This is a genomic window from Acinetobacter sp. GG2 (assembly GCF_000292385.1).
GTDB lineage: Bacteria > Pseudomonadota > Gammaproteobacteria > Pseudomonadales > Moraxellaceae > Acinetobacter > Acinetobacter seifertii.
Window position 1 is genome coordinate 1 of record NZ_ALOW01000021.1, and the last position, 57,671, is coordinate 57,671.

The 57,671-nt window shown below is 38.2% G+C and carries 55 protein-coding genes (1 of these 55 running past the window's edge); 34 read left to right on the top strand and 21 right to left on the bottom strand.

Annotated features, from left to right (window positions below):
- Positions 1 to 1,233: arylsulfatase (locus B554_RS0102360; RefSeq protein ID WP_019456838.1), on the bottom strand; the 1,233-nt coding region annotated here is incomplete at its 3' end.
- A 169-nt stretch (positions 1,234 to 1,402) separates the two neighbouring features.
- On the bottom strand, positions 1,403 to 2,020 hold the full coding sequence (locus tag B554_RS0102365) for a rhomboid family intramembrane serine protease (RefSeq protein ID WP_019456839.1): 618 nt from the start codon (positions 2,018 to 2,020) through the stop codon (positions 1,403 to 1,405).
- 158 nt (positions 2,021 to 2,178) lie between these two features.
- Between B554_RS0102365 and nfuA the strand changes: the two genes are divergently transcribed.
- Positions 2,179 to 2,817 (top strand): Fe-S biogenesis protein NfuA, encoded by a 639-nt coding sequence (nfuA, locus tag B554_RS0102370; protein ID WP_004703125.1) that lies wholly within the window; start codon positions 2,179 to 2,181, stop codon positions 2,815 to 2,817.
- A 166-nt stretch (positions 2,818 to 2,983) separates the two neighbouring features.
- Positions 2,984 to 5,239: a TonB-dependent siderophore receptor gene (locus B554_RS0102375; protein WP_019456840.1), complete on the top strand. Its 2,256-nt coding sequence runs from the start codon at positions 2,984 to 2,986 to the stop codon at positions 5,237 to 5,239.
- Between the two features lie 23 nt (positions 5,240 to 5,262).
- On the opposite strand, the gene B554_RS0102380 is transcribed toward B554_RS0102375, so the two are convergent.
- The gene (locus B554_RS0102380) at positions 5,263 to 6,270 is read right to left on the bottom strand and encodes a hypothetical protein (RefSeq protein WP_019456841.1); all 1,008 of its coding nucleotides are present in this window, start codon (positions 6,268 to 6,270) and stop codon (positions 5,263 to 5,265) included.
- Between the two features lie 26 nt (positions 6,271 to 6,296).
- Complete coding sequence (locus B554_RS0102385) at positions 6,297 to 7,325, bottom strand: alpha/beta fold hydrolase (RefSeq protein WP_019456842.1); 1,029 nt, start codon at positions 7,323 to 7,325, stop codon at positions 6,297 to 6,299.
- 284 nt (positions 7,326 to 7,609) lie between these two features.
- Between B554_RS0102385 and B554_RS0102390 the strand changes: the two genes are divergently transcribed.
- Positions 7,610 to 8,224: a carbonic anhydrase gene (locus B554_RS0102390; RefSeq protein WP_019456843.1), complete on the top strand. Its 615-nt coding sequence runs from the start codon at positions 7,610 to 7,612 to the stop codon at positions 8,222 to 8,224.
- Positions 8,225 to 8,256: 32 nt separating this feature from the next.
- Here the strand turns inward: B554_RS0102390 and B554_RS0102395 are convergent, their stop codons facing one another.
- The gene (locus tag B554_RS0102395) at positions 8,257 to 8,880 is read right to left on the bottom strand and encodes an arylesterase (protein WP_031944919.1); all 624 of its coding nucleotides are present in this window, start codon (positions 8,878 to 8,880) and stop codon (positions 8,257 to 8,259) included.
- Positions 8,881 to 8,924: 44 nt separating this feature from the next.
- Here B554_RS0102395 and B554_RS0102400 point away from each other — a divergent pair, with 44 nt between their 5' ends.
- Both B554_RS0102400 and B554_RS0102405 read left to right on the top strand, forming a co-directional pair.
- Entirely contained in the window at positions 8,925 to 9,617 is a 693-nt protein-coding gene (locus tag B554_RS0102400) for an ABC transporter ATP-binding protein (RefSeq protein ID WP_019456845.1), read from the top strand.
- Positions 9,618 to 9,620: 3 nt separating this feature from the next.
- Positions 9,621 to 12,080 carry an ABC transporter permease gene (locus B554_RS0102405; protein ID WP_019456846.1) on the top strand — a complete coding sequence of 820 codons (2,460 nt, stop codon included), beginning with the start codon at positions 9,621 to 9,623 and terminating at the stop codon, positions 12,078 to 12,080.
- 1 nt (position 12,081) lies between these two features.
- On the opposite strand, the gene B554_RS0102410 is transcribed toward B554_RS0102405, so the two are convergent.
- Positions 12,082 to 12,891, bottom strand: a complete 810-nt coding sequence (locus tag B554_RS0102410) for a rhomboid family intramembrane serine protease (RefSeq protein ID WP_004703112.1) — start codon at positions 12,889 to 12,891, stop codon at positions 12,082 to 12,084.
- Positions 12,892 to 12,967: 76 nt separating this feature from the next.
- Between B554_RS0102410 and mtgA the strand changes: the two genes are divergently transcribed.
- The 3 genes from mtgA (at position 12,968) to B554_RS0102425 (ending at position 16,657) form a co-directional block, all read left to right on the top strand.
- Positions 12,968 to 13,645 carry a monofunctional biosynthetic peptidoglycan transglycosylase gene (gene mtgA / locus B554_RS0102415; protein ID WP_019456847.1) on the top strand — a complete coding sequence of 226 codons (678 nt, stop codon included), beginning with the start codon at positions 12,968 to 12,970 and terminating at the stop codon, positions 13,643 to 13,645.
- Positions 13,646 to 13,749: 104 nt separating this feature from the next.
- A complete protein-coding gene (gene ppk1, locus B554_RS0102420) occupies positions 13,750 to 15,828 on the top strand; it encodes a polyphosphate kinase 1 (RefSeq protein WP_019456848.1) in 2,079 nt (692 codons plus the stop codon).
- Positions 15,829 to 16,066: 238 nt separating this feature from the next.
- The gene (locus B554_RS0102425; RefSeq protein ID WP_019456849.1) at positions 16,067 to 16,657 is read left to right on the top strand and encodes an SPOR domain-containing protein; all 591 of its coding nucleotides are present in this window, start codon (positions 16,067 to 16,069) and stop codon (positions 16,655 to 16,657) included.
- A gap of 29 nt (positions 16,658 to 16,686) precedes the next feature.
- Here the strand turns inward: B554_RS0102425 and oxyR are convergent, their stop codons facing one another.
- The 4 genes from oxyR to rubA form a co-directional block, all read right to left on the bottom strand.
- Entirely contained in the window at positions 16,687 to 17,595 is a 909-nt protein-coding gene (gene oxyR / locus B554_RS0102430) for a LysR family transcriptional regulator OxyR (RefSeq protein ID WP_004703104.1), read from the bottom strand.
- A 6-nt stretch (positions 17,596 to 17,601) separates the two neighbouring features.
- On the bottom strand, positions 17,602 to 18,546 hold the full coding sequence (gene estB, locus B554_RS0102435; RefSeq protein ID WP_004703103.1) for an esterase EstB: 945 nt from the start codon (positions 18,544 to 18,546) through the stop codon (positions 17,602 to 17,604).
- Positions 18,547 to 18,598: 52 nt separating this feature from the next.
- A complete protein-coding gene (rubB, locus tag B554_RS0102440; RefSeq protein ID WP_019456850.1) occupies positions 18,599 to 19,780 on the bottom strand; it encodes a rubredoxin reductase RubB in 1,182 nt (393 codons plus the stop codon).
- A 92-nt stretch (positions 19,781 to 19,872) separates the two neighbouring features.
- Positions 19,873 to 20,037: a rubredoxin RubA gene (rubA, locus tag B554_RS0102445; protein ID WP_000760495.1), complete on the bottom strand. Its 165-nt coding sequence runs from the start codon at positions 20,035 to 20,037 to the stop codon at positions 19,873 to 19,875.
- A 442-nt stretch (positions 20,038 to 20,479) separates the two neighbouring features.
- Here rubA and B554_RS0102450 point away from each other — a divergent pair, with 442 nt between their 5' ends.
- Positions 20,480 to 20,920: an SRPBCC family protein gene (locus B554_RS0102450; protein WP_019456851.1), complete on the top strand. Its 441-nt coding sequence runs from the start codon at positions 20,480 to 20,482 to the stop codon at positions 20,918 to 20,920.
- Positions 20,921 to 20,942: 22 nt separating this feature from the next.
- Here B554_RS0102450 and B554_RS0102455 read toward each other — a convergent pair whose 3' ends face one another.
- Complete coding sequence (locus B554_RS0102455; protein ID WP_004703099.1) at positions 20,943 to 21,431, bottom strand: YqiA/YcfP family alpha/beta fold hydrolase; 489 nt, start codon at positions 21,429 to 21,431, stop codon at positions 20,943 to 20,945.
- A gap of 256 nt (positions 21,432 to 21,687) precedes the next feature.
- Here B554_RS0102455 and lysS point away from each other — a divergent pair, with 256 nt between their 5' ends.
- From lysS to cysN, 5 genes are all read left to right on the top strand, one after another.
- Positions 21,688 to 23,217, top strand: a complete 1,530-nt coding sequence (gene lysS / locus B554_RS0102460) for a lysine--tRNA ligase (RefSeq protein WP_004703097.1) — start codon at positions 21,688 to 21,690, stop codon at positions 23,215 to 23,217.
- 190 nt (positions 23,218 to 23,407) lie between these two features.
- Complete coding sequence (locus tag B554_RS0102465) at positions 23,408 to 24,865, top strand: capsule assembly Wzi family protein (protein WP_019456852.1); 1,458 nt, start codon at positions 23,408 to 23,410, stop codon at positions 24,863 to 24,865.
- 257 nt (positions 24,866 to 25,122) lie between these two features.
- Positions 25,123 to 25,254 (top strand): hypothetical protein, encoded by a 132-nt coding sequence (locus tag B554_RS18420; protein WP_002054314.1) that lies wholly within the window; start codon positions 25,123 to 25,125, stop codon positions 25,252 to 25,254.
- Positions 25,247 to 26,155, top strand: a complete 909-nt coding sequence (gene cysD / locus B554_RS0102475) for a sulfate adenylyltransferase subunit CysD (protein WP_000140408.1) — start codon at positions 25,247 to 25,249, stop codon at positions 26,153 to 26,155. The genes B554_RS18420 and cysD overlap by 8 nt, the downstream gene beginning before the upstream one ends.
- A 30-nt stretch (positions 26,156 to 26,185) precedes the next feature.
- Positions 26,186 to 27,799, top strand: coding sequence for a sulfate adenylyltransferase subunit CysN (cysN, locus tag B554_RS0102480; RefSeq protein WP_019456853.1), 1,614 nt, complete (start codon positions 26,186 to 26,188; stop codon positions 27,797 to 27,799).
- Between the two features lie 53 nt (positions 27,800 to 27,852).
- Here the strand turns inward: cysN and B554_RS0102485 are convergent, their stop codons facing one another.
- A complete protein-coding gene (locus B554_RS0102485) occupies positions 27,853 to 28,401 on the bottom strand; it encodes a DUF2239 family protein (RefSeq protein WP_019456854.1) in 549 nt (182 codons plus the stop codon).
- Positions 28,402 to 28,622: 221 nt separating this feature from the next.
- Between B554_RS0102485 and B554_RS0102490 the strand changes: the two genes are divergently transcribed.
- A complete protein-coding gene (locus tag B554_RS0102490; RefSeq protein ID WP_002054476.1) occupies positions 28,623 to 29,135 on the top strand; it encodes a hypothetical protein in 513 nt (170 codons plus the stop codon).
- Positions 29,136 to 29,180: 45 nt separating this feature from the next.
- Here the strand turns inward: B554_RS0102490 and B554_RS0102495 are convergent, their stop codons facing one another.
- From B554_RS0102495 to B554_RS0102505, 3 genes are all read right to left on the bottom strand, one after another.
- A complete protein-coding gene (locus tag B554_RS0102495) occupies positions 29,181 to 30,518 on the bottom strand; it encodes a CitMHS family transporter (protein WP_004703084.1) in 1,338 nt (445 codons plus the stop codon).
- Positions 30,519 to 31,069: 551 nt separating this feature from the next.
- Positions 31,070 to 32,395 carry a hemolysin family protein gene (locus tag B554_RS0102500; RefSeq protein ID WP_019456855.1) on the bottom strand — a complete coding sequence of 442 codons (1,326 nt, stop codon included), beginning with the start codon at positions 32,393 to 32,395 and terminating at the stop codon, positions 31,070 to 31,072.
- Between the two features lie 123 nt (positions 32,396 to 32,518).
- Positions 32,519 to 33,508 (bottom strand): LysR family transcriptional regulator, encoded by a 990-nt coding sequence (locus B554_RS0102505; RefSeq protein WP_004703082.1) that lies wholly within the window; start codon positions 33,506 to 33,508, stop codon positions 32,519 to 32,521.
- 588 nt (positions 33,509 to 34,096) lie between these two features.
- Between B554_RS0102505 and B554_RS0102510 the strand changes: the two genes are divergently transcribed.
- Complete coding sequence (locus tag B554_RS0102510; RefSeq protein WP_002117581.1) at positions 34,097 to 35,701, top strand: isocitrate lyase; 1,605 nt, start codon at positions 34,097 to 34,099, stop codon at positions 35,699 to 35,701.
- Positions 35,702 to 35,758: 57 nt separating this feature from the next.
- On the opposite strand, the gene B554_RS0102515 is transcribed toward B554_RS0102510, so the two are convergent.
- Together B554_RS0102515 and B554_RS0102520 are read right to left on the bottom strand one after the other, a co-directional pair.
- Positions 35,759 to 36,238, bottom strand: a complete 480-nt coding sequence (locus B554_RS0102515) for a copper resistance protein NlpE (RefSeq protein ID WP_019456856.1) — start codon at positions 36,236 to 36,238, stop codon at positions 35,759 to 35,761.
- Positions 36,239 to 36,439: 201 nt separating this feature from the next.
- Positions 36,440 to 36,763, bottom strand: coding sequence for a hypothetical protein (locus B554_RS0102520; RefSeq protein ID WP_004703079.1), 324 nt, complete (start codon positions 36,761 to 36,763; stop codon positions 36,440 to 36,442).
- 196 nt (positions 36,764 to 36,959) lie between these two features.
- On the opposite strand from B554_RS0102520, the gene B554_RS0102525 reads away from it, so the two are divergent.
- From B554_RS0102525 to B554_RS0102565, 9 genes are all read left to right on the top strand, one after another.
- Positions 36,960 to 37,835, top strand: coding sequence for an urease accessory protein UreD (locus tag B554_RS0102525; protein ID WP_019456857.1), 876 nt, complete (start codon positions 36,960 to 36,962; stop codon positions 37,833 to 37,835).
- A gap of 100 nt (positions 37,836 to 37,935) precedes the next feature.
- Positions 37,936 to 38,238: an urease subunit gamma gene (ureA, locus tag B554_RS0102530; protein WP_002054385.1), complete on the top strand. Its 303-nt coding sequence runs from the start codon at positions 37,936 to 37,938 to the stop codon at positions 38,236 to 38,238.
- Between the two features lie 11 nt (positions 38,239 to 38,249).
- Positions 38,250 to 38,558, top strand: coding sequence for an urease subunit beta (locus tag B554_RS0102535; protein ID WP_019456858.1), 309 nt, complete (start codon positions 38,250 to 38,252; stop codon positions 38,556 to 38,558).
- A gap of 37 nt (positions 38,559 to 38,595) precedes the next feature.
- Positions 38,596 to 40,296, top strand: coding sequence for an urease subunit alpha (ureC, locus tag B554_RS0102540; protein WP_019456859.1), 1,701 nt, complete (start codon positions 38,596 to 38,598; stop codon positions 40,294 to 40,296).
- Between the two features lie 70 nt (positions 40,297 to 40,366).
- On the top strand, positions 40,367 to 40,849 hold the full coding sequence (gene ureE / locus B554_RS0102545) for an urease accessory protein UreE (RefSeq protein ID WP_019456860.1): 483 nt from the start codon (positions 40,367 to 40,369) through the stop codon (positions 40,847 to 40,849).
- Positions 40,836 to 41,501: an urease accessory protein UreF gene (locus tag B554_RS0102550; RefSeq protein ID WP_019456861.1), complete on the top strand. Its 666-nt coding sequence runs from the start codon at positions 40,836 to 40,838 to the stop codon at positions 41,499 to 41,501. Before ureE ends, B554_RS0102550 begins: the two co-directional genes overlap by 14 nt.
- Before the next feature lie 24 nt (positions 41,502 to 41,525).
- Positions 41,526 to 42,140 (top strand): urease accessory protein UreG, encoded by a 615-nt coding sequence (gene ureG / locus B554_RS0102555; protein WP_019456862.1) that lies wholly within the window; start codon positions 41,526 to 41,528, stop codon positions 42,138 to 42,140.
- A 9-nt stretch (positions 42,141 to 42,149) separates the two neighbouring features.
- Entirely contained in the window at positions 42,150 to 42,719 is a 570-nt protein-coding gene (locus tag B554_RS0102560) for a HupE/UreJ family protein (protein WP_019456863.1), read from the top strand.
- Between the two features lie 57 nt (positions 42,720 to 42,776).
- Positions 42,777 to 43,232 (top strand): hypothetical protein, encoded by a 456-nt coding sequence (locus B554_RS0102565; protein WP_004703067.1) that lies wholly within the window; start codon positions 42,777 to 42,779, stop codon positions 43,230 to 43,232.
- 72 nt (positions 43,233 to 43,304) lie between these two features.
- Here B554_RS0102565 and rsmD read toward each other — a convergent pair whose 3' ends face one another.
- Together rsmD and mrdA are read right to left on the bottom strand one after the other, a co-directional pair.
- The gene (rsmD, locus tag B554_RS0102570; RefSeq protein ID WP_019456864.1) at positions 43,305 to 43,850 is read right to left on the bottom strand and encodes a 16S rRNA (guanine(966)-N(2))-methyltransferase RsmD; all 546 of its coding nucleotides are present in this window, start codon (positions 43,848 to 43,850) and stop codon (positions 43,305 to 43,307) included.
- The gene (gene mrdA, locus B554_RS0102575) at positions 43,850 to 45,865 is read right to left on the bottom strand and encodes a penicillin-binding protein 2 (RefSeq protein WP_019456865.1); all 2,016 of its coding nucleotides are present in this window, start codon (positions 45,863 to 45,865) and stop codon (positions 43,850 to 43,852) included. Before mrdA ends, rsmD begins: the two co-directional genes overlap by 1 nt.
- 236 nt (positions 45,866 to 46,101) lie before the next feature.
- Here mrdA and B554_RS0102580 point away from each other — a divergent pair, with 236 nt between their 5' ends.
- The 9 genes from B554_RS0102580 to B554_RS0102620 all read left to right on the top strand — a co-directional run bounded on the left by B554_RS0102580 (position 46,102) and on the right by B554_RS0102620 (position 56,859).
- On the top strand, positions 46,102 to 46,620 hold the full coding sequence (locus tag B554_RS0102580; protein ID WP_004703061.1) for a hypothetical protein: 519 nt from the start codon (positions 46,102 to 46,104) through the stop codon (positions 46,618 to 46,620).
- Positions 46,621 to 46,681: 61 nt separating this feature from the next.
- Complete coding sequence (locus B554_RS0102585) at positions 46,682 to 47,995, top strand: hypothetical protein (protein ID WP_004703059.1); 1,314 nt, start codon at positions 46,682 to 46,684, stop codon at positions 47,993 to 47,995.
- Positions 47,996 to 48,079: 84 nt separating this feature from the next.
- Positions 48,080 to 48,733, top strand: a complete 654-nt coding sequence (adk, locus tag B554_RS0102590) for an adenylate kinase (protein WP_002117671.1) — start codon at positions 48,080 to 48,082, stop codon at positions 48,731 to 48,733.
- A gap of 185 nt (positions 48,734 to 48,918) precedes the next feature.
- On the top strand, positions 48,919 to 50,247 hold the full coding sequence (locus tag B554_RS0102595; RefSeq protein ID WP_019456866.1) for an SWIM zinc finger family protein: 1,329 nt from the start codon (positions 48,919 to 48,921) through the stop codon (positions 50,245 to 50,247).
- Positions 50,238 to 51,875, top strand: coding sequence for a hypothetical protein (locus B554_RS0102600; RefSeq protein ID WP_019456867.1), 1,638 nt, complete (start codon positions 50,238 to 50,240; stop codon positions 51,873 to 51,875). Before B554_RS0102595 ends, B554_RS0102600 begins: the two co-directional genes overlap by 10 nt.
- Positions 51,876 to 51,907: 32 nt before the next feature.
- On the top strand, positions 51,908 to 52,990 hold the full coding sequence (locus B554_RS0102605) for an ATP-binding protein (RefSeq protein WP_019456868.1): 1,083 nt from the start codon (positions 51,908 to 51,910) through the stop codon (positions 52,988 to 52,990).
- A 76-nt stretch (positions 52,991 to 53,066) separates the two neighbouring features.
- Positions 53,067 to 55,424: a DUF5682 family protein gene (locus B554_RS0102610; RefSeq protein WP_019456869.1), complete on the top strand. Its 2,358-nt coding sequence runs from the start codon at positions 53,067 to 53,069 to the stop codon at positions 55,422 to 55,424.
- 3 nt (positions 55,425 to 55,427) lie between these two features.
- Complete coding sequence (locus B554_RS0102615) at positions 55,428 to 56,612, top strand: VWA domain-containing protein (RefSeq protein ID WP_025465057.1); 1,185 nt, start codon at positions 55,428 to 55,430, stop codon at positions 56,610 to 56,612.
- Positions 56,613 to 56,676: 64 nt separating this feature from the next.
- The gene (locus tag B554_RS0102620; RefSeq protein ID WP_019456871.1) at positions 56,677 to 56,859 is read left to right on the top strand and encodes a hypothetical protein; all 183 of its coding nucleotides are present in this window, start codon (positions 56,677 to 56,679) and stop codon (positions 56,857 to 56,859) included.
- Here B554_RS0102620 and nth read toward each other — a convergent pair.
- Positions 56,856 to 57,542 carry an endonuclease III gene (nth, locus tag B554_RS0102625; protein ID WP_004703053.1) on the bottom strand — a complete coding sequence of 229 codons (687 nt, stop codon included), beginning with the start codon at positions 57,540 to 57,542 and terminating at the stop codon, positions 56,856 to 56,858. The genes B554_RS0102620 and nth overlap by 4 nt on opposite strands.
- Positions 57,543 to 57,671: the final stretch of an RnfABCDGE type electron transport complex subunit B gene (locus B554_RS0102630; protein WP_019456872.1), read on the bottom strand. 663 nt of this gene lie beyond the right edge of the window; the window shows 129 of its 792 coding nt (coding positions 664-792); its start codon lies beyond the right edge, outside the window — the gene reads right to left on this strand; its stop codon occupies positions 57,543 to 57,545. It abuts the gene before it with no gap.

The window sequence follows — 57,671 nt, forward strand, 5'->3', positions numbered from 1 at the left end:
AGGTGCTGTGGTTGCACCTTCGCCCGCCGTATCTTTCCATAAGTGGAAAGGTGCTGCACTGACCTCGGCCCAACGTGGTCCAATATAGTGGTATGAAGTAGGGGTACCTACGTTTGCTACAGAGTTATCAAAACCAGATTCACTGCCATATCCACCACGAATGAAACCTTCTGCACCATTGTCAGAAACAAAGAAAATTAAAGTATTTTCATAAAGATTATTTTGTTTTAGATATTGGATAATTCGTCCTACATTGGCATCAAGATTTTCTACCATACCTGCGTAGATTTCCATTTTTCGGGCCTCAAGTGCTTTCTGCTCAGCTGTTAACTCATCCCATTTTCCATATTTTTGTGGTGCATTCTGAGTCGCAATTGGTTCTGCGGCCTCAAAGTTTGCCGGAATAATTCCAAGCTGTTTTTGGCGTGCTATACGTGCTTTGCGAATGGCATCGTAGCCAACATCGTAAACGCCACGGTATTTGTCACGGTATTCAGCAGGCGCCTGTATAGGCCAGTGAGGTGCGGTATAAGCAGCATAGGCAAAGAATGGCTTGCCGCTATTTTTGCCTGATTCTAAGTAGCTCAGCAATTTGTCGGTAAAATAGTTGGTCGAGAAGAAGTCATCAGGTAACGCTGAAACAGGAATAATTTGTCCATCTTCGGTATACGTCGAGTTCCGTTTAAAGGCACTTGGAGCTTGTTTAAAGTGATGGTCTAGACCTTGCAATAAAGTAAATGAATGATCAAAACCTTTGGCATGTGCATTGGTTTCAGGGGTTAAGCCTAAATGCCACTTACCACTAATATACGTCCGATAACCATTGTCTTTGAGTACTTGAGCAATTGATAAAGAGCGTTCATTTAAATAGCCTTCATAGCCTGGCTGCCCTTTTAAATAGTCAGGAGTAAGCTCTGCCATAGCACCTATACCTGCTAAGTGGTGGTCAGTCCCTGAAATGAGTTGCGAGCGAGTAGGGGAACAAGTGGGTGCAGTATGATAGTCCGTTAAAAGTCGGCCTTCTTGTGCCAAACTATCAATATTAGGCGTATGAATTTCACCACCAAAGGCTCCTAAATCTGAATAGCCTAAGTCGTCAGCCATAATGAACAGAATATTGGGCTGCTTTGGAGTACTTACCGTGGTTTCCTGTGAATCATTATCGTTACAGCCAGCTAAAGATAAGCTAAATAATGCAATTGAAAGACTAGATAAAAGAGCTTTGTACTTCATTGTATCATCTGAATTATTAAAAGAATTGTGCACGAGTTTAATCAGATGGTTTTTGCAATCAAAACAAGGAATTGATCAAAGAAAATCAGAAAAATGTCTGAGTATTTATGCTCATAAATAAATGAGAAAAAAAGAAAAGCCCATTTAGGGCTTTTCAGAAATATTCAGTTTAAAATGGCAAACGAGTAAGTTGATCTAGGAAATGCGGAATCACTCTTGGTTCAATCAAGATTGTTACAATTACGCCGTAAGCCGCACCCCATAAATGGGCACTATGGTTAATATGAGTATTGCCACGTTTGCCGGCCCAAATGCTATAAGCGACATATAAAACCGCAAAAATAATCGCTGGTACAGGAATAAAAAATACAAAAATTAGCTTCCATGGCTGAAACAGAATATAAGCAAATAGAACAGCAGATACCGCTCCTGAAGCTCCAAGACTTGCCCAGTTTGCATCATTTTTATGTTGTAGATAGCTTGGTAAAATCGCAAAAATTAAACCGCCTAAATAGAACAACACAAAGCCCATGTCATAAAAATATTGGCGATAAAAACTCTCAATAATACTGCCAAAGAAAAACAGGGTAATCATGTTGAACAGTAAATGTGTCCCATCTGCATGAATAAAGCCATGTGTAATGAAGCGATCAAATTGTCCACGTTGCATTGCAGGTGGCCAGAAGATCAGACGATTCATAACATTTTGATTGCTAAAAGCAAGTAAAGAGACGACGACCGTAATAATAATAAGGGTAATGGTATGGTTAAAGGGCAAATTCAACATAAGAAATATTTAAAAAATGATCAATACTGGGGTCAATAATGCCATTAAAAATACAACTTGAAACCCTGTTGTGTATAAATCCGACAAATTTAGTTGATTTTTTTTAAATCCACCTCATCTTCGGTTAATATAAAGGCATCAGCTTGAGGAATATTGTTATGTCGACTGAGAACACCAACACTGCTGTTGCAGAAGAAATTCCGAACCTTTTGATTACACCATCTGCACAAGAGTATTTGCACGAATTATTGGCGAAACAAAATACTCCGGGAATTGGCGTTCGAATTTTTGTTGAACATCCGGGTACACCACGTGCAGAGTGCTGTATGGCATATAGCGCACCAGAAGAAGTGGTACCAACGGACTATAAACAGGACTATCCTGATTTTCCTGCATACATTGATGCACCGTCTATTCCATATCTTTTAGACGCTGTAATTGATTACAACAAAGACCGTTTCGGTGGTCAGTTAACTTTCCGTGCACCTAATTCAAAAGTGCCACGTGTAGGACCAGATGCTTCAATTGAAGAACGTATTACTTATATTCTTCAAGCAGAAATTAACCCAGGTCTTGCAGGGCATGGCGGTAACTGTAGTTTGGTAGAAGTACAAGACGACCCAGAACATGGTTTAACTGCTGTATTAAAATTTGGTGGTGGTTGCCAAGGTTGTTCTGCAATTGATGTGACTTTAAAACAAGGTGTAGAAACAACCTTAAAAGAAAACATTCCTGAGCTTCAACGTGTGGTTGACCAAACAGACCATACACAAGCTGAAGGTGCTTACTTCAAATAAAATTATTTGAAAAGTGAAATAAAAAAGCCTCTATATGAGGTTTTTTTATTATTCAATATAAATAATGATAATTATTATCAATATCATTTGTAATTTTATTTGTATTTGTTACAATGCGAAACTGAAAATGAGAGATGTTTAATAAATCAATATATTGGGAATACTTATGTCGAAGCGTATTATCCAGTCAGTGCTTTCTGTTTCAGTACTGGCAAATATGATGTCTATGACTTATGCTGCACAAAGCGAGCAAGAACAAGCATTAGAAAAGCCTGCTGAACCTGTGAAATTGGAAACAATTTTTGTAACAGCTGAAGAGCAGGTGAAGCAATCGCTCGGTGTGTCGGTGATTACCAAAGAAGATTTAGAAAAGCTACCTGTTCGTAATGATATTTCTGACTATGTACGTCGTATGCCGGGTGTCAATTTAACTGGTAATAGCGCAACAGGGCAGCGTGGTAATAATAGACAAATTGATATTCGTGGAATGGGGCCTGAAAATACACTTATTTTAGTGGATGGAAAACCGATTAATTCTCGTAATTCAGTTCGTTATGGCTGGAAAGGAGAGCGTGATACACGCGGTGACTCAAACTGGGTACCAGCAGAAGCAATCGAGTCGATCGAAGTTTTACGTGGACCAGCAGCAGCTCGTTATGGCTCTGGTGCTGCGGGTGGTGTAGTCAATATTATTACTAAAAAAGTGACGAATGAAACCCATGGTTCGGTAGAGTTTTATACTTCACAACCTGAAGACTCTAAAGAAGGTGCATCAAATCGTGTTGGCTTTAACGTAAGTGGACCATTGATTAAAGACGTTTTGTCTTATCGTTTATACGGTAATTATAATAAAACAGAAGCTGACGACGTCGATATTAATAAATCAATAGGCAGTACAGCAGCTGGCCGTGAAGGCGTTAAAAATAAAGATATTTCAGGCCGTTTAGCTTGGCAGGCAACAGACCAGCAAACTATCTTACTCGATGTTTCTTCTAGCAAACAAGGCAATATTTATTCTGGTGATTCTCAGTTAAATGCAAATGCTCAAGCGGATGCGATTCTTTCGCAGCTCATCGGTAAAGAAACCAATACTATGTACCGTGATAGCTATGCATTAACGCATGAAGGGGATTGGTCTTGGGGTAAAAGTAAGCTCGTTGCTCAATATGATAAAACTCACAATAAGCGCCTTCCTGAAGGTTTGGGCGGTAGCACAGAAGGAAAAATTAATAATCTGGATGACAAAGCCACTTCACGCTTAGAAACGCTTCGATTAAATGGTGAAGCCAATATTCCTTTTGAATATTATGTACCGCATGTATTAACAGTAGGTACTGAATGGGTTGAAGACAGATTTAAAGATAATATTTCGACAAATCAGGGTACAGACAGTAGTGGTTCGGGTTATGGCGATCAATTAGCTAAAGGCAATCGCAGTAAAATGGAATCACGTATTGCTTCTGCATATATCGAAGATAACCTAAAATTTACAGACAGCACTGATGTGGTATTAGGTTTACGTTTCGATGATCACAGCAAATCAGGTTCTAATTGGAGCCCAAGCTTAAACGTTACTCAAAGACTCAATGATTATTTCACTTTAAAAGGTGGGGTAGCAAAAGCCTATAAAGCACCGAATATGTATCAAAATGCCGAAGGGTATTTGTTAAGTACAAATGGTAATGGTTGCCCAGCTAATATTGATTCACGTTGTTTATTACAGGGTAATGGTGATCTAAAACCCGAGACTTCCGTAAACAAAGAGTTAGGCATTCAGTTCCAAAAGGATATCGTGAATGCGAGCTTAACTTGGTTCCGCAATGACTATAAAGATAAAATTATAGCTGGGACAAATGTTGTTGGAACAGTAGATGGTTCAAGCACCAATGCAAATACTGGCGCTGTGACCAATACCAAATGGAATATCTTACGTTGGGAAAATACGCCTAAAGCATTAATTCAAGGTTTTGAGGGAAGCTTGGGATTAGACTTCGGTGATATCCGCTGGACTAACAACTTTACTTATATGATGGACTCGAAAGATAAACAGACAGGGAACCCATTATCTTTAGTGCCAAACTATACGATTAACTCAATTTTTGATTATGACATTACAGATCAGTTAGATGTGAATTTTGTGTTCACTCAATATGGCCGTCAAAAATCACGCCAGTTTGCCGAGAATAGACTCGAATCGGGGATTGGTTCAGGTGGAGCAAATTCTGCACTTAAGCCAAGTACTGTAAAAAGCTATAGTATTGCTGGAATTAACGTCGGTTATAAATTTTCAGATAATATAAGTACACGCGTTGGTGTAAGTAATCTATTTGATAAACAAATTTTAAGAGATAGTAACTCAATTAGCCAAACTTACAATGAGCCAGGTCGAGCTTATTATGCATCTTTAAAATATTCTTTCTAAACAAGACTTATGACAAAGGCGCTTCAAGCGCCTTTGTTATTTAAAATATCTAATGCTTTTTCAGAGTAATAAAACTTTTCTAAGTACACACGGGCACGGCGTCTTAAATGTCCTGTTGTAATGAGTTGCTGTAATACGGGTACAAGTAACTGAGTAAGTTCATGTTGTACTAGGCTTTCTTCAATATTTAGGTCTCGCAGTAACAAGTCAAAATTACGTTCTTGGTTACGCGCGTACCACGTATAAATACCATCATGGACTTGTTGTTTTAGATAATCAGTTTGACGAATATGGTCCCAAATTTCATGCCCTAAACCAACCGTTTTGGTTAAATCTTCAGTTTCTATATAATTTTTTAAAACAGAAAGTGGCATCGTTTTAACTTTATGCCAAATATTAGCTTGAAAGTGATAAAGCTTATCATTGTCAAAATGTTGGTTTAAAACACGTTCACTCATTTGGCTGAGTTTTAAAATATTCTTTTGCAAATAATGGTTAATCGTGTCATCGAGATTAGAATCGGTCACGGTTTCTAATACCGATTTGCCTATTTTCATAAAACGACCTACACCTGGTACGCGTTTTGACATTGATTCATCTAGATAGTCATGCATGGTTTGCTGAATCAGTTGTGTGAGTAGGGCCGAAAAAGCAGGGTTATTTACGATCGTTTTAATGAGTTTTTTACGATGCTGTTCTTTACTTGCAACATACTGTGCAATTCGGTCAATGGTTAAGACAGGAATAACATCTTCAACCGTTGCTGTGTCATTTGCAGGATGAATGAGTGCAAAGCGAATATGCTCTGCAATCTGTTCAATTAGAAAATCAGAAGCGGGTGTATCTAAAATTTGCTTTTGAATAAGATGTTGAATCTGTTCAAAAGTCCACAATTGTTGTAACTGCCGGCTACCCAACCAATGATAAAACTGCTCAAACTCTTGTTGGATGACTTGAGTCTGAGCAAATTGCTCATCTAAAAAATCTAGATGAGCTTCAATAAGTTTTTCAATGATTGGTTGGGTAGACATAAGGTCTCACAAGTCCGAAGTTTTATTTAATGAGAAGTCGTTTTTGACGCTTGATTTGTTTCTACTTTAAGTAAAAACGGTACATATTGTTGAATAACCAACTGCTCAGCCTCCAAAATTGGCATATGGCCTACGTTTTCTAAAATGACAGGAGGTTGTGCATTTTTTAAGAGGCTTTTGAGCTCACTCGCCACTTCTACATTAATAATTTTATCTTGTTTGCCCCATAAAATGAGTGTGGGTGCATCAATGGTTTTGGTAAGCACTGCAAATGAGTCTGGAGTATAGACTTTATTAAGTGCGATCAGTTGATCAACTAGTTTTTGTGTTTGTGGTGCCTGATTAATCATCAGTTTTTCCTGAGCCTGTAAGAACTCTTTAGGAATAAATGGAGGATTAAACATGGTTTGTTTTAACAAATAGTTAAAGTCACCTTTTTTAGAGACTAAAAGTTGTTTTAGATAGGTAGGATCTTTGAGATAAATTGTGTTGGCAGAACGGAAAATACCGCCGCTATCAACTAAAAATAGACTCTTAGTTTCAAATGGATATTGTCCAGCATAGAGTAGGGCAATTGAGCCACCAAGCGAGTGCCCCGCAATATGAATAGGTCCCTTCAAATTTTCAGCTTCAACAAATCGACGTAATTTTTCAGCTAAGTTGGGAACAGAATAATCGAAATCTTGAGCAACAATTGTTTCGCCACTCCCTGGTAAATCAGGAATAATGACATGATAATTTGTAGTTAAGTAATGTGCTACTCGGTTCCAGTTATCTCGACTACCACCTAACCCATGAATGAGCAGTAAAGTTGGCTTTGTGCTAGAACCACCTTCACTATATGACCAAGTGATATCACCAACTTTTAATTTTTTACTTTGCAGTCCAGCCCAGCTACGTTCTTGCTGTAATATGGTCTGAAAGTTGATATCAATATTATCGGCTGCCCGTGCTTGAGAAATACTCATCACTGAAAATAAGCTACAAGAAGCTATAGTCAATACAGTAGCAGTTTTTTTCATGGAGGCTTTAATTGATGCAGACAGCCTAGTCATAGTTTTCATCCTTGAAGCTTAAACGAGTTTGAAAAATTATTGAAAAACTTTGCCAATGAGTCATTTGCCAAACGTTTGGAATGAAGAAAATTATAGTCAATCTAGGAACTAAAGTATGTCTATTTTTTCACTAAACAGTAGGGAATTGAGCAGTAATAGCTGATTAAAATCGATTAGGCATTTTTAAATTTTTTCATAACAAAGGATTTATTTTTTGTCAGTGACATTCAAATTTTGACACATTAAAATAATTTCTAACCTTGAAAAAACAATGGAAATATAAAATGCCTACTGCGCAAGAAGTTTTAGATCGTCTGAAAGCTGGTAATCAACGATTTGTAAATGGAAATACTTCCCTTGCAAAAACCTTATCGCACCATGAGCGTGCTGAAATGGCAAAGGACCAAAATCCATTTGCGATTGTATTAGGTTGTTCAGATTCTCGTGTACCAGCAGAAATGGTATTCGATCAAGGTCTTGGTGACTTATTCGTAATTCGTGTTGCTGGTAATGTGGTTGCCCCTTCACAAGTTGGTAGCGTCGAGTTCGCAGCAGAGCGTTATGACTGTCCCGTTGTAATTGTATTAGGACACAGTCATTGTGGCGCGATTCAAGCAACAATTGATACGTTGATGAATCCTGACCACCCACCGTCATCTAATTTAATGTCAATTGTGAACCGTGTTCGTCCATCAGTTGAAATTTTAATGCAAACTGATCTGAAGAATGATTTGAAAAAACTTTCATGTCATGCAGTACGTTCAAACGTTTTTGCTTCGGTCAATCAATTACGTCATGGTTCTGCTGTATTAGAGAGCCTAATCGCAAAAGGCGAGTTGATTGTTGTTGGTGCTGAATATTCGTTAGAAACCGGTGAAGTTACTTTTTTTGACTTCTGAGCAGACTGAAAAAATTTAAAACTAAAAGGTGCCTATAAGGCACCTTTTATGTATGGATAAGCCAAATTAAGTAATTTTGTTTGTGCTTGAGCATTTGGATGAATCAAGTCATTTTGCATTAGTTGTTTTTGACCAGCGATGCCATCAAGGAAAAACGGTAGCAGTTTCACCTGATATTTTTGACTTACAGTTTTATAGTTATTCTCGAATGCTTTGCTATAAGCAGTTCCATAATTTGGCGGAATTTTCATACCAAAAAGAATAACCTGCGCTTTTTGTTTTTGGCTTAATTGGACAAGCTGAGATAGATTTTGTTGAATCATTTGTGGGGGTTGTCCACGTAAACCATCATTGCCGCCTAACTCAATAACAACAACCTCTGGTTTATAAGTTTGTAAAAGTTTAGGTAATCTCGCTAAAGCGCCACTTGTAGTTTCACCACTCATGCTTGCATTGACCACCTTATGTTGTTTGGGATACTGTTGGTCTAATCGTTTTTGTAGTAATTGTACCCAGCCTTGTTTAGGGTCTATTCCATAACTGGCACTAATACTATCTCCTAAAATTAAAATAGTCTTTGCCGAGACCAACATGGGCAACATGCTCAATGAGATGAGTAAGAGGCTTTTAGGACCAAACAAATAAGATTTATACATTTGTGTTTCAACTCGAATACTAAACATATAGGACTGTCCACATCATGCCACAACCTATTATTGCTGCCCATAAAGTTACACAAACTATTCAGATTAACCAAAATCAGTTTACGATTTTAAAAAATATTGATTTAGAGATTTATGAATGTGAGCAGGTAGCAATTACTGGACGTTCTGGCTCAGGTAAATCGACTTTGTTGGGCATTTTAGCGACTTTAGACCAACCGTCGGAAGGAGAGGTGTGGTTATGTGGACAGGCTGTTCATGAGTTGACAGAAGAACAACGCGCTCAGATTAGAATGCAACATATTGGTTTTGTATTTCAGTCTTTCCAACTTTTACCGCAACTAAGTGCGCTTGAAAACGTGATGTTACCGCTTCGGTTGCGTAAAGACTTTGATTATAAAATTGCTGAGCAAAAAGCCTTAAACTGGTTGCATAGAGTAGGGTTGAGTCGACAAGCCGAACAAACGCCTAAAGTCTTATCTGGAGGTGAGCAACAGCGTGTAGCAATTGCTCGGGCTCTGATTGCCGAACCACAAATTATTTTTGCCGATGAGCCAACTGGGAACTTAGATGGGCAAACAGCTCAAGAAGTTGAAGGCCTCCTTTTTGATTTAAATAAAGAGCTCGGCACTACACTTATTTTGGTTACACATGACCGTGATTTAGCTGGGCTTTGCCAGCGTCATGTTGAACTAGATGATGGTTGTTTGAAGACAGTACAGGGTGGTTAGACTATGCGTAATCTACTTAAACCACTTTTACTACAAAGCTTTCGTACTGGTGGGTTATATTTACTCATTATTGCGCTTTCACTTGCGATTAGTGCAACAACAGCTCTCAAATTCAGTAATGATCAGGTTAAAAATGCGGTAAGCCTACAAGCGTCACAAATGTTAGCAGCGGATTTAGTTCTATCAAATAATGAGCCGATAGACTCAAAATGGAAAAAAGAGGCAGAACAATTTGGTTTAAAACAAACTAATGTGACCATGTTTAGTTCTATGGCACATACTCAAAATCAGTTTGTCATGGTCAATGTCAAAGCAATAGAGCCGGCGTTTCCGTTAAGAGGACAGCTTGAGATTGCACCTAGTGCACAGAGTATTCAACCCGGCCAACTATGGTTAAGTCAAAGAGCAGCCGATTTACTTAAAGTTAAACTAGGTGATACGGTTTCTATTGCAGATGCCGAATTTCGTTTTAGTGGTGTCATTGTACGTGATTCGAATCAGGAACTCGGCTTTTCAGGTTTTTCGCCTACCGTTATTATTCATCAAGCCGATATAGCTAAAACGCATGCAATTCAAACTGGCAGTAGAATCGATTATCGACTGTTAATGTCTGGTCCACCTGATCAGGTACAAAACTTTAGCAAGCAATTTAAACAGCAACATAAACCCGTAAATGATCAGGAAGAAAACGCAGGTTTACGTTTACGCGATGCCAGTGAGTCAAATAGTAGATTATTACGCCCACTAGAAAACCTTGATACTTTCTTACAACTTGCCAATATTTTAACGATTTTATTGTGTGGCATTGCGATTGCTTTAACGAGTCAACGTTATGTTCAGCAAAACCAAGACCATATTGCTTTAATGCGTTGTTTGGGTGCCAGTAAGTTCCAAATTTTATGGGCATATATCGGGCTACTTTTTTTAGTCAGCGCAATTTCAATTCTGATTGGTAGCCTACTCGGAATAATGATGGGTTATGGGTTACTTGAGCTTATGTTGCAGCTCATTCCACAACTAGAGTTAAGTTTCTCGGTAGTCGGCTTTTTAATCGGTCCCTTACCAATAGCCATTTTTACGAGTGTAATTGTGCTACTTGGATTTATTTTGCCAAGTATCTTGGAGTTGTTAAATACACCTCCAATTCGAGTTATTCGAGAGCAGGCTAAATCTCGAAAATCACTATTTTTTATGTTCTTTGCGGGTATTACCAGTCTTGTTATTTTTAGCTTAGTTTTAAGTGAAAACTTGATGCTCAGTATTATGGTGCTAGCTGCAATTATCGTTCTGTGTGTTTTGTTGTACACTGCTGTTTGGGTTTTGCTTCGTAGCTTAAAGAAGATGAAAACCCGTTTATCTTTTTATATTCGTTCACCATCGCAAAGTGCCTTACAAATTACAGCACTGGCTTTGGGTTTAAGCCTTATTACCGTGCTAAGCGTACTCAGGACAGATTTATTAGAGCGTTGGCAACAGCAGTTACCGGAAGGCACACCAAACCAGTTTGTTTATGGCCTACCACCATTTGATTTAAAAGCTTTTGAGCAACAATTAAAACAAAATGGTTGGCGAAGTACGCCTCTGTATCCAAATATTCGTGGACGATTACTTGCAAAGAATGAAGTTCCTTTTTCTGAAGATGCAATCAAGCAAAATAATTCTTTACGCCGTGAATTAAATTTAACTCAGTCAAACATTTTGCCAAATGATAATGTCATTACAAATGGACAAGCCGCTTTTAATGGCATAGGACAAGTTTCAGTCGAGGCAAAAACTGCTGAAAGTTTAGGTATTCAGATTGGGGATAAGCTGACTTTTAGCATGCCAGACGGTACTTTGCAGGCTAAAGTTGTGAATTTTAGAAGTGTTGAATGGGAAAGTTTTAGTCCAAATTTCTTCTTTATTTTTTCGCCCAAAACTTTAGATGAAAATGCGGGTAGCTACTTGGGCAGCTTTTATGTGCCTAAACAAGATCAGCCTAAAATGATTAATATTATTCAGCAATTTTCAAATACAGTTTTTATTGATGTTGACCGTATTTTGGATGAAGTAAAGCGTTTAATGAATGTATTAGTCAAAATCGTGACTGTACTTGCGGCTTTAGTTGGCTTTTCTGGAATACTCGTTTTAATTGCTTGTTTAAACCTGTTAATGGATGAGCGCCGTCGAGAGGTTGCTTTATTACGTTCATTTGGTTTGTCTAAAAATAAAATGAAGCAAATGCTGAGTTTAGAAATTGGATTTTTAGGGCTATTAGCAGGCATTGTTGCCTGCTGTTTTGCCGAAGTAATTAGTGCGATAGCAAGTTATAAAATGAATATGGCTATACAGTGGCATATTGAAATATGGTTGATTTTACCACTGGTTATGATGTTGCTTTGTGCTCTTATTGGTCGATATAGACTTGGTTATCTTTGTAATTTACCACCACTACAAAGTTTGCGAGAGCTGAACCAGATTTAAGTTAAGGCAGTATTTCTGGGTTCTGAATTAAAATTTCATGCCAAAGTGGAAGCAATGGTGAGTTCAGCTGATTACAGTAAATATAGAAGCCGACTGTTAATAAGAGTCCTCCCATTAGACCCAAAAATTTTAAGGTCGTACTAAGTTTAGTACGGTAACTTAAATACCAAATCAGCGCGAGTAATGCACCCATAATCATACCGCCGACATGTGCAGCATTATTGATACCTGTAGCAACTAGACCGAATATAAGGTTAATCGCCATAATCATTAATAATGCTTTTTTATCGAGTATATAGGCTTGATGAGGTAGAGGAGGAAATAATGAAAGGACAGTTAAAGCTGCACCCAATCCCATCACAGCACCAGAGGCTCCGGCACTTACATGAGGGAGCAAGCTTTGGTCAAAATGTTGTAGTAATTCATGTCCATTTTGAATATTGATATAGCTACTTAAAAGGCTACCAAACAGGCCAGCAAGCAAATATAGGCCGATAAAATATAAACGACCAAATAAAGCTTCAGCGACATTACCGAAAATATATAGGGCCCACATGTTAAGCATAAGGTGAATGATACCAAAGTGAAAAAACATGCTGGTAAATAAACGTTCGGGCTGTCCAGAAAAAGTAAGTGGTGTAAAATCTGCACCCCAGTGAAGAGCATCTTTTATGGCTGGGTCGCTAATGTCGACTCCAGATATAATTTGCCAGATGAACAAACCTACATTGATTGAGATCAGTAGGGCCGTCAGCCACCATGCTTGTACATTGAGTTTACGATTAATGTGCGGAGGCTGAGATTGAGTCATGCTATGCTTTTGTTATATATGAACATGCTTTACAGCTTAACATGAAAAAAGTTGAATACAGGAGATTGGGACGAACATGAAAGCTTTTATTGTTCGCGTGTTGTTAATTTTTATTGGTCTAATTCTCCTAATTCAGCTTTGGATTTTCTCAAGTTTAGTTTGGTGGCGTACTCATGAAGTTGATACTACCATGTTCATGCGAATTGATTATTGGTCAGATACATCTCGGCCGATCATTCATGAATGGCTCGACTATGATGATATAAGCGATAATTTCAAACATGCAATTTTAGCCGGTGAAGATGCAAAGTTTATTCATCATCATGGCTTTGATTGGCAAGGTATTCGTTTTGCGCTAGAGCGTAATAACGAAGAGGGTGAAGTTGTTGCGGGTGGTTCTACCGTATCTCAACAGCTTGCAAAGAATTTGTTCTTATATAATAAGCGCTCATTTATTCGTAAAGGCCAAGAAACAGTAGCGACATGGATGATGGAGCGCATGTGGTCAAAACACCGAATTCTTGAGGTGTATATGAATTCGGTTGAGTTTGGCAAACATTTATATGGTGTTGAAGCTGCTGCTCAATATTATTATGGTAAAAGTGCTAAAAACCTAACACGCGAACAAGCTGCTTTTTTAGCCGCATTATTACCAGATCCAAAATATTATCAAGATCATCGTAATGACCATAAACTACAATATCGAAAACGCGTTATTTTACGTTATATGAATAGCACCCAGATTCCTGAATAACTCTGTCTTAAAGATGTGTTATTTTTTTAGTTTTTATCAAATTGACATAATTTTGCAGCATACTATTTTGCAGAGATTTTGGTTGGAAAGAGATTAAGTTAGACATGAATACAGCGATTACAGCAACGACCCCAACAGAATATAGTTATAACGACCGTTATATTAATCGTGAATTGTCTATTCTTGACTTTCATTTGCGTGTATTGGAACAGGCAGTCGACCCTTTACATCCATTACTTGAACGAATGAATTTCTTGCTTATTTTTTCACGTAATTTAGATGAGTTTTTTGAAATTCGTGTAGCTGGTGTCATGGAGCAATATGCTCTAGGCAATGAAAGTCGAAGTCCAGATGGTTTAACACCTAGACAAGTCTTACAAAAAATCTCTGAGACTGCTCATGCTGCAATTGAACGTCAATATCGTATTTTAAATGAAGAAATCTTGCCTAAACTCCGTGAAGAAGACATTTGTTTCTTGCGTCGTGGGGAATTAACGCCAGCTCAATCAGCTTGGGTTAAAAAATATTTTCAGGAACAAGTTGCGCCTGTTCTAACACCAATTAGTCTAGATCCAGCTCATCCATTTCCGCGTTTAGTCAATAAAAGCCTGAACTTTATTGTGACCTTAGAAGGTAAAGATGCATTTGGTCGTCAAATTGACTTAGCGGTTGTACCAGCACCACGCTCATTACCTCGGGTTGTACGATTACCAGATGAGTTGACAGGCGGTAAAGAGCATCATGTCATGCTGTCTGCCATTATTCATGAGCATGTATCAGACTTGTTCCCAGGCATGACTGCAACGGGTTGTTACCAATTCCGTGTTACCCGTAATGCCGATTTGGCGCTCAATGAGGACGTTGAAGATTTAGCAAAAGCTTTAAAAGGTGAGTTAAGTTCACGCCGATTTGGTCGTGCAGTTCGCTTAGAAGTGACTCATAACTGTCCACAGCATATTTATGAATATTTATTAGAAGAATTCGATTTAACCGATGAGCAACTATACAAAGTTGATGGTCCTGTAAATTTGGCTCGTCTGGTTTCAAACTTTAAACGTCCTCATTTGCGTTATGACTCGCATACACCGGTCGTACCAAAAGTATTTAAAAAGACTGAGAGTATTTTCTCGGCTATGCAAAAGCAGGATATTTTGCTTCATCACCCATTTGAATCTTTTGCTCCAGTTATTCAGTTACTCCGTGAAGCAGCACGTGATCCACAAGTACTTGCAATTAAACAAACGCTTTACCGTAGTGGTGTTGATTCGGAAATTGTACAAGTCTTGGCCGAAGCTGCACGTAATGGAAAAGAAGTAACGGCAGTTATTGAGTTACGTGCCCGTTTTGATGAAGAATCAAACATTGAAGTGGCGAATGTACTTCAAGAAGCAGGAGCGGTAGTCGTTTATGGCATTGTGGGTTATAAAACGCATGCCAAAATGATTATGGTAGTACGCCGTGAAAATAATAAATTGGTACGTTATGTTCATTTAGGAACAGGTAACTACCATGCGATGAATGCCCGTATTTATACCGATTATGGTCTTATGACGACCGATAAAGACTTATGTGAAGACGTACATCGTATCTTCCAAGAGTTAACAGGTATGGGCAAAATGGCAAAACTGAAAAAGTTGCTCCATGCACCTTTTACTTTGCATGCTCAGCTCATCAACTTTATTGATGAAGAAATTGCCAATGCTAAGGCTGGTCGTAAAGCCCAAATTATTGTCAAAGTAAATGCTTTAACTGAAGTTCAATTAATCAATAAATTATATGAAGCTTCTCAAGCAGGGGTACAGGTAGATCTCATTATCCGTTCGATTTGCTGCTTACGTCCAGGATTACCGAATTTATCGGAAAACATTCGAGTACGTTCAATAGTAGGGCGCTTCCTTGAGCATACGCGTGTTTATTACTTTAGTAATAACGGCGATGCACGTATTTACTGTTCAAGTGCAGACTGGATGGATCGTAACCTATTTAATCGTGTTGAAGCATGTTTCCCAATTGAAGACCCAGCATTGAAGAAACGAATTTATCAACAAGGTCTTCTTAATTATTTGCAAGATAATCAGCAAGCTTGGTTATTACAAGGTGATGGTACTTGGGTTCGTGCCCAACCTGCTGAAGGTGAAAAATTGCATAATGCTCAAAGGGAATTATTAGAAACATTTAAATAAAACTTAATATTAGAAAACCGACTTTATGTCGGTTTTTTTAATTATATGAAATTCAAAGTATTTTAGTCTGAATACTTAAATGGTTGCAGGATATACAATAATAATTTGAATTAACGCAAGATGTTTAAAAAATATGTGATTCTTTGCATAAAACTTTGAATATTAAAAATATACAAATCACGAGAAATCTACTTTAATACGCCGCATTAAATATACTTAACTTTGGTAAGTGAATAATATGCAATGCTTTATTAAAAGTTTATTTATTAGAATATTTTTAGGGGTAATGCCAGTGACTGCTTATGCAGATCAAAAGTGCTATGGAGATATTATTGTATTTCATAAATATGATGATCAAATGATATATCCCTATTTTGTACAGCCGCCTAGGGAAAAAAATAAGAAGATTGAAACACAAAATAAATCTGTAAACATTCAAAAAAGAAAAATGACTCAAGATGAGCAGTTAGCACAAAAGAAGGCTGAAGAGACTCAATCAAAAAAAATAGAAGAAAAGAAAACTCTTGATAATAAAAAACAGCTTGATGCAGCAGTGGCTAAAGAAATTTTAGAAAATGGTGAAAAAAAATGGATGGTACAAGTCGCATTAGCACCTAATCAAAATAAAGCAAATATGCTCCAGTCACAATTGCACGCCAAAGGATATAAGGTTGTGGCTAGTCCAACCACAAAAGGAATACGGGTCATGGTAGACCCAGCTAATGATTATGCGATTGCACAAATCATTCGAGAAAAAATCATTTCAGATGAGAATTTAGATTTGAAATCAGCTTGGGTTTTCAAATGGGCATCTTTAACAGTGCAGTAAAAGAAAAAGGAGTCCGAAGACTCCTTTTTTTATTCATGTAAATTTGTTGTGATTTTCTGCATGATTTGCAGGAGTACATCAAATTCGCTTTGTAGTGGTGTACTTTTACGTGTAACGAGGGCGAGAGTACGACTTGGTGCATCTTCAATTGGTTTTGCAGTAATCTGATCATTAAACTTGATCATACTATTTTCAATTGCGATTTCTGGTAAAAGCGTAAAACCTAAATTAGAAGACACCATCTCAACTAAGGTAGGTAATGAACTTGCTTTTAAACGGTTATCGTTTTTACGCTCACCAATTGGACACGCACTTAATACGTGGTCACGTAAGCAATGGCCTTCTTCAAGTAAAATCAGTCGTGACAAATCGAGGTCATCTAAAGAGTTTGCTTGAAGCGCATTTGTATCTTGTTTACTGCAAACAAGATACAAATTTTCTTTTGAAATTTCAGCTACTTTTAGACTTCTTGTGTCAAAAGGTAGTGCAAGAACGATCATGTCCAAATTACCATGCTCTAATCGCTCTACAATTTTCTCGCTTTGAGCTTCATGTAAATGCAACTGAATTTTTGGTAATTGGTGATGCACTTCATCAAGTAACCGTGTCAGGATAAAAGGTGCAATGGTTGGAATAACACCCAAATGAAGATCACCAGTTAATGGTTCACTCATTTCACGGCTTAAACGCATTAAATCCTGAGCATCTGCTAGCAATACACGGGCTCGAGCAACGACTTGCTCACCTAATGGCGTTAAACGCACATTCTGACGGTCACGTTCAACCAGAACGCCACCTAGTAGCCTTTCTAGCTCCATAATGCCGCCCGATAAAGTCGATTGGGTAACAAAAGAGCGACGTGCTGCTTCAGTAAAATGCAAAGTTTCCGACAACGTAACTAAATATGATAGCTGTCTTAGTGAGGGTAATGCAGCCATAGTGTCCTAGTATGATGATTTAAAATGATGCGCAAATAAACCGCTAAGCTGTGGAATAAAATGGGCAGGGATATCATGCCCCATTCCATCAATTAATTCAAACTTAGCACCGGAAATTGCTTTTGCTACAGCCTTACCGTGGCTCGGTGGAAGTAAGCGATCACGAGAGCCATGTAAGACTATTGTGGGTTGCTTAATTTCACGGTCCAGTTGCAGTAAGGAACCTGTACATAATATTGCTAAAAACTGTTGAAGTACACCAGCAGGATAATAGCTACGTTGATAAAGTTTTCGTGCGGTTTGAACGGCTTCAATATGGTTAATATAACCAGGAGAACCAATTAGCTGGAATAATTTTAAGCTGTGATTAACAATCCCTTCTTCATCACGTGATTCTGGTTTGCCAATCAAACTTAAAAGTTGTTTAGGAAATGGTGGGGGTAAAAACGGTTGATTGTTACTTGTAAACATCAAACCTAACTTTTCTACTTTTTCTGGATATTTTGCAGCAAGAATTTGGGCAATCATACCGCCCATTGATGCACCGACTACATGAGTCTTACTTACGCCTAAACGGTCAAGAAGCATCGAGACGTCGTCAGCCATATCATACAATGTATAAGGTGCGCCCTGATTGCTTAACCCTAAAGCAAAACGTCCCATCAATTTCATGGTATTTAAACGTTTACCCTGATGACGTACTTTTGATGAAAGGCCAATATCACGGTTATCAAAACGAATAACACGAAAACCTTGATCAATGAGCGATTTACAGAAAAAGTCCGGCCAAAATAGCATTTGAGCACCTAAGCCCATAATCAGCAAAATGGTCGGGTGTTCTGGTTTTCCACCTACTTCTACATGCAATTCAATACCGTTGCCTAAGTTGACTTTGGTTTCCTGCATAAAAGGAGTGTAGGGTGAAATACTAAATTGTAAGGCGCTATTCATGTTATTCATACCTTAAAGGAATACTCTTTAACGAGTATTCCTAATTTAAACTTTATGCTTGGGCAGGAATAAGATCTGGAACAAGCTTAGTTAAAGTTAAACGTTGCTTGCCTGCTGTCGCACCTAACAATACGAAACCACGTAATGTTCCGTCATTATCAAGTGCTTTGGCAAGCATACCATCGTCGAATTCTTCAGTTTCCCAATTTACATCGACATTAACTGGTGCCGGTAAAACTGTAAGTGGTGCAGCCGGGGTTTTTACCGCAACTGGCATTGCAGGATAATGTACATTTGTCTGTTGGCCGCTTAATGTTTTTGCTAGAGCACGCGCTTGCTGCATAATTGGCATTACATAAGGAAGTAGGGTACCGTTAACTTCTGCACAGTCACCAATCGCATAAATATCTGCTTGATTCGTTTCAAGCAAGCTATTGGTAATTACACCACGGCTGGTTTGAATATTTGCGCTTTGAGCAAGAGAAATATTGGGTTGTAGGCCAATTGCTGAAAGTACGATATCAGCAACTAAAGTTTGACCATTTGCTAATGTAACTGCGTAATCTTCACCGTTATTGATTTTACTTACTTTTTCAACGGTAGTGCCTAATGCAAATTTAACCCCAGCTTCTTCAAGATTTTCTTGGAAAGCTGAAGCAATGTGTGAAGGTAATAAACGGCCTAATGGTTGAGGCGCTAAATCAATTACCGTTACATCATATTCACTATGAAGTAAGTCGTTGGCAAATTCACAACCAATTAAACCAGCACCCAAAATTACAACACGTTTATCTTTACGTTGAGCAAGGTTTTCGCGGAAGGTACGATAGTCAATTAGTGAGTTCACTACATGAATGTCATCACTGCCATCTCCTGCAATTGCAAGACGAATCGGGTTGGCACCAATAGCCAAAATTAATTTTGAATAGGGTTGTTGAGAAACAACACCATCTTTTTCTAGAACAAGCTCATGACGCTCAGCTAAAATTTCTTTCACCCATGTAAAAGGTTCAATACGCATATTGAGCTGTGCACTCATTTTTGCAGCATCACCTAACGGAATTTGTTCCGGAGCCTTTTTACCTGCAAAGGCATTAGATAACGTTGGTTTTGCATAGTTCACCGCATCATCCGCACAAATCATCACAAGTTCTTGCTCTGGGTTAAGCTTACGGAACTCACGTGCTAAGGTATAACCCGCCATGCCTGATCCGATAATGACGATTGGAAGCATTTTTTTCTCCAGAATTAGAATTGTTCATTTAATACGGTGATTGGTGATATATAAAAAAGACCATGTAAATCATGGCCTTTTCATTTAAGACATTAGATTTCGATCATTTCAAAGTCAGCTTTTGAAACGCCACAATCAGGGCAAGTCCAATCATCAGGGATATCTTCCCATTTTGTTCCAGCTGCAATGCCGTCTTGTGGCCAACCTTCTGCTTCATCGTAAATCCATCCACAAACGATACATTGATATTTTTTCATGAGACTCTCCGCACTGATAAGTTTGCTCAAAGCTGCCTTTCAGTAAAACTATTCCATCTATTAATAATGTAACTACGATCCGTTCAATAATAACTAATGTAGCTTTGATCGGGTATCAAATTTTTACGCAGTTCTACATTTAAAGTAAAGCACATAAGGGAGTTTAATCATTCGTAAGCAAAGATGAATGGCATATCGAGACAAATAACTGGTTATTTAGGCAAAACTTCAACATAAATACATAATAAATCATATTTTTTTATTCACTTATTAATCTAATAAGGTTTTAAGTGATATGAAGGGTTACAAAAAGAACAAAGCATTTATATAAATAAAGTTCTTAAAAACATAAGCTGATTAATAAATAGACAGATAAATTGATATTTATATAAAGTGATAAAGTTTGTTGAATACTTGAGTAACAGAGATAAGGAAGTTGAGTATGGAAATTCTAGTATATGAAGTAGAGATTAACGCGCCTATAGAAAAAGTATGGAACGTACTCTGGAATAGCGAGACATATAATGCATGGACGAAATTCTTTGCGCCGGATTCTTCAATGCGCACTGACTGGAAAATTGGTGGTAAAACATATTTTCTAGACGGAGAAGGAAATGGAATGGTTTCGACCATTGAAGAAATGAAAAAGCCTGAAGTGCTAATTTTTAAACATTTAGGAATGATTAAAGAGGGTAAGGAAGACTTAGAAAGTGAAGAGGTGAAGGGCTGGAGTGGTTCGCTAGAAAAATATTTTTTAAGCCAAAATGGGAATACTACAACTTTAAAAGTTGAATTGGCCACCTTACCTGAATATATCGGTATGTTAAAAAGTGGCTTTATTCAAGGATTTGAAGTTGTAAAACATATTGCTGAAGGGGGCTAGTTCATCTTACTCAGTTCGTTGTTTAGGCAAAGTATTTTTTATGAATTTTAGAAATCAGATCATTGAGACGAGAAGGATAAGCAAGACGATGATGCCCTCCGTCATATGTTTCTACTGTCATATAAGGTGAAAGCTTTTCCTGTACTTGATACATATCAAGTTGCTCGTCTCCTAACTCTAAATAAGCCATTTTAGGATGAGAGTGATCAAGATCCTCATCACAAAGGTGAGGGTAATCATTACGAAAACTAGGATTAAGGCTTGGGTTAGCAACAATCACCGCTAATTTATGTTGAGCGGCTGTTTTCAATGCCCAGTAGCCGCCAAGACTATGTCCAACCAATAAGTCAGGTTTAATTGTTTCGATCGCTTGGTGATAAAAATCTTTAACTGAAGAGTAGCTTAGGTTTCGATAATCAACATCAATACAAAATTTTTCAGGATGCAAGATGGCATGGAACTTTGTTGATTCACGAGAAGAATCCAAGCCATGTAAAAATAGAATTTTCATTATTTACTACACAATCTCATGGATAAAATAAAAGGCAAAAAAAGCCTTTTAATATCGAGGTCATTTGGATTTTTTTATATTTTACTTAAAGCAAAAAAAAATGATCTTAGCGATTGGTCTAAGTAATTTTCGTCATTGAATACTGATTTAGTGTGAGTGGTTTGACTTTTTTCATTTTTGTTTTGTTGAAATCTTTCGAAAAACTCCCGCAATCTGTTAGGATATAGCACTTAATTTTTACTTAATCGAGGCAGAGATGACGCAACAAAACGCTCAATCGACTTCTGAACCAACTATTTCCGAAAACGATTTAATTGCACAGCGTCATGCCAAATTAAAGCAAATCCAAGATGTTGCAAAGGATACTGGAAAGAGTCCTTGGCCAAATACATTTAAACGTGAACACTACGCTGCCGATTTACAAGAACAATTTAAAGATCAGTCGAAAGAACAAATTGAAAGCGCTGAACATGTCTATGTAAAAGTTGCTGGCCGTGTCATGTTAAACCGTGGTTCTTTCATGGTGATTCAAGATATGACTGGGCGTATCCAGTTATATGTTGACCGTAAAGGTTTACCAAAAGATATTCTTGAGACCATTAAGGGTTTGGACCTAGGCGATATTATTGCTGCTGAAGGTTATATTGGTCGTTCTGGCAAAGGTGACTTATATGTACACCTTGAAAGCTTTGAACTTCTTACAAAATCGCTTCGTCCGTTACCAGATAAATTTCATGGTTTGAACGATACAGAAGTTAAGTACCGTAAGCGTTACCTCGACTTAATCGTGAATGAAGAAACGCGTAAGACTTTTGAAATTCGTGCCAAAGTTGTTGCAGGTATTCGTGCATTTTTAACAAATGAGCGTTTCATGGAAGTCGAAACGCCAATGATGCATGTAATTCCGGGTGGTGCATCTGCACGTCCGTTTGAAACGCATCACAATGCTTTAGATATGCCGCTATTCTTGCGTATCGCACCTGAGCTTTATTTAAAGCGTTTGGTTGTTGGTGGTTTTGAGCGCGTGTTTGAAATTAACCGTAACTTCCGTAATGAGGGGGTGTCAACACGTCATAACCCTGAATTTACAATGATCGAGTTTTATCAGGCATATGCTGATTATAAAGACCTAATGGCTTTAACTGAAAACATGCTTGAAAAGCTAGCTCTTGATATTTTAGGTACGACTGATGTGCCTTACCAAGGTGAAGTGTTTAGCTTTAAAGGGCCATTCAAGAAAATCTCTATGTTTGATGCCATTTTAGAGAATAACCCTCAGTTCACCCCAGAAAATGTTGGTGATCGTGAGTTCCTTGCAAAATTTGTGCGTGAGGAATTAAAAGAGCAAGTTAAACCTGGTTTTGGTTTAGGTAAACTTCAAACAATCGTATTTGAAGAAACAGTTGAAACTAAACTGCGTCAACCTACCTTTATCACTGAATATCCAGCGGAAACGTCTCCACTTGCTCGTCGTAATGATGACAATCCGCACATTACCGATCGTTTTGAGTTTTTCATCGGCGGACGTGAATTGGCAAATGGCTTTAGCGAGTTAAATGACCCAATTGATCAGGCAGAGCGTTTCCAAGCTCAGGTTGCTGAAAAAGATGCGGGCGATGACGAAGCAATGCACTACGATGCAGAGTTTGTTGAAGCGCTTGAATACGGTTTACCTCCAACAGCTGGTGAAGGTATTGGTATTGACCGTTTGGTTATGCTTTTTGCTGATGCGCCAAGTATTCGTGATGTAATTTTATTCCCGCATATGCGTCGTAAAGAAGGTTAATTTAATCTTCAAAGTACAAAAAGGCAGTTTATACTGCCTTTTTTTATTCACTATTTATATATGAAAGACACTAAAATTATAGAAAACTTAAGACCACGTTAAAAAATGTAATTGCACAGTTTAACAATTGCAAATTTGTGATAAAAAAATTAATGTGTTGCTCATAAATAACTTTGAGAATTGTGCTGACATGTTTTTAAGAAAAACACTTTCAATTGCATTATTAACAGCTGCCTCTTCAGCTGTTTTTGCCCAAGGTTTGGTGCTTAATAATGATGATTTGCGTACAGATTTAAATTGGTTGAATCAACAAGGTGTTATTAACATCAGCACTTCTACTTGGCCTTTAAGCGGTGATGAAATTCAGCGCGCACTCTCTCAGGCTAAAGTAACTCATCCAGCTCAACAAAAAGTTATTAATTCAGTTCTTAATGCATTAAAAGCAGATAACGATACAGTTAAAGTAGGTGCTTTTGCAGGAACAGATATCAAAGATATTCCTCAAGCATTTGGAAATAATCATAAATCACAGTATGAAGGGTCTGTAGAGTTTAATGCGGGCGGTGAAAACTGGGACGCAAAAATTCGTGTAAACGCTGAAAAAGATCCACAAATTGATAGTGGGCATGATGCGAATGTAGAAGGTTCGTATGTTGCTGGCAAGCTCTGGAATCAATGGGTTGTTGCAGGTCAAATTCCAACGTGGTGGGGACCTGGACATGATGGCAGCTTAATCCGTGGTGATGCGAGTCGTCCCGTTTATGGGGTAACCATGCAACGAGCTGTACAAGATGCATTTGAAAATAAATGGTTGTCTTGGATTGGGCCTTGGCAATACCAATTATTTGCAGGTCAGTTAGATGACTATAAGGCTGTCCCTAATGCTAAATTATTGGGGATGCGTGTAACTGCACGTCCAGTTCCAGCTTTGGAGTTAGGTGCTTCACGTACACTTCAGATTGGTGGTGATGGGCAACCAAACAGCTTTAAGGCATATTGGAATGCAATTATTGGTAAAGATAATGGCTGTACAAATACTGACTGTATTGGTGTAGATAATCCGTCTAACCAGTTAGCTGGTTTTGATGCTCGCTTACACCTACAACCTTTATTTAATATTCCAGTCAGTGTTTATGGACAATACATTGGTGAAGACGAAGCAGGTTACTTACCATCGAAAAAAATGTATTTAGCTGGTGCTGATTATTCTTCAATTGTTAAAAATATGCCTTACCAACTTTATGCTGAATGGGCAGATACGCGTACTAATGGCGATGTAAAAGGCATTTCATATAGTCATCATCAATATACTGACGGTTATTATCAGCATGGTTTCCCTCTAGGGCATGCAATTGGTGGTGATGGTCAAATGTACTCTGTCGGTGGTGATATTCGCTTTGACACGATGAATCGCTTAAGTGGCCGTGCAATGGTTGTGAAGGTAAATGAATCTAACTTGGCAATCAATAAAGCCTTCCCTAAAGAAGATAAAATCAAAGCACTTGATTTAACTTGGACGCATTACATCAAACCAGATCTTCCATTAAAAATTAATGGTTGGATTAGCGACTCTGACCTAGAAGGTAATGATTCAGGTGCATCTATTGGTATTGAAATTCCATTAGAACGTAAAATGTTTGGTTTCTAATTAATTAAATAGTGCTATAGCAAGAGAGAAGCTAAAATGGCTTCTCTTTTTTATTGTATTTAAAGAAATCTAAAGATGAGATCGTGATTTGCTTCAGCTAATAATGCGAGCTACGATAGACAGGTTATCTATGCGAATCAGTATTTTACATTTATATGATGAATTTGAATATCAATATGAAAAAACAAGCAAAAGAAAACAGTTTTAAATCACTATAATGCATAACTAATGCTATAAGCCTCATAAAGGGCTTGTGGTTGGATTATTTATCACAAAAAATTGGAGTTGTTATGGCACTCGTTCCTCCACATGGTCTTCTAAGTGGTGGTTTAATACCACTTCTAGATTTTATGGGCAAAATGGATAGAGAAGGGCGTGTTCATGACTGAATCAAGACTTACACATCTCAAGCAACTTGAAGCTGAAAGTATTCATATTATCCGTGAAGTTGCAGCAGAATTTGAAAATCCAGTCATGCTTTACTCAATTGGTAAAGATTCGGCTGTAATGCTTCATCTTGCATTAAAAGCATTTTATCCTGCGAAACTTCCTTTTCCTTTATTACATGTTGATACGGGTTGGAAGTTTAAAGACATGATCGCGTTTCGCGATAACATGGCAAAAACCCATGGCTTTGATTTAATTGTTCATCAAAATAAAGAAGGCCGTGAAGCAGGGATTAATCCATTTGATCACGGTAGCTCAAAATATACAGATATTATGAAAACCCAAGCTTTAAAACAGGCTTTGGATAAATATCAATTTGATGCTGCTTTTGGTGGTGCGCGCCGTGACGAAGAAAAATCGCGTGCGAAAGAGCGTGTGTATTCATTCCGTGATAGTAAGCATCGTTGGGACCCTAAAAACCAACGTCCTGAACTTTGGAACCTTTACAACGGTAAAGTAAACAAAGGCGAAAGTATTCGTGTATTCCCTTTATCTAACTGGACAGAGTTAGATATCTGGCAATATATCTATTTAGAAAATATTCAAATTGTTCCTCTTTATTTCTCTGCTGTTCGTCCAGTAGTTGAGCGTAGTGGTACGCTCATTATGGTGGATGATGAACGCATGCGCTTAAAAGAGGGTGAAGTTCCACAAATGAAGTCTGTACGTTTCCGTACACTAGGCTGTTATCCATTAACAGGGGCAGTCGAGTCTGAAGCTGATACATTGCCAGAAATTATTCAGGAAATGTTATTGGCAACAAGTTCTGAGCGTCAAGGTCGTATGATTGACCATGATGAAGCAGGCTCAATGGAAAAGAAAAAGCAAGAAGGCTATTTCTAAGACAGTTTCTAAATTTGTGGAGTTTGAGCAATGTCTCATCAATCAGACTTAATCAGCCAAGACATTCTGGCTTATTTAAAACAGCATGAACAAAAAGACCTTTTGCGTTTTTTGACTTGCGGTAACGTAGATGATGGTAAAAGTACCTTAATTGGCCGTTTACTTTACGATTCAAAATTGATTTATGAAGATCAATTGCAAGCTGTAACACGTGACAGTAAAAAAGTAGGTACGACGGGTGATGCACCAGATTTGGCGTTGCTTGTAGATGGTTTGCAGGCTGAGCGTGAGCAAGGTATTACTATTGATGTAGCTTATCGCTATTTCTCGACTGAAAAGCGTAAGTTCATTATTGCCGATACACCGGGACATGAACAATATACCCGCAACATGGCTACTGGTGCATCGACTGCTGATCTTGCAATTATCTTGATTGATGCGCGCTATGGTGTTCAAACACAAACACGTCGTCATACCTTTATTGCTAGTTTGCTTGGTATTAAAAATATTGTTGTTGCTATTAATAAAATGGACTTGGTTGAATATTCACCTGAGCGTTTTAATGAAATTCAGATTGAATATGATGCGTTCGTGAGCCAGTTAGGTGAGCGTCGCCCAGCTAATATCTTATTTGTTCCGATTTCTGCTTTAAATGGCGATAACGTTGTAAATCCATCTGCTCATACTCCTTGGTACAAGGGTCAAACCTTGATGAGTATTCTTGAGTCTGTGGAAATTAGCCGTGAGTCAAACAAACACGAATTCCGTTTCCCTGTTCAGTATGTGAACCGTCCAAACCTCGACTTCCGTGGTTTTGCGGGTACTGTTGCTTTAGGTGAAATTAAAGTTGGTGACGAAATTGTAGCGTTACCTTCTGGTAAGCGTTCTACGGTTAAAGAAATCGTTACTTTTGACGGTAACCTTGAGCAAGCAGTGGCTGGTCAAGCAGTTACATTAACGTTAAACGACGAAATTGATATTAGTCGTGGTAACGTGCTGGTACGTGCAGGTGAGCAACCATTAATTTCACGTAGCGTTCGTGCTTCTGTGGTATGGATGAATGAGCACCCGCTTGTAAAAGGTAAGTTGTACAACGTTAAGATTGGTACACAAACCGTTCCAGCAAAAGTGACGAACATTCACTACCGTGTGAATGTAAATACACTTGAGCATACTCAAGTAGAAGAGCTTGAGTTAAATGCAATTGCCGATGTGGTAGTTGAGTTCGATGCTCCAGTGGTATTTGACCAATATCAAGACTCTCGTTACACAGGTTCATTTATTTTTATTGACCGTTTAAGTAACGTGACTGTTGGCGCGGGCATGGTAGAAGCTGCTGTAGAGTGGACTGCTCATAACAATGCTGTAACTGCCGAAGACCGTGCTGCTCGTTTAGGTCAAAAACCCGCTGCTATTGGTGTTTCTGCACAATTAATTGAAAAAGCTCAAGTCTTAGAAAGTTTGCTGATTCAGCAAGGTGTAGTTGCGATCGCGAAAGCAAGTTTAACAGCTGAGCAATTGGTTCTGTTACGTGAGACTGGTGTTGTAACTATTACAACTTCTGTGGATGGTACAGATACTGAGATAACTGCTGAAACAGTAGAAGAAGCAGTAGAAAAAATCGTGGAATTGGTTCGTCTTTAATAGATTGAAAATGAGTTCCAAAAAACCCGCGTAAGCGGGTTTTTTTATTGAGTTTAGAAAATACTTTGAGTTTTTAAAGTTAAATATTCTCTTAAATCTTTAGGGTAGTTCTGAATCATCTTTAAGAATGTATCTCGATCACCTTGATATAAGGCGCGTGTTGCTTCCTCGTAATTTGGCATATTGCCTAACATAGCAGACATAAAACGGTCGATGGCTTGTTTGGCAAGCATAATATTGCCTTCAGAATTTGGATTATTTAACTCTTTATCAATTAACTTACGAATTACTGCTGATGCACTCGCACTTTGTTGATCTAACCAATCCCAATGTTTTTTCTGTAAAGTGATTTCACGCGAAATTACGCCAAGTTTAGGTCGACCAACTTTTTTAATTTCTTCAGGTTCAGCATAACGTTGTTGAAAATCTTGTTCTGAACCAGAAAGATCAAGATCAATTTGTTGACCTGTTTGATCATTAAAAATCAGAATATTTTCTGTTGTTTTCGGAAGTTCTTTGAGTTTTTTTGCAAGTTCAACAAGGGAGTCACTCGCAATAAACGTGCTTCCAGTGAAAGCAGTATAGGTGATTTTAGTATTCATTTTAGCCGCATATTTTTATCAGGGTAAAATAATATTATCAGGGTAAAATTAATTTGGCAAATAGTAAAATTCATAACCAAAGAATTATCTGTTTTTATGAGGCGGTATGAGAAGTTAGGACTATAAAAATAGTCAAGATAATCGACCATTTAAAATTTTGTTCTGCTTTAATATTGCTTTTATGAGAGAATGTGTCTTTAGTTGTATGTATAAGGACTCCTATGTTTGAGCAATCTCCTGAATCTTTAAGCGATATCGAAATTTTAGACATTTTACAGTCGATGAAAAAAGATAAGCTAGATACGGAAGCACATGAGATCATCCGTAGCGGGGGGAAAGCAGGACGTCAGGAAGCGCATAAACAGGCTTTGGTAGCACTAAATACAAATTTTGAAGAGAAATTTGTAGAAGCAGTTACTCTTGCACTAGGTTTAAATGCAGCTCAAGCTAAAAAAATTCGCTATAAAAAAGATCGAATTCGTATTTTAAAAGCGCGTGGTATTGATTATTTAGCTATTGATGGGGCAGAAACAGCGCAAGTTTTGGCACAAATTTCACAAGCAATTGTTCGTGAAGATGGCATAGTTACCCATGACTTACATGATATCTTCCCATTTTGGAAAGAAGGTTGGCCAATGGTGCAATTTGATAATGCCTATAAAATTTTAGAAGAAGATATTACCTTGCACTTTCATGCGTTCTTAGATGCCATGATTGAGTATGTGAATAAATAAAAAAAGCCCCAATTGGGGCTTTTATTTTTTTATAGCAGAATATGCTTAGATTGCACTAAAAAGTGGGAAAACACCAATCACTAAAGCTGTACCCATTAAAACCATACAAGTAATAAATGCCCATTTAAAAGTAAACTTTTGATGATCTGCAAAATCGACTTTAGCAAGACCACATAATAAGTAAGTTGATGGAACAAGAGGTGATAATAAGTGTACAGGTTGACCTACAATTGAAGCACGAGCAATCGCTTCTGGACTAATGCCATAATGTGAAGCAGCTTCGGCAAGAATAGGCAATACACCATAGAAGAATGCATCATTTGACATAAAGAACGTCAAAGGCATGCTTACCAACGCTGTAATTGGTGCCAGATATGGACCCATACTTGCAGGAATCATTGCGACAAACTCTTTAGACATCGCTTCAACCATGCCTGTGCCAGATAAAATACCTGTAAAAATACCAGCCGCAAAAATTAAACCTACCACAGCCAAGATACTATCAGCATGCATAGCGATACGTTTCTTCTGCATATCAACATCTGGATAGTTGATAAGCATCGCAATACAGAACGCAAGCATGAATAACACTGACATTGGTAAAATACCTTTGATCAACGCAATCATAAGAATAATGGTGAGTACCATATTTACTTTACGTAAATGTGGACGAGTCGCTTCTGGATCTTTTGAAACAGTAATATTGTCACCATGATGGCTTTCAAGCTCAATCACGCCTAAACGTTTTTGCTCATAGCGACCATATAAATATGCCAAGAAGAATAACCAGCCAATACTAATAATCATTGGAAGAATCATTGGTACAAAAATATGGCTTGGGTCGACTTGAAGTGCACTCGCTGCGCGGGCAGTAGGTCCACCCCATGGCGTAAGGTTCATTACACCGCTACATAACAACATAAGTGCTGTCATGATCAGTGTATTCATACCAAGTCGCTGATAGAGAGGAAGCATAGCTGCGACACAAATCATATATGTCGTTGAGCCGTCACCATCAAGAGAAACTAACGTCGTTAAAAAAACGGTCCCTAATGTAATTTTTAGAGGATCGCCTTTAACCTTTTTCAAAATCCATTTAACCGGGGGATCGAAAAGACCTGCATCGATCATTAAGGCAAAATATAAAATTGCAAATAATAGCATTACACCAGTAGGTGCAAGTTTTTTGATGCCTTCTAGCATCATCTCGCTGAGACCTTTAAGCTCAATATGACTTAAGCTTTCAAAGTAGTGACCTAGGCCCCAAGCAATAAGAGAAAAAATAAATGGGATAAGAATTAAAGCAATAATAGGGCTTAAACGTTTGGACATGATTAAGTACATGAAGCACAAAATCATGCCAACACCAAGTAATGTCAGCATACAATCAATCCTTTGCCTTTAGTTTTACTGAACAAGTTTATTCCAAACTTTGACTTTTATTATTCTTATGAATTTTTATTAAAAAAACAAATAATATATTTAGTTTATTTGGTTAATATATATTCAATTAAAAAGGTATATTCTCAGGAAATACTGAACATATATATTAATGGCTTAGTTTATTTATTATATATAGTAGATTTTATATTTATATAAAGGTTTTATCATATTTAAAATTATCATATATTTTGAAGAATTATACTTGCTTTGAGCGTTGAGATGAGAAGAAGATCCATTTACAAGGCTTGTAATGTCTACGTTACCTAAGGCTGATGGGGTTGTAAATGCTTTATTCGCAAATTTTCATTTCAATTGAAATTAATTTTTTTATTTTAATTAAGAGGTTAATCTTTATATTTATAAATATGATTAGCATAATTAATTAAACTTTTAATAATGAAGAATATTAAATGAAACCGTGAATTTAATAATTACTTATTCATATTAAAAAAATATCCTGCTTTTGGCAGGATATTTTGCACCAAAATAAATCAATTTTCGTCAGGCGGTGAATGTAATTCAGATTTTTCTAATACGCGAGTAACTAATAGTTGATCGATTTTAAAATGATCCACATCGACAACTTCAAATTTATAACCACCAAATTCGACAAAATCGGCTGGACGAGGAATTTTGCGTAAACGATACATCATAAAACCTGCTAGCGTTTCATAATTCTCTTCATCGGGCATTTCGTCAATTTCAAGAGCATGTCTTAGGTCATCAATTGGTGTACTGCCATCAATTAACCAAGAGTTATTGTCACGTTTAATGATTTGCTGTTCTTCTTCAATTGGGGTAACCCAGTCACCCATTACGGTAATCATGATATCGCTTAAGGTGATAACACCAACTACAAGCGCATATTCATTAATTACAACAGCGAACTTTTCTTTTGTTGATCGGAAGCGATCAAGTAATTCAGAAAGGGTTAATGTGTCAGGAATAATCAGAACATTACGAATAGTAGATTCATTTAATTGAGTGGGTGATTGATTATTTAAAATGCGGACAAGAAAATCTTTGGCATCTACATACCCAATAACCTGATCAATATTTTCATTACACACTAAAAATTTAGAATAAGGATATTCTGCTAATTTTTGTCGAATACTGTCTTCATGTTCGTTTAAAGTGAAATAAACAACATTTTCACGCGTTGTCATACTCGATGGTACGTTACGTTCCTCTAGTTCAAAAACATTTTCAATAAAATGATGTTCTTGTTTTTGAAGTACACCTGCTTGGGCACCTGCATCCATAACAGCTGAGATATCATCAAAAGTAATATTGTCTTCGCGAGTTGTATTTACTTTAAATAAGCGGAATAACAGGTTCGCGATGGCATTAATTCCCCAAGCTAAAGGTTTGCAAACTTTAATAAAAACCTGAATTGGATTGATAACACTAATTGCAATTTTTTCTGGGGCAATCATAGCCAAGCGTTTTGGCATAAGATCGGCAAATAAAATAAATAGCGATGTTACTAAAGTAAAAGATAGAGCAAAACCAATTGTTTGCGACCAGGGACCTACATAGAAGCGGTCAACTAAAGTCACAAAAAAAGGACGGAAAGCAGCTTCGCCTAAAATACCGCCTAAAATTGCAACAGCATTTAGTCCAATTTGGGATGCTGCAAAAAAGTCTGCAGATTGTTCTTGTAAATCAAGTACCTGTTGAGCACGTTCCTCACCAGCTTCAGCTAAAATTTTTAACTTTACTTTTCTGGCGCCAGCCAGTGCAATTTCAGTTAAAGATAAAAAGCCTGCTGCGATGATGAGCAGTACGATGATAATGATATTTTGAAAGAGACTCACAAATCACCCGAGGTTCATCATTATTATGACTATGTTTTAACACAAAAAAGCGCTGAGGTAATCAGATTGATTGCTCAGCGCTTAAAGATAATGTTTGAAAGAGACAATTAAATTAAAATTTATTTAATAGTGAGAAAATTGTGAATTGTTGGTAAGAAATTCACGATTTTCTTCTTCGATCATTTGGCGAGCAACGAATAGAATAAGTTGGCGTAACCAGCGATGAGCAGGGTGGTGGTGTAATAGTGGGCACCAAGCCATTTTAAGTTCAAATTCTGGAATATAAAAAGGAGGATCCTTTATAACCAGTTTTGGATTTTGAGTTTGTAGGCGCGCCATTCGAGTTGGAAGCGTTGCAATGAGGTCAACATTTTGAGCAAGCAAGGCTGGCATTTGGTAGTGGCGAGTAAATACTGAAATTTTACGGCGTTGACCAATACGTTCTAATGCTTGATCAATCCAGCCTAAACCACCTTGTTTATCTGGGTTTACGCCAAAACCAACACCCATACCTGTTTTAGATACCCAAATATGCTGTGCATCTAGGTAACTTTTAAGATTTAAATGAGTAACAGCTGGGTGTTTGTCATTCAAAATACAGCTGAAACTATCACGCCAAACTAACACTTGGTGGAAACTTTGCGGTATTTCATTAAATCTATTAATTGCCAGATCAACTTTACCTTGTTCCATGTCTCTATATGACACATCACTTGGGGTAAGAAAGTCGAGCACTACATTTGGAGCTTCAGAACGTAAAGCTTTTACAAGACGAGGAACCAGAGTTGCTTCTGCATAATCAGAAGTCATAATGCGAAAAACGCGATTGCTGGTATAAGGGCGGAATTCGGTACGCGGTTCCAAAATCATGGAAAGATCAGAAAGGGCATCGCGAATACGTGGTTGTAATTCGAGTGCGCGTTCTGTCGGTGTCATTCCTTCCGATGAGCGGATTAGAAGAGGGTCGTTAAATAAATTACGCAAGCGACGTAAAATATTACTCATGGCTGGTTGAGTAACGCCAAGCTGTTCTGCTGCGCGTGTAACATTTTTTTCACGAAGAAGAACATCAAGATATATTAATAGATTAAGATCTACCCGTTCCAGATTCATAAAAAAAATACCGAAAATAAAACCCTAAAATTGTTTCAAATTATGCCATATTTAAAGAACATTGTGTGAAAAAATGATGAGAAAAACGACATTTTTTGTTGAAATTAAGTATGCTTGAAAAGGACCTCAAATGCTCGATTTTATTATCTTTGATCTGTTTTTGACTTTATCTTTATAGACGTAAAATTTTTCTTTTATATTTAACCATGTTCTATCATTAAAATTGACTTTTTACATTGGCAAAAGTCGCCTAATTTACAATTGACTTTTGACACTAAAAATGAATGGAAAAATCTCAAAAATTGTATAAAAATAAAACTTGGAGAGTTTTTTGATCAAAATACTATACTCCTTTAGGATTATTTTGTTTTTATAAACAAAGTGTTATGTTTTTTAGTTTTACTTATAATATCGATTTATTGGTATATTTTTTAAATAAATACTGAAGATTAACGAAGGATATTGGATTAATTGATTGGCTAAGTCTAAGCTGTGTTCATGAGGAAGCAGCTGGTGTCATAAGAAATTTAAGTAACGTGACTCTAGGCTTCAATCGATGAAATCCTAAAATGAATACAGGACAATATCATGACTACATATCAAACAGCGATTGATGCAGTACGTCAATTAAAAGCAAAATTTGGCAACACTTGGGCAGACATTAGCCCAGAAGATGCTGCTCGTATGCAACTTCAAAACCGTTTCAAAACTGGTTTAGATATTGCTAAGTATACAGCTGCGATTATGCGTCGTGATATGGCTGAATACGATGCTGACTCAAGCAAATACACTCAATCATTAGGTTGCTGGCATGGTTTCATCGCACAACAAAAAATGATTGCGAACAAAAAATACTTCGGTACTACAAGCAAACGTTATATCTACCTTTCTGGTTGGATGGTTGCTGCTCTTCGTTCAGAGTTCGGTCCACTTCCTGACCAATCTATGCACGAAAAAACTTCTGTTCCTGCTTTGATCGAAGAAATCTACACTTTCTTACGTCAAGCTGACGCAAAAGAATTAAACGATTTATTCCGTGCCCTTAAAAAAGCACAAGAAGCTGGTGATACTGCTAAAGCAGCTGAAATCACAGCTCAAATCGACAACTTTGAAACTCACGTTGTGCCAATTATTGCTGACATCGATGCTGGTTTCGGTAACGAAGAAGCAACTTACTTACTTGCTAAGAAAATGATCGAAGCTGGTGCTTGTGCGCTTCAAATCGAAAACCAAGTATCTGATGCTAAACAATGTGGTCACCAAGCTGGTAAAGTAACTGTTCCACACGAAGACTTTATTGCTAAGATCCATGCATTACGTTATGCATTCTTAGAAATGGGTCTTGAAGAAGGTATCATTGTTGCGCGTACTGACTCTGAAGGCGCTGACTTGACTCAAAAAATCCCAGTGGTTAAAGAGCCAGGTGACATCGCTTCTCAATACATCAGCTACTTAGATACTCAAGAAATTGACATTGCTGATGCGCAAGAAGATGAAATCTTAATCAAGCGTGATGGTAAGTTACACCGTCCTAAACGTTTACCTTCAGGTTTATATCAGTTCCGTGCTGACACTCAAATTGACCGTGTTGTACTTGACTGTGTATCTAGCCTTCAAAATGGTGCTGACCTTCTTTGGATCGAAACTGCGACTCCAAACGTAGAAGAAATCGCACACATGGTTAACCGTGTTAAAGAAGTTGTTCCAAATGCTAAGCTTGTTTATAACAACAGCCCATCATTTAACTGGACTTTAAACTTCCGTCAACAAGCTTACGACCGTTGGGTTGCTGAAGGTAAAGATGTTTCTGCATATGACCGCGCTAAATTAATGAGCGCTGAATATGACAATACTGAATTAGCTGCTGATGCTGATGACAAGATCCGTACATTCCAAGCAGATGCTTCTCGTGAAGCAGGTGTGTTCCATCACTTGATCACACTTCCGACTTACCACACTGCTGCTCTTTCTACTCATGAGCTTGCACAAGGTTACTTCGGTTCTGAAGGTATGTTGGCTTATGTTGCTGGCGTACAACGTAAAGAAATCCGTGGTGGTATCGCTTGTGTGAAACACCAAGCAATGGCGGGTTCTGACATCGGTGATGATCACAAAGAAATCTTCTCTGGTGATAACGCTCTTAAAGCACATGACGATGCTAAAAACACAATGAACCAATTCGCAGCTCACTAAGAATTGATTCCATAAAAAACCCGCTCAAATGAGCGGGTTTTTTATATTAAAAATTTATTAATCTTCTTTTTTCAACACATAGTGCTCTGCCAAAGAACCTTCAATTTTTTTACCTTCCATATCTAAAGCAGTTGCAGTATTTTCGCCAATAAAAAATTTACGATTTTCAGCTTTATTATCTAAGGTAATGATAGAAGTGTTGTCTTTATCGAAAGCAAACTTACCATGAGTTTCAAATGGTTTTGTATCACCTTTGCCTAAGTAAGTTTCAGTCAATTCATAAGTTTTATCATCTTTTAATTTTAGTTCTGTTTTGATGCCTTCACAGTCTGCACATGGAAGGGTACCTGTATATTTACCATTCCAATCTAAAGAATTTTCTGCTGTGTGCTCAGTATCTACAGCAACAGCATTACTTGCTTCACTAGTTTGTACAGGGGTAGAAGCATCAGAAGTTGTCTCTGTTTTATTTTCATGTTTGTTACATGCGACAAGAAGAGTACTCATAAGTGCAATTGCTAATAATGATTTTTTCATGATGAAGAAAACCTCAAAAATAAAAATAAAAAGTCTTTAAAGCCTAGAAAAAGATCATAAAAAATAAAAGCGTTTGTATGTAGTCAAAATTTAACAAAAGGTAAAGTGTATATTTTTTTGTTCATTTAAACGATTTTTATTGAAATATATAACGAGTAAAAAAAGTATCCACTAACTGAGTTAATGGATACATCTAAAAAATTATGGATGAGCAGAAACTCCACCTAGAGAATCACACGCTGATTTATAGAGTTCATATTGTTTTTTTACTACTTCGTCTAAAGGCATTGCAAATAATTCCTCACCATCTTTATAGCTTTCTACATAAGAGGTCGCTTTTTCTTTACTTACTGCTAAAGTTTGTTGGTAATAAGAATTAATTGAGCTATTTGAAATCTCCCTAGTTTCTACGTTTTTACATTGGAAATTATTTAGAAGTTTTTCTGCGCGTTTGACCTCACTAGATTGGCCAAAAATACACCCAGTTAAAAATACAAAAGGTACTAACACGAAAAAGATTTTCATGGAAAAAAATTTATAAGAGCGAGGATGGGCGCTATTGTATAAATAATTCCATACTTTACTGTGGTTTTATGTTAGACATTGATGATTTTTTAACTCATTAAAATAAGAAAATTGTTTCCAAGTTTGTAATGACCTCTTTTTGTATATGGTGCATATTTTGCTTATTAAATAAAGCCATTAATAAAAATGAGCCAAAATGAATCGGATTCAACAATTTTCTCATACTTCTTTAGCACCATTTTGGTATGCGCAATTAGAACTTGGTTTTTGTTTTAAAGAAAGTCGCACCATAATGAATCACAGAAAACATTATGGCCCTGTTCGGGTGCAAAAAATGCTCTGGCCTGAAAAAACTGGAGTTTGCCACGCTATTATTGTTCATCCACCAGCCGGCATTGCAGGAGGCGATCATCTTACTTTTCAAATTGAAACAGCTGAACAGGCGCATGCCGTTATTACCACGCCTGGGGCTGGAAAATGGTATAGAACGAATGGTAAACAGGCTTTTCAACATATTTATTTGACTGTAAAAAACGACTCTATTCTAGAGTGGATGCCTCAAGAAACGATGTTGTTTGATGGTGCTGTAGCGCACTCAGAAACACATATTCACCTTGAACAAACAGCAAGTTTCATTGGTTGGGATATGCTGGTATTGGGACGGCAAGCTCGAGCTGAAAATTTTGTTCAGGGCAGTTATCACAACCAGTTTAAGTTATGGCGTGAAAATAAATTATTAGTTGCCGATACATTATATTTTGAGGGAGGAGATCGCTGGTTAAGCTCATGTTTAGGAATGAATAATCAGGCTGTAATGGCAAGTTTTTGGGCTGTACCGCCTGAAAAATTTCGCTCTCCATTTTATTTAGAACAACATGTTGAACTTGTCCGTGAGTTAATCATGCGTATGGATGCCCCGGTTACTTTGACTTTATTGGAAGATGTGCTCTGTGCACGTTTTTTAGGGAATGATGTACGGCATTGTCATGATGCATTTGCTGCCATACGCGCAAGATTAAGACGTTATTGGTTTGATTTAGATGAAGAATTTCCAAGAATTTGGAAAACCTAACTTACGTTAAATTGCGTATTTTAAAAACGATTAGAACAAGTATGCTGCTTTTGAGCACGCATTTTGCTTAAAGAAAACTAGATGCTATTAGGAAAGAGATATGGAACTCAATCCAACAGAGAAAGATAAGTTACTCATTTTTACCGCAGGCTTAGTGGCTGAGCGTCGTAAAGCACGAGGTTTAAAGCTGAATTATCCGGAAGCAGTTGCCTTTATTTCAGCAGCCTTACTCGAAGGTGCACGAGATGGAATGACAGTGAGTGAACTCATGCACTTTGGAACGACTTTGTTAAAGCGTGAAGATGTTATGGATGGTGTAGCGGAAATGATTGCTGAGGTTCAGGTCGAAGCAACTTTTCCAGATGGTTCGAAATTAGTCACTGTTCATCAGCCAATCGTATAAAAGGAGCAGTTATGATCCCCGGCGAAATCATTACTCCAGAGACTGACATTGAGCTAAATGTTGGGCGTGAAACTTTAAAAGTTATGGTGGCTAATGTTGGTGATCGACCTATTCAGGTAGGTTCGCATTTTCATTTTTATGAAGCCAATGATGCACTACAGTTCGACCGTGAAGCTGCAAAGGGTTTTCGCTTAAATATTGCAGCGGGTACAGCAATCCGTTTTGAACCGGGCCAAAGCCGAGAAGTGGAACTTGTCGCTTTAGCTGGTAAGCGAGAAGTATATGGTTTTGCAGGCCGAGTCATGGGGAAGTTGGATTAAACATAACAACCATAATGAAAGATATGAGTAAAAAATTATGAAAATGTCACGTCGTGCATATGCTGAGATGTTTGGTCCAACGGTCGGAGATCGTATTCGTCTAGCTGATACAGAGCTCTTTATTGAAGTTGAGCAAGATTTAACGACTTATGGTGAAGAAGTTAAGTTCGGTGGTGGTAAAGTCATTCGTGATGGCATGGGACAATCTCAACTTTTAGCTGATGAAGTTGCTGACACGGTCATTACCAATGCTTTAATTGTAGATTGGTGGGGAATTGTAAAAGCTGATGTTGGCTTAAAAAATGGCCGAATCTGGAAAATAGGGAAAGCCGGCAACCCCGATATTCAACCTGAAATTACCATTCCTCTAGGTGCAGCAACAGAAGTGATTGCGGGTGAAGGGCAAATTTTAACAGCAGGTGGTATTGATACCCACATTCACTGGATTTGTCCTCAACAAGTTGAAACAGCGCTGATGTCTGGTACAACAACAATGGTGGGCGGCGGTACAGGACCAGCAGCAGGAACTTCGGCAACCACAGTGACTCCAGGGCCTTGGCATATTGCCACCATGTTGCAGGCGATTGATGATTTGCCTATGAATATTGGTCTGTTAGGTAAAGGTAACCTGAGTTTGCCAGACCCAATTCGTGAGCAAATTAAGGCTGGGGTAATTGGGCTAAAACTACATGAAGACTGGGGCTCAACACCAGCAGCGATTGATAACTGTTTGAGTGTGGCAGATGAGTTTGATGTTCAGGTCGCTATTCATACGGATACATTAAATGAGGGTGGCTTTTTAGAAGAAACACTGGCCGCATTTAAAGACCGTACCATTCATACGTACCATACAGAAGGTGCGGGTGGTGGACATGCTCCAGATATTTTAAAAGCAATTGGACAAAGTAACGTGTTGCCATCTTCAACGAATCCAACGCGACCTTATACCATTAATACTATTGATGAGCATTTAGATATGCTCATGGTATGTCACCATTTAGACCCTGCAATTGCTGAAGATATTGCTTTTGCAGAAAGTCGTATTCGCCGTGAAACCATTGCTGCCGAAGATATTCTGCAAGACCTAGGTGCAATTGCCATGATGTCTTCTGATTCTCAGGCGATGGGGCGCGTGGGTGAGGTGATTTTACGAACTTGGCAAACTGCACACAAAATGAAAATTCAACGTGGCCCTCTAGAGGGTGACAACGAGTTTCATGATAACAATCGCGTTAAACGTTATATTGCTAAATATACAATTAACCCAGCCATTACCCATGGTTTAAGTCATGAAATTGGTTCGATTGAGGTCGGAAAACTTGCTGATCTGGTGTTATGGAAGCCGGCTTTTTTTGGTGTAAAACCTTCCATGATTATTAAAGGCGGTATGATCGCGGCGGCGCCGATGGGTGACATTAATGCCTCCATTCCGACACCTCAACCAGTTCATTATCGTCCAATGTTTGGTGCCTATCCGCGTGGTGTGCATAACACTTGTATTACCTTTTTATCTCAAGCAGCCATTGATGAAAAAGTTGCTGAAAAGTTAGATCTTAAAAAGCTAATTAGTCCCTGTAAAAATACGCGTGAAATTACTAAAGCGGATATGAAACATAATACATATTGTCCAGTTATGCATGTGCATCCAGAAACTTATGAAGTACGAGCTGATGGTGAACTATTAACTTGTGAACCTGCTGACGTATTACCAATGGCTCAGCGTTATTTCTTGTTTTGATAAGTTTTATTGAGATGATTTTGTTTTATGAATTTATATATATGAACTGAATAAAGGAGAGAAAAATTAAATGAAAATCTATACCCAACGTCTTGAAGATATTTCTCCTGATCAGACATTTGAAACGGTTGAACTAACTTTTGATACCCGTCAAAAATCACGTTTCCGAGCGGCCTTGGCAAGTGGCGTAGATATTGGAGCTGATTTGCCACGTACTGGAATTTTGCGTAGTGGTTCGTATATTGCAACCCAAGAGGGTGATGTATTACGTGTTGACGCAAAACCTGAACGTTTAATGCAAGTTAGTGCTGAAACCGATTTTGATTTACTTAAAGCTGCCTATCACTTAGGTAATAGACATGTACCATTAATGCTCACACCTACAGCTTTGTATTTTGAACCTGATCATGTACTTGCAGAAATGGTAGAAGGATTGGGGCTTACAGTGACTGAAACAGATCATCCTTTTGAACCTGAAAGCGGTGCCTATGCTCAACATAGTCATGACCATCGCTTAAGCCCAATCAAAGCTTTACACCATGTCCATTCATAATGCTGCGCAATTACTGCAATTGCTGACACTGTCTTCAACGGCACTGCCAGTTGGAGCGTATTGTTATTCACAAGGTGTGGAAACAGCCATCGATATTGGCTTAATACACGATGAAAGCTCAGCAATTGCTTACTTTGAAGAAGTTCTTGAAATGCTTTTAGTACGGTTTGAGCTACCGGTACTCAAACGTCTTATGCAACATTATGATGAACCAGATGAGTTACTGACTTGGGCAAATTTATATAAGGCGAGTCGAGAAAGTAAAGAACTTTTGGCTGAATCGCAGCAGTTGGCATTTTCTTTAAATGCATGGATTAAAGATGTTTTAAAAAAAACGGTTGAGGTTAAAAAGCAGTTTGGTTTTGTGCCTGTCTATGCGCAGCTTTGTGGGCGTTTAGAGCTTAAAGAAGAGGATGTGCTTACCGCTTATACTTTTACTGTTTTAGAAAATCAGGTTTTGGCAGCAGTAAAAACGGTTCCATTGGGACAAATGGCTGGGCAAAGAATTTTATGGCACTTGCATGGTTTAGTACCAGAGGCAGTACAGAAAGCTTTGAAACTTAATGATGAACAATTAAGCAGCGCTTTACCTCGTTATGCCATGCTGAGCATGAAACACGAAACACAATATTCACGGTTATTCAGATCTTAAGTTTAGGAAAAAAGGATAAAAATCATGACAGAACGTAGTCCGTTAAGAGTTGGAATTGGTGGACCAGTAGGTTCGGGTAAAACAGCACTTACGCTTAACTTATGCCGTGCCTTGCGTGATAAATACAATATGGCTGTAGTGACAAACGATATTTATACCAAAGAAGACTCAAACTTTTTAACCCGTAATGAAGCGATGTCGCCAGATCGTATTGTGGGTGTGGAAACAGGTGGTTGCCCACACACAGCAATTCGTGAAGATGCCTCAATTAACTTGGCTGCGATTGATGATCTATGCGAAAAATTTGATGGCTTAGAGCTTATTATTATTGAAAGTGGTGGTGATAATTTAGCCGCGACATTTAGCCCAGAGCTCTCTGATTTAACTTTGTATGTTATTGATGTGGCAGGTGGAGAAAAAATCCCTCGTAAAGGCGGGCCGGGTATTACCAAGTCAGATTTACTGATTATTAATAAAACTGACCTTGCACCAATGGTCGGTGCAAACCTTGATGTCATGGACCAAGATGCGAAACGCATGCGCGGTGAAAAGCCATTTTTATTTTCAAACATGAAAACACAAGATGGTCTTGAACAAATTATTCAATTTATTGAGAAACAAGGGCTGTTTAAGGTTTAAGGAGTAACTATGAACTTCATTAAGAAATGGGGCATTGGGCTCCTTAGCATGTTACCGGCATTAGCCATGGCACATCCGGGACACGATCATGCACATTCAGGGTTTATGGCAGGTTTTATTCATCCTTTTACTGGGCTTGATCATTTAGTCATGGCTTTGGGTTTTGGTATTTTGTTATGGTCAGCAGTTAAGCAGTGGAAAATTGCTGGTGTCATTACACTAAGTATTACTTTGATTGTAGGTTTTTTAGTAGGTGCTCAAGGTTTAGTGCCAGCCAGTATTGCTGAATACGGCATTATTGCTTCTTTGATTGTTACAGCGATTGCACTATGGACAAAATCAAATCGGATTTTACCTATTGCTGCTGCATTACTCGCAAGCTTTCATGGTATAGCGCATGGTGTTGAACTCGCACATGCGGGACATATTGCTGCATTAGTAGCTGGTATGGTTACTGGTATGGCAATTATCTATTGCTGTGGCTTAGCACTAGGTGCATTGTTTACGCGATATGTACCTTATGGCAAAAAAATTATGGGTACTTGCGCAGCAATTGTTGCAGTTATTGGTTTAAGTTAATTAAACCCTTGCAAAAAAAGGTAGCTTTAAGCTACCTTTTTGTATTTGCAAAATAAAATGTGTGTGCATAAAAATATTTATCCTGTTTTTACAGCGCTGATTATCTTTTACAGTGGATATGTTCAGGCCTATGATTTTTTTCAACCAGAAAGTGATTCTACTTTACTAGATACAGAGCAGTTATTAGATCAATCAGATTTAAACTTGGAACAAAGGCGTTTAGCCATTGAGCATGACGATGAAGTTAATAACTATAATGTGCTCAAAAACGAGTTTTATTCAAATGAGCGTTGGGTAATTTATAATTATACGGCCTATGATACTGGGCAACTTCAGAACAAAAACAGCAATGGTTTAACGAATCATATTAATATTCAAGATTTATCTATTTCAGTTGGATATGGAGTTAATTATAGTGTGAATCCAAGATTGAAAATTGGTTATGAATATATTTCGAGTTTTCCTTATGATCGAGGTCAACTCATTCGATTTTTTACGATCTATTTATTCTGAAATAAAAAATTAAAATAATCTAATTCAAATAAATAGATCAGATAAATTAATTCTTTATAAAATCCTACATTTTTAAATTTTCTGGTAAAGCCCTGCGTGGACAGTACCTGCTTTAGTGGTTTTCACTTGTTGCCATGATGCAGGAAGATGAAGCTGAGATAAATCTCGGTCAGCTTCAACATAAATGTATCCATTATTTTTGATATGTGAATCTGCCAATTGAGCGAGCTCTTGCCATAGATCGAGACTATAAGGCGGATCTAAAAAAACTACATCAAATTGTTCTTTTAAGCGCGGTAATGCTTGCTGAGCAGTTGCATTGAATAAATGACAATTCTGCGCTTTTAAAAGCTGGATATTCTCTTTTAAAAATCGTGCTTGAGTCTTATCAGGTTCAATCATATAAACAGATGCGGCACCGCGTGAAAGTGCTTCAAAGCCTAATGCACCAGAACCTGTACAGATATCGAGAACTTGAGCATTTTGAATGTCCCACATGAGCCAATTAAATAACGTTTCACGAACACGATCTGGGGTGGGTCTTAAACCTTCAATACTTGCGAATGGTAAAACTCGTCTTTTCCATTCACCCCCAATAATGCGTAATTGATTTTTCATTATTCATCGATCTCATTTGTAGCAGGGCGAGCAGAAGTAGCTTGTGGAGCAGATGCTGCTGCGGTAGTTGTAGCAGGTGCTGGCGTAGAGCTAGCAGTTTCGCCGCCACTTGGAAGCTCACCCGGTTTAATTCCTGCTGTCATAAGTCCACCATTAACTTGATGGTTGGCTGGACGAATTGGATTTTTATTGCGGGTTAATAACCAGTAATCAAATATCGGCTTAGCAAGTTGAGCTGCGGAACCACCATGACGACCATTTTCCCAAATGACCGCAATAGCAATTTCAGGTTTGTCAGCAGGTGCAAATCCAACGAATAAACCATGGTCAAGTTGGCGTTCACTAAGCGCAGCTTCGTTATAACGTTTACCCTGTGCAATACTTTTAACCTGTGCTGTACCTGTTTTTCCGGCAATTTGATAAAGCGATGTACGGATACCACGTCCAGTACCTGATTGAATTACATCAATCATGGCTTCTCGCATTTTTATCCAGTCTTCGTCTGTACCGTTAAAATTAATTTTTCCATCAGGTGCATTATGGACTGTAAAAGGTTTTGCACCATGTGATGCACGTAGAACATGTGGAACTACATGTGAGCCGTGATTCGCTGTAATAGCAGTTGCCATTGCGAGTTGTAATGGAGTTGCAGTAAATGCACCTTGACCAATACTGACTGAAATTGTTTCACCTTTCATCCATTTGGTTTTACGTGTACGCATTTTCCATTCAGGACTTGGGTATAAACCTTCACTTTCACTTGGTAAGTCGACACCTGTTTTTTGACCAAAGCCAAATTGGCGCATCCATTGGTTCATCTGGTCGATGCCCATTTGATTTGCCAAAATATAAAAATAGGTATCGCAAGACATGATAATGGCTTTGTGCATGTTCACGATGCCATGACCAGTTTTTTTCCAGTCACGGAATTTGTGAGAGTCACCAGGTAAATGGAAATAACCTGGGTCAGAAATAGCAGTAGACCAGTCGACAATACCATAATGTAAACCGCCCATTGCTTCCATTGGTTTAATAGTCGAACCAGGAGGGTATGCGCCTTGAACAGCGCGGTTATAAAGAGGTTGGTCGATGTTGTCACGTAGAGAGCTATAATCTTTATGATTAATACCCGTCACAAATAGGTTTGGGTTAAAGCTTGGGCTTGAAACCAACGCAAGAATTTCACCAGTACGTGGGTCTATCGCAACAATTGCACCACGACGACCAGCAAGTTGCTGTGATGCTACGACTTGTAAACCATAATCTAATGATAAATAGAGGTCATTACCACGAGTTGGATCTTTACGTCCTAAATGACGTAATACATTACTATGAGCATCGGCTTCTACTGATTCATAACCAGGTGTTCCATGAAGTAAATCTTCATAGCTTTTCTCTACGCCAATTTTACCAATCAGGTTTGTTCCAGCGTATAAGTCTTTATCAATACTTTTTAATTCTTTATCGTTAATACGGCCAACATATCCAATCACATGAGCAAACAATTCACCATGCGGATAATAGCGCGTCATTTGGGTTTCAATTCTGACCCCAGGGAATTTGTATTTAACTTCACTAAACTTGGCAATATTTGTCTCGGTCAAGTTTAGCTTAATTGCAACGCGTTCAGTTTTACGCGCCGTTTTAATACGACTTTTAAAACGATCTACATCTTCTTGAGTAAGCTCTAGAATTGGTTGCAATTGTTCAATAACTGCATCAGGATCTTCAACGTCTGCCTTACTTAATGTTGCGGTAAAAACCGGGTAATTATCAGCAAGTAAAACCCCATTACGGTCATAAATATAACCACGAGCAGGGGGGAGCGGTTGTAAACGAATACGGTTTTTATCCGATGCAGTCGAGAACTCATCATAATGAAAAATTTGCAGATAAGCGTATCGACTGGCTAAGACTAATAAGCAGATAATCACAAGACCTACGGCAAAAAATATACGACCTCGATAAATGCGCTTTTCTTGCTGGATATCTTTTAAAGGAAAGTGCTGTTTCATACGGATCGACTTAATGACATAGGGTGAGAAAAATAGCTGCTTATTCTAACGCAAGCGCAGTTAAAATATTGCATAATTTTCAAAGTTTCAGTGAAGAGGAAAATTGGCTTTTTTGACTTTGTAGACAACAAAATTGTAGAGTCTTGTATATAAGAAGCAAAATAATTCTGTTAAAGTCTTTCATTCAATAGAATAGGGTTGTTCTCACTATACGATTAGGGAAAATGGAGAAAATAATGAGAAAAATTTATCCCTTACTTGCAGTTTTGACAGTAAGCAGTTGGGCAAATGCTCAAGATTATTCATTTCTTCCAGAAGCAAAATTAGCAGATCACAAAGCGTCTACTTGGAATGTAGGTGCAGGTTTTACTCAAAAATTGTTACATCTTAATGGTGAGTGGGTAAATCCTTATGGTATTGCCTATGCCAAGGTTGGCGCATTTTTAAATGGTGATAAAACTGCTGGTGGACAGGTTGGATTTCGCTATCCTTACTATCTGACTGGAACAGATAAAAATGGCTACTATATTGGCTTTTATGCTGGACACCTTGATAGCAAGCCGGTAGATGGAGAGTATAAATCTCGTTTAGGTGCTGGTGTCGATTTGGCATATGTATTGTTGAATTCAGAAAGAATTAGTACTTTTAGTGTCGGTATTGGCGCAGCTGAAAAACTAACTGACCAGAACGGAGCAGTTGCTGCGAAGACTAAACCACAAATTCAATTTTCTTATTCTCTAAGTTTTGGTTTATAAAACAAAGCAGTTTATCGTTAACTCGCCATAAGCAGAGCACAAATAAATACGAGAGTCTTACATGTTAGAGTACGTCAGCGGATTGTGGCAGACCTTTTTACACAGACCTGATTTTTGGGCCGTTTTAAGTATCATCCCAGTTACTGCCTTTGTCACATGGGCACATGTTTGGATGGCGTTAAAAATGGTATTTTACCCAATCAAATTTTGGGGTTTTCATTTAGGCCCTTTACCAGTCGGTTGGCAAGGAATTGTGCCGCGCAAAGCTGGACGTATTTCAGGAATTATCACCGATAATACTTTATCTAAATTAGGTTCTTTACGTGAGTTTTTAGAGGCCATGGACCCTGAAGACATGGCACGTATTATTGGTGAGCAAGTCGGATTTGAACTTGAGCATTTGATTGATGAGGTGATGATCGATCGTAATGCCGTACTTTGGGAAAATTTACCTTATTCAATTAAACGCCGTATTTATGCACAGGCGCATAAACAATTACCCGGTGTATTAAGAGAATTAGTGACTGAGCTGACTATGAACGTCGAGTCACTGGTGAATATGCGTGAAATGGTCGTGAGCCAGATGGAAGGTGATCGCCGTTTAATGGTACGTATGTTTTTAAAAGTAGGCCAAAAAGAGATCAACTTTATTTGGCATATTAGTGCTTTAATCGGGATGTTCTTTGGTATTTTCCAAATGGTTGTCTGGTTCGTTGTACCTTGGCACTGGACTGTTCCGTTTTGGGCTTCAATTTGGGGTTTTTTAACCAACTGGATTGCAATCTGGATGGTATTTAATCCAATTGAACCAAATTATATTCGTTACCCACAGATTTTTAGATTAACAAAAGACCGTAAGTTCCCTTGGATTGTGCCAGTTCTTCGAATTGGGACGTATAATTTCCAAGGGGCTTTCATGAAACGTCAAGAAGAAGTCTCTGATGTGTTCTCAAGTGTAGTTACAGAAGATCTGATCACCTTAAAATCGATTATGACTGAAATGATGTATGGGCCGCGTAAAGATAAGACGCGCCGTATTGTTAAACGTCATATTAACGAAATTATGGAAACACCACTTGTTCGTACATCTTTACAGCTTTCTTTAGGGCCAAGAGAGTACGCAAGATTAAAGACGGACTTGATTGATCGTTCAATTGAAATTACGATGGGACCCGTATGTGACCCTGCACTAAATGCAAGCCGGGCACAGAAGATTTTTCAAATGTTTAAAGAGCGTATTCGTGAACTAACACCAAAAGAGTTTCAGAATTTATTACGTCCTGCATTTCAAGAGGACGAGTGGATTCTTATTGTATTAGGTGGGGTAACCGGATTTATTGCTGGTACAATACATTTGTTTGTAGCTTTCTTATAATTCGACGTCGGGCAGGATCTATTGAAGATTAATGAGACTTTTTCTGCCAGACTTCATTCATTGTTTTAAATGAGGATGTTTTTTATGCGCATTATCTTACTCGGACCACCTGGGGCAGGCAAAGGTACTCAGGCTCAGTTGATCTGTAAGCGCTACAATGTCCCACAAATTTCAACCGGTGATATGCTCCGTGCTGCGATTCGTGAAGGTACTGAACTTGGTCTAAAAGCTAAAAGCGTAATGGAATCTGGCGGTTTAGTTTCAGATGAACTTATTATTGGTTTAGTAAAAGAACGTATTGCTCAACCTGACTGTGCAAATGGCTGCATTTTCGATGGTTTCCCACGTACTATTCCTCAAGCAGAAGCATTGGAAAAAGAAGGCATCAGCATTGATCACGTGATTGAAATTGACGTGCCTGACGAAGAAATCGTAAAACGTCTTTCTGGCCGCCGTCAGCACCCAGCTTCTGGTCGTGTTTACCACACTGTATACAATCCACCTAAAGTGGAAGGTAAAGATGACGAAACTGGTGAAGATCTTGTTCAACGTCCAGATGACCAAGAAGAAACAATCCGTAAGCGTCTAGCGTCTTATCATACTGAAACAGAGCAATTAGTTGGTTTCTACCAAGGCCGTGCTGCTTCTGGTGAAAATGCGCCAACTTATGACAAGCTTGATGGCTTGCGTACAATTGAAGATGTACAAAAAGATTTGTTCAACATCTTAGACAAATAATTTTATTTTTATTGAAACTGCTTAATGTTTACATTGAGCAGTTTTTTTATATCAAGAATAGTTAGCGACATAATATGTCGCACTATGTAACAATAGTATGTGAAATTAAATTTAAAACATTTATAGTGTGTCCCATTCTATAAACCAAAACATTGAAATTAAAAAATTATTTTAAAGGGTTAATTATGTTGCTGACGATTCAGTCTGATCAGGTGGAACAAATTATTCCAGATGCAAGTTCAGCGAAATCAGCTAAAAAACTAGCGAAATTTGAAGCATGGAATAATATATCTGGTTCAGTTGACCAATGGATTTGGGGAGAAATTCAAGGTAGTTCAATTTATCAAAGTGCAATTTTTTTACCTGAATTGAAGTGTGAATGTAGTTGTCCAAGTTTTAAACGACCTTGTAAACATGCCTTGGCATTATTATTAGTGTATACCGAGTATCAAGATAAATTTATTGTGCAATCAGACCAACAAAACATACCTGATCGTGTACAAAAATGGCGTGATAAAAAAACGAAAACACTTGAGAAAAAAGAAAACAAGATTGATAAACCTATTGATGAAGAAGCTCGACTTAAACGCCAATTGGCGCGTGAGAAAAAAATGGATGCTGGGATTGATGCATTACAAACATGGCTAAATGATGTAATTACTATAGGACTAGCAAGATTACGCCAACAACAAGAGAAATTTAGAGATATTCAAAGCCGTTTAGTAGATGCTCAAGTTGCAGGTTTGGTGAGTTATTTAGATGAATTTTCTAGTGCTTTGTATCAAACCAACTGGCAAATAGAAAGTTCATTCTGGTTGGCTAAATTACAAACTGCTATTCATTTATGGCAGAATCGTCATCATCTTAAACCTGAGCTGTATGAAGAGGTAAAACAGTTATTTGGTATTAATTTGCCAGCTGATATATGGGATAACATACCAGTTCATAAATTTAGTCTATACGCTTTAGGACAAGTAACACAGGAGTTGGTGAATACTCGTGGACGTTATCGTCGTCAATGGTTGTGGGATAGTCAGAACCTACGTGATTACTTGATACTGGATTTTGAAATACCTCCTCATTCAAGTTTTGGAGTGACCTTACCTTATCAAAAACAATTGGCTTTAAATGCTAAGTTTTATCCAGTGATAAGCCAACAACGTCTTCGTTTAGAAGATAATTTAATGTCGTTCAATGATTTGAGCCTAACGCTGGTTGCGCCAAAAGGCTTTAAAAATTTTGATCAGGCATTTACTCAATATGCGAATGGCTTAAAACAATATCCTTTACAGTTAGTACGCTTTTTTTGGCTTGAGCAATTGCACTTAGTTAAACATGACAAAGTAATTTATTTGGTCGATCAGGATCAAAAAATGTGTGAAATTGAGATTAAACAATTTGTTGAGTTATGGTTTTTAGTGGGGACTGAGCCATTTAGTGCAGGCGTTGAATGGAATGGATTACAACTAAAACTCGTTAGTATTTGGCAAGGAGGGCAATTTGAATGTCTTTAACTCCATCATACAGTGAGTTTAATCAGCAGTTACTACTCAAGCTGACTTTAGGGCTGCAATTTAAGCAGGTTATCAAAACTCCTAAGGAATTGCAGGTTTATGTACCTAAAGAGATTGATTCAGCCCAAGATTTATTGGTCTTGAATCAATATTGGGTGCTGATGCAACAAGCAGGTTATCAACTGCAAGAGATGCCCGAAACATTTAAGAAAAATATTGCACAGATTGATCAGATAGAAAATGAAAAGCAGTTAGATGATGGGCTCGTGCAAATTTTGAAATGGGTTGTTGCACAAGAGTCGCCATTTTTATATCAGGATTGGGTTAATCAAATTTTAAAACTTGCTCAACAACAGCAGCAAGTGATTCCACGTTATTTGGTGTTGAAAGTTTTACCACTGTGTCGGAACCTAGTGTTATTGGCATCAGTCTTACCTGAGTTTGCATTTCAGGGAGATGTGACAACACGTGTAGATGATGCGAAAAGAGTGTGGAAATATTTGAAACAACAAAATGCCGAACCATTGATCCGTCAGTTGTTGAAATCAAAAAATAGTGATTGGTCTTTATTGATGAGCCAATTGTGCGGTCAATTACCAGACTTTATTAACCAGTATATTGCGGAATTCTGGTCACAATCTATTCAGAAAAATCATTTGCAAAGTCATGCTGAAAGTCTAGTGACATATAACATGCCAGTAATCCAATTTGAAGCTTTATACCAACATGTGAAAACACTAGAACCCCAGAATGCAGCGACAGTACGTAATAATGCAGCATTAAGCTTTTATTTATATTATCAAGATAATACCCTCTATAACGAGGTTATGGCGTTACTGCGTGCATGTTTAAGCTACGACGTTCAAGCCAGAAAAGTTAAATTCAACATTAACTTAGATCAAGATGATGCATTGAATGATTATGGTTTCTTTGATCGAGAAGCAAATTTGGTTGAAAGCCGTAAAAGTTTAAAAACGGCTTACCAAAGTTCTCAAGTCGAACAGGCTTATCAGGAGTTTTGTGAAAGTTCACAGGGCGTACTTTATCTCAAAAGAATTTTAATCCAATTACCACTTGCCTATTGGTTAGAATTATTTGGTACCTGGGATCATTTATTTTCATTACATTCTCGACAAAAAGATTCACTGTGGAGCGCATTTATTTTGTGCTGTTACCGAGAGCAGCGCCGTGATCTAGCTTTATGGTTTTATCAACATCAGACCAAATGGTATGAAGCTGTGACAATATCAACTCGAAGCAGGATCGAGCGTGAGACAATCTTTGGTTTGCTAGATCAGGAGCCAGCAAGCAAATTATTATTAGAACAACTTGAGTCCTATTATCGAAATCAAGATTTAGAACATTTTTGCTATGTATTTCAAAGAGCAAAAGTTTTACATCAAGATCAGAAAATTTCAGAAATGGCAGCTGTGTTAATACAACACGCGTATGGGAATTTGGACTTGCAGCAGGATCAAAATAAATTTGCATTATTAAAAGAGCATGCACAATGGCTGATTTTGGAAGCTTATCCAATCGACTTCAGTTGTCTACAACCTCTTTTTTCTATTTCTGAATGGAAACAAATGATTCATTTTATTCAGTATAAACAAAAACTTATTGCTTAATGATCAATAAATCATAAATTAGGATAATCAACATGTCTCAACAAGTTTTACGTGCACGTGCAGAACAACAGTTTTCTCATGAATTAGCTGCATTAAAGGCACATGACCATTTAGCAAAACCACCACAATGGCAACTTTCACCGAAAGCTGTTATAGATTATTTATTGGGGACCACTTTAGCTGATGGAACTGTGATTTCACCTAAATATATTGGTAATCGCCGTTTAATGGAAATTGCAGTGGCAACTTTGGCAACTGACCGAGCATTATTATTATTAGGGGTGCCGGGTACGGCAAAATCATGGGTATCTGAGCATTTAGCAGCTGCTATTTCTGGAAATAGTGCATTACTGATTCAAGGTACGGCTGGCACTAGTGAAGATACTTTACGTTATAGCTGGAACTATGCACAACTTTTATCTAAAGGTCCTAGTGAAGATGCATTAGTCAAAAGCCCGATGTTGCGCGCGATGCAAGAAGGTAAGATCGCTCGTGTAGAAGAATTAACCCGTATTCCTGCAGATGTTCAAGATACTTTAATCACGTTGCTTTCTGAAAAAAATCTGCCTGTGCCTGAGCTCGGTATTGAGTATCAAGCGATACAAGGTTTTAGTGTGATTGCAACAGCCAATAACCGTGATAAAGGGGTGAATGAACTCTCCTCTGCGTTAAAGCGTCGTTTTAATACGGTAATTTTACCGCCGCCTGCCACAATCTCAGAAGAAGTCGAGATCGTACAAAAGCGTGTTCAGTCATTAGGTAAAAGTTTGCAACTTCCCGAGATTCAGCCTTTGGATGCTCAAATTCAAAAATTGGTGACGATTTTTAGAGAGTTGCGTCATGGACAAACTTTAGATGGTAAGCAAAAGCTAAAAACCACTACGGGTACCTTATCAACAGCTGAAGCTATTTCTGTGATGAGTCATGGTTGGGTAATGGCTGGGCATTTGGGGTCAGGTAATTTAACTGACCATGAATTAGCAGCAGGTTTACAGGGTGCTGTATTAAAAGATCCTGTTCAAGATCTTGTGCCTTGGAAAGAATATGTGGAAACCGTGATTAAACAACGTGAGGGTTGGCAAGACCTTTATCGTGCTTGTCGTGATTTAGAATAAAACCTAATAATAAATGACTTCATCCCAATCTTCTCCTTGAAAAGGAGAAGATGTGATTGAAATAAAGGATAGAAAAATGCTGCATATTCTCGGTATTCGTCATCATGGGCCTGGTTCGGCTCGTAGTGTATGTAATGCTTTGGCTTCGATTCAACCCGATTGTATTTTGATTGAAGGACCACCTGATGCCAATCCAATCATTGCCCAATTACAACATGCCGATTTTAAGCCGCCTGTAGCATTGTTGTTGAATACTCCTGTACAAAAAGAAGTACGATCACAGGCGGTCTTCTATCCTTTTGCTGAGTTTTCACCTGAGTGGCAAGCTTTACAATATGCGCTGCGTCAGCAAGTTGCAGTAGAGTTTATGGATCTACCTTTGCAACATCGTTTTGCATTAGAAAAACAATGGGCAGAACAACATCTACAGAAAGCTTCAGTGGATGAACAGGCATTAACAGATGAACAAGAGGTTGAGCTGAATCAGCAAGATGATATTGAGTCAGAATATAATCTGGAACAACATTATCTTTCGATTCGTCGAGATCCAATTCAACTATTGGCTGAACAGGCTGGCTATCAAGATAGTGAACGGTTTTGGGAACATCTAGTCGAACAGCAACCACATGCTGGACAAATGTTCACTGCTATTAGCGATGCGATGGCAGCTTTACGGGATCATTTGCTAAGCCAGCAACCTGAAAATTACAGTAGTGAAGATCAATTGCTGGAGCAGTATCGTGAAGCCTATATGCGCAAAGTGATTAAGCAGGCAGAAAAGCAAGGCTATCAAAATATTGTGGTGATTTGTGGTGCATGGCATGCACCTGTGTTGGTAGATTTAAAAGCTCAAACTAAAGCGGATACCGCTTTACTGAAAGGTTTGCCTAAAATCAAAGTTGATGCTGCATGGATTGCATGGACACATGGACGATTGAGCCGAGATAATGGTTATGGCGCAGGTGTACAAGCGGTTGGGTGGTATACCCATCTTTGGAAGCATTACCAACAAGCTTTAGACGGAAATGTTGATGGCGAAAAAATTACCATTGATTGGTTAAGTCAATTTGCCCAAGCCTTACGCCAAGCAGGTCATGACGCCTCTAGTGCCCAAATTATTGATGCGGTACAACTGATCCAATCTTTATTGCAATTACGTGGACGCCGTATCCCTGATTTGGAAGATTTGTTTGAGGTAATTCGCTCGGTCTTGAATCATGGTTTAGATATTCCACAACCGATTTTAGCTAAATTGCTTGAAGATGAGCAATTGGGACAAGTACCTGCTGAATTGATTGAGTTGCCAATTCAAAGAGACTTTTTACAGCAAGTGAAGCATTTTCGCTTAAAACTTGAAGCACCACATCGTGATATTACGCTAGATTTACGTGAAACATTCGACTTGGCAAAAAGTCAATTTCTGCATTGTATTAAATTACTTGGCGTTGCTTGGGCAGAGTTAGCAGGTACAGGTGCGAAGCAAGGGAATTTTAAAGAAATTTGGCAGTTGTCTTGGCAGCCTGAAAGTAGTTTATATCTGAATGAAATGTCATTGTGGGGCAATAGCGTGCAACTTGCTACGCAAAGTTATGTAGAACATCAGATCAAACAGTGTGAAGATGTGGGACAAATTGCTCAACTGATTGAAAGCATTTTATTGTCTGGTTTGGACCAAAGCTTAAATTTGGCTTTGGATAAACTGAATGAACTTACCACCCAGCATCAAGATCCAAGTATTATTTTGGCAACCTTAAAGCCACTAATTACCGCAATTCGTTATGGCAGCGTGCGCCAGTTTTCGATGCAACATTTGCATCAAGTGGTAGAACATTTAGCGATTCGTTTGATGTTGAGTTTGCCAAGTTATTGTGTACAACTGAATGCCGAAATGGCGCAGCAGTTTGCTCAACAACTACAAGCCTTATATGAACTTTTAGAACAATTGCAACATGATGAATTATCGCAGCTCTGGCAGGAGACCTTACAACAGTTATTGCAGCTGGAATATATGCAAGGTTATTTGCATGGTTGTTGTGTACGTTTAGCACGAGAACAGCAGTTAATTGATGTGGAACAGACACAGGGATTTCTCTCACGAGCTTTATCGATTGGGCAGACAGCCGACTTTAGTGCCGCTTGGTTTGAAGGTTTTCTGACTCATCAAGCTTTGTTATTGATTCATGAGCAAAGCCTTTGGGATACTGTGAGCCAATGGGTCAATCAATTACAAGAGCAGCAATTTATTGAGTTATTGCCAATTTTGGCGAGAACAGCCTCCAGTTTTAGTCCTGCTGAATCACAGCAATTAATTCAGAAAGTGACGCTAAAATCGACCACAATCAAACAAGAGCTCGGTACTTTAGACATCGAACGTGCTCAAACTGTATTAGATGAAATATACACATATTTACAGCCTGTTTCTGTCGAGGTTTAAGTGATGAACATGAATGAAGAACTAATCACTTTAGAACAATCAGACCTTGCGGAACAAGAACGACGTTGGCGTTTGATTTTAGGACAAGTCCCAAATTCGACTTCGCATTTACCGAATTGGTCGATGCAAGATAGTAAGATGCAAGAGTGTTTGAATGAACTTTATCAGACGCAGCAGCCTAATCGCCGAGGTGGTCTTGGGCATTCGAGTCCTCGAGTTGCGCAATGGTTAGGTGATATTCGTCAGTATTTTCCATCCTCGGTAGTGAAAGTCATCCAAAAAGATGCTTTAGAGCGTTTGAATTTACAGCAAATGTTGTTAGAGCCTGAATTGTTGGCGAGTGTTGAGGTTGATATTCATTTGGTTTCAACTTTGATTTCACTCAATCATTTGATGCCTGAAAAAACCAAAGAAACTGCACGTATTGTGGTACGTCAGTTGGTAGAGCAGCTTGAAAACCGACTAAAACAACCATTGCAGCAAGCGATTAGAGGCAGTATTAACCGTTCAGCCCATACACGACGTCCTAAACGCATGCAAGACATTAACTGGAAGCGCACTATTCAGGCCAATTTGAAACACTGGCAAGAAGATTTTAAAACCATTATTCCACATGAGTTACATGGGCATCCACGTCAACAAACGGCTTTAAAAGACATTATACTCTGTGTTGATCAGAGTGGTTCGATGGCTCCTTCAGTGATTTATTCCAGTGTTTTTGCGGCGGTGATGGCAAGTATCCGTGCAGTCAGTACGCAAATGATTGTATTTGATACCGAGTTAGCCGATTTAACCCCTTTGTTAGAAGATCCTGTGGATGTGTTATTCGGCACACAGTTAGGTGGGGGAACCGATATTGCTAAAGCGATTAAATACTGCCGTAGTAAAATTACTCGCCCAGAAGACACGATTTTTATCCTCATTAGCGATTTATGTGAAGGTGGTGATGCTAAGCAAATGCTCAAACAAGTGGCTGAAATGCTGGACAGTGGGGTACAAGTCATTACGCTACTGGCATTGTCTGATGATGGTGCGCCTTGGTACGACACTCAACATGCACAGATCTTTGCTGATATGGGGATTCCAACGTTTGCCTGTACACCTGATCAATTTCCCGAACTCATGGCAACTGCAATTGAAAAACAGGATATTCATGCATGGTATGCAAGCCAACAAAATCTGACATAATAGTAGTTAAAGATTATGTTATGGCATATAACACTCAAAGTTTGAGTGGATTGAGGATACTTCTTTGCTGAAAATTATTTTGATTGTAGTGGTAATTTTAAGTTTAGCTCTACTGTTATTTTTACTATATCAAAGTCAAAAAATGCTACGTCATGTGCAGAAACAACAGGCTTTGGAAAATAAAAAGAACGGACGAGAACGTCAACTACATCCCAAATTACAGCAGATTAAAAAACCTCAGGATTAACTGAGGTTCTTTGTTGGAATTGCTTTTATAGCACCAAATTCAAAGCGGTCTGGCCAGTTGCATACATCGGCAACCACACACTCTGAGCATTTCGGTTTACGGGCAATACAGCAGTAACGGCCATGTAATATCAACCAGTGATGTGCATCTATAATAAATTCTTTCGGAATCACCTTAACTAAACGGTGTTCAACCTCAAGTACATTTTTGCCTACTGCTAAGCCAGTACGGTTTCCCACACGAAAAATGTGCGTGTCGACAGCCATAGTTGGTTGTCCGAAAGCAGTATTTAAAACCACATTGGCTGTTTTACGTCCTACACCTGGTAAAGCTTCCAAATCTTTTCTATTGCTTGGAACCTCACCGTTAAATTGCTCCATTAAAATCTTACAGGTTTTAATGACATTTTCAGCTTTGGCGTTATAAAGGCCGATGGTCTTTATATATTCTTTAAGTCCATCTACGCCTAAGTTATAGATTTTTTCAGCAGTATTGGCGACAGGATAAAGCTTATCTGTTGCTTTGTTTACGCTAACATCGGTCGCTTGTGCCGATAACATGACGGCAATTAATAATTCAAAAGGTGATGAATATTTTAATTCGGTCTCAGGAGAAGGTCTTTGTTCACGAAGGCGTTCAAAGAAAATTTGAATCTGCTTTTTCGTCATATTTTTGACGGCCATTCAGACCTCCTGTAATTGAGTGAGTTGCTGTTGTAGTTCATCAAGTTGAAGACGCTTTTTTGCATCTTCTCGAACACTGAGCTGCTTTTCCAACTTTTTAATTTGTGTGCGAATTTTAGCTAATTCAAT

Excerpts from the sequence above, each read along its gene's own strand:
- B554_RS0102365 (WP_019456839.1), bottom strand. The coding sequence starts at position 2,020 with ATGTTGAATTTGCCCTTTAACCATACCATTACCCTTATTATTATTACG.
- nfuA (WP_004703125.1), top strand. The coding sequence starts at position 2,179 with ATGTCGACTGAGAACACCAACACTGCTGTTGCAGAAGAAATTCCGAAC.
- B554_RS0102375 (WP_019456840.1), top strand. The coding sequence starts at position 2,984 with ATGTCGAAGCGTATTATCCAGTCAGTGCTTTCTGTTTCAGTACTGGCA.
- B554_RS0102380 (WP_019456841.1), bottom strand. The coding sequence starts at position 6,270 with ATGTCTACCCAACCAATCATTGAAAAACTTATTGAAGCTCATCTAGAT.
- B554_RS0102385 (WP_019456842.1), bottom strand. The coding sequence starts at position 7,325 with ATGACTAGGCTGTCTGCATCAATTAAAGCCTCCATGAAAAAAACTGCT.
- B554_RS0102390 (WP_019456843.1), top strand. The coding sequence starts at position 7,610 with ATGCCTACTGCGCAAGAAGTTTTAGATCGTCTGAAAGCTGGTAATCAA.
- B554_RS0102395 (WP_031944919.1), bottom strand. The coding sequence starts at position 8,880 with ATGTATAAATCTTATTTGTTTGGTCCTAAAAGCCTCTTACTCATCTCA.
- B554_RS0102400 (WP_019456845.1), top strand. The coding sequence starts at position 8,925 with ATGCCACAACCTATTATTGCTGCCCATAAAGTTACACAAACTATTCAG.
- B554_RS0102405 (WP_019456846.1), top strand. The coding sequence starts at position 9,621 with ATGCGTAATCTACTTAAACCACTTTTACTACAAAGCTTTCGTACTGGT.
- B554_RS0102410 (WP_004703112.1), bottom strand. The coding sequence starts at position 12,891 with ATGACTCAATCTCAGCCTCCGCACATTAATCGTAAACTCAATGTACAA.
- mtgA (WP_019456847.1), top strand. The coding sequence starts at position 12,968 with ATGAAAGCTTTTATTGTTCGCGTGTTGTTAATTTTTATTGGTCTAATT.
- ppk1 (WP_019456848.1), top strand. The coding sequence starts at position 13,750 with ATGAATACAGCGATTACAGCAACGACCCCAACAGAATATAGTTATAAC.
- B554_RS0102425 (WP_019456849.1), top strand. The coding sequence starts at position 16,067 with ATGCAATGCTTTATTAAAAGTTTATTTATTAGAATATTTTTAGGGGTA.
- oxyR (WP_004703104.1), bottom strand. The coding sequence starts at position 17,595 with ATGGCTGCATTACCCTCACTAAGACAGCTATCATATTTAGTTACGTTG.
- estB (WP_004703103.1), bottom strand. The coding sequence starts at position 18,546 with ATGAATAGCGCCTTACAATTTAGTATTTCACCCTACACTCCTTTTATG.
- rubB (WP_019456850.1), bottom strand. The coding sequence starts at position 19,780 with ATGCTTCCAATCGTCATTATCGGATCAGGCATGGCGGGTTATACCTTA.
- rubA (WP_000760495.1), bottom strand. The coding sequence starts at position 20,037 with ATGAAAAAATATCAATGTATCGTTTGTGGATGGATTTACGATGAAGCA.
- B554_RS0102450 (WP_019456851.1), top strand. The coding sequence starts at position 20,480 with ATGGAAATTCTAGTATATGAAGTAGAGATTAACGCGCCTATAGAAAAA.
- B554_RS0102455 (WP_004703099.1), bottom strand. The coding sequence starts at position 21,431 with ATGAAAATTCTATTTTTACATGGCTTGGATTCTTCTCGTGAATCAACA.
- lysS (WP_004703097.1), top strand. The coding sequence starts at position 21,688 with ATGACGCAACAAAACGCTCAATCGACTTCTGAACCAACTATTTCCGAA.
- B554_RS0102465 (WP_019456852.1), top strand. The coding sequence starts at position 23,408 with ATGTTTTTAAGAAAAACACTTTCAATTGCATTATTAACAGCTGCCTCT.
- cysD (WP_000140408.1), top strand. The coding sequence starts at position 25,247 with ATGACTGAATCAAGACTTACACATCTCAAGCAACTTGAAGCTGAAAGT.
- cysN (WP_019456853.1), top strand. The coding sequence starts at position 26,186 with ATGTCTCATCAATCAGACTTAATCAGCCAAGACATTCTGGCTTATTTA.
- B554_RS0102485 (WP_019456854.1), bottom strand. The coding sequence starts at position 28,401 with ATGAATACTAAAATCACCTATACTGCTTTCACTGGAAGCACGTTTATT.
- B554_RS0102490 (WP_002054476.1), top strand. The coding sequence starts at position 28,623 with ATGTTTGAGCAATCTCCTGAATCTTTAAGCGATATCGAAATTTTAGAC.
- B554_RS0102495 (WP_004703084.1), bottom strand. The coding sequence starts at position 30,518 with ATGCTGACATTACTTGGTGTTGGCATGATTTTGTGCTTCATGTACTTA.
- B554_RS0102505 (WP_004703082.1), bottom strand. The coding sequence starts at position 33,508 with ATGAATCTGGAACGGGTAGATCTTAATCTATTAATATATCTTGATGTT.
- B554_RS0102510 (WP_002117581.1), top strand. The coding sequence starts at position 34,097 with ATGACTACATATCAAACAGCGATTGATGCAGTACGTCAATTAAAAGCA.
- B554_RS0102515 (WP_019456856.1), bottom strand. The coding sequence starts at position 36,238 with ATGAAAAAATCATTATTAGCAATTGCACTTATGAGTACTCTTCTTGTC.
- B554_RS0102520 (WP_004703079.1), bottom strand. The coding sequence starts at position 36,763 with ATGAAAATCTTTTTCGTGTTAGTACCTTTTGTATTTTTAACTGGGTGT.
- B554_RS0102525 (WP_019456857.1), top strand. The coding sequence starts at position 36,960 with ATGAATCGGATTCAACAATTTTCTCATACTTCTTTAGCACCATTTTGG.
- ureA (WP_002054385.1), top strand. The coding sequence starts at position 37,936 with ATGGAACTCAATCCAACAGAGAAAGATAAGTTACTCATTTTTACCGCA.
- B554_RS0102535 (WP_019456858.1), top strand. The coding sequence starts at position 38,250 with ATGATCCCCGGCGAAATCATTACTCCAGAGACTGACATTGAGCTAAAT.
- ureC (WP_019456859.1), top strand. The coding sequence starts at position 38,596 with ATGAAAATGTCACGTCGTGCATATGCTGAGATGTTTGGTCCAACGGTC.
- ureE (WP_019456860.1), top strand. The coding sequence starts at position 40,367 with ATGAAAATCTATACCCAACGTCTTGAAGATATTTCTCCTGATCAGACA.
- B554_RS0102550 (WP_019456861.1), top strand. The coding sequence starts at position 40,836 with ATGTCCATTCATAATGCTGCGCAATTACTGCAATTGCTGACACTGTCT.
- ureG (WP_019456862.1), top strand. The coding sequence starts at position 41,526 with ATGACAGAACGTAGTCCGTTAAGAGTTGGAATTGGTGGACCAGTAGGT.
- B554_RS0102560 (WP_019456863.1), top strand. The coding sequence starts at position 42,150 with ATGAACTTCATTAAGAAATGGGGCATTGGGCTCCTTAGCATGTTACCG.
- B554_RS0102565 (WP_004703067.1), top strand. The coding sequence starts at position 42,777 with ATGTGTGTGCATAAAAATATTTATCCTGTTTTTACAGCGCTGATTATC.
- rsmD (WP_019456864.1), bottom strand. The coding sequence starts at position 43,850 with ATGAAAAATCAATTACGCATTATTGGGGGTGAATGGAAAAGACGAGTT.
- mrdA (WP_019456865.1), bottom strand. The coding sequence starts at position 45,865 with ATGAAACAGCACTTTCCTTTAAAAGATATCCAGCAAGAAAAGCGCATT.
- B554_RS0102580 (WP_004703061.1), top strand. The coding sequence starts at position 46,102 with ATGAGAAAAATTTATCCCTTACTTGCAGTTTTGACAGTAAGCAGTTGG.
- B554_RS0102585 (WP_004703059.1), top strand. The coding sequence starts at position 46,682 with ATGTTAGAGTACGTCAGCGGATTGTGGCAGACCTTTTTACACAGACCT.
- adk (WP_002117671.1), top strand. The coding sequence starts at position 48,080 with ATGCGCATTATCTTACTCGGACCACCTGGGGCAGGCAAAGGTACTCAG.
- B554_RS0102595 (WP_019456866.1), top strand. The coding sequence starts at position 48,919 with ATGTTGCTGACGATTCAGTCTGATCAGGTGGAACAAATTATTCCAGAT.
- B554_RS0102600 (WP_019456867.1), top strand. The coding sequence starts at position 50,238 with ATGTCTTTAACTCCATCATACAGTGAGTTTAATCAGCAGTTACTACTC.
- B554_RS0102605 (WP_019456868.1), top strand. The coding sequence starts at position 51,908 with ATGTCTCAACAAGTTTTACGTGCACGTGCAGAACAACAGTTTTCTCAT.
- B554_RS0102610 (WP_019456869.1), top strand. The coding sequence starts at position 53,067 with ATGCTGCATATTCTCGGTATTCGTCATCATGGGCCTGGTTCGGCTCGT.
- B554_RS0102615 (WP_025465057.1), top strand. The coding sequence starts at position 55,428 with ATGAACATGAATGAAGAACTAATCACTTTAGAACAATCAGACCTTGCG.
- nth (WP_004703053.1), bottom strand. The coding sequence starts at position 57,542 with ATGGCCGTCAAAAATATGACGAAAAAGCAGATTCAAATTTTCTTTGAA.